Consider the following 46,646-nt stretch of genomic DNA (forward strand, 5'->3'; position numbering starts at 1 on the left):
TCTCGACTGAATTCGACGTTCGGACTGAGCAGACACGCTTTTCAGCGCCGACCCCCAACCATCCCTCGATGGACTCCGCCGCATTGTTGGATTTGCTCGGGAACGAAAACCGGAGACGGATTCTCCGGCTGCTCGCCCGCAAACCCTGCTATGTCACCGAAATATCGGATTACCTCGGCGTGAGTCCCAAAGCGGTCATCGAACACTTGCGAAAACTCGAGGAGGCGGGATTGATCGAGAGCCGGGTCGACGATCAACGGCGGAAGTACTTTCACATCGCTCGCAACGTCCGTCTCGAGGTGAACGTCTCTCCCTACGGCTTCGCGAGCAAGAGCGCCTATCCCGCAAATAGCAGCTTCGATATCACCACCTGCCGACACCTGACGCTCGATATCGCCTGGGACGACACGGACGGACTCGACGAGCTACTGGGTTCCCTCGAGGACTTAGAGCAACTCGAGAACGAGCTGTCGTTGGCCCAGCGCTGGGTCCAGGGCCGACTCTGTGACGTCCTCGATCAAATTTCCGAAAGCGTCGGTACCGGCCCCGAAAGTCGGATTTACGCCGACCTGCTTGCGAGCATTCGGTCCGAACCGAAATCCGTCGGCGAACTCAGCACCGACGTGGATGCCCCCCGCGAGGTCGTCGCCGAGTTGCTCGAGTCGATGGCGGACGAGGGCATCGTCCGCCGCACCGAGCGCGGTTGGGAGCTGACGACGGGCTAGCTGTACCGGGGACGCAGGCGAGAGCGAGGGCCAGTTAAAACGCGACCAGCGACGGCGTTCACTCGATGTCTCGAGCCAGCCCGTCGCGCAGGTCGCGGCCGAAGTAGTACCCGATCAGACACGCGACCAGACCGACGGTGACGCCGACGGCTGCGACGGTCCGAAACGAGCCAGCGAGCGCGAAAAACGCGTTGCTCACGACCGCGGATAACGCACCGACCGACGTGCCGGCCGCCGCCATCTCGAGGTAGCGACGTCTGGACGTGAGCAGGCCGATCAGAAACGCGACGCCGAACATTCCGACCATGCGGCCGCCGAACGGCAACACGGTCGCACCGCCGAGCAACCCCGCACCGACGGCGAGGACGAGGGCGAGAAACGCTTTCGGCGAGAAGTAGCTGCCGGCCGAGAGCCTCGATTTGAGCCCGGAAAGCCGCGAGGTGCCCGAGGTGTCGGCTGCGTCGGGATCGGAAACCGAGTCCTCGCCCGGGCGGGCAGTCTCGTCGGACAAGGGCCACCACGAGTCGCCTGCGGCGTCCGCGGACGCCCCGTCGGTGTCGTCGACATCGGCAGTCGCCGGATCCGCCGCTCGCCCCGTCTCGCGAGAACGGCCGGTCTCGGCTGAGGGCTGCGACTCGCCGACGTCGGCCCCGACGCCCGACTCCGAGAGCAGTTGCTCCGTCTCCTCGAGGAGGTCGTCGGTGTCGCGGCTCTCGGTCACCTCGTCCGAGCGATCGCTCATACGTCCTTGTTGCTCGCCGGCCATCATGGACCTTTCCCTGGCGGGCCGCGGGAGTCGGCCCCGTTCCGAGCCTCGAGACGCCGGCAAACGCGTACGGGCGCCGATTTTCGGTATCCGACGCGAGGGGACCGTTTTTTCACGCCGGGCCGGGTAGCAGTGAACGATGAGCGCCGAACTGCTCGCGTTCGGTGTGATCGCACTCGCTCTGGGGATCGGGGTGCTGGTCGGTGCGCGACATCTCTACCCGCGACTCGACATTCCGGAGGACGCCGAGTCGTCACTACAGGTACTGACCGCGATGATCGCGGGGGTGCTCCTCCTGACTGGGCTGGGGCTGGTTTTGATCGGGTTGTTCACCTGAGCGCTCGATGTCAGCGACAGTTGGACGGAAAGCGTGCCTTCAAGTCCACCGCCGCGCAACGCCCACCCATGAATCCAGGCGATCGCGTTCGCGTCGACCGCGCGGATCGCACCTACGAAGGCGTGTTGCTCCCCTCCAGTACGGACGACCACCTCGTCGTGAAACTCGAGGGCGGCTACAACGTCGGCGTCGATAGAGCCGACGCTGACGTCGAACTCCTCGCCGAAGACGTCTACGAGATCGACGGCACGGACGCGGCAGACGACACAAGCGGCTCCGAAATCGAGTTCGACGACGACCTGCCGACGATTTCGCTGATCTCGACCGGCGGGACGATCGCGTCGACCGTCGACTACCGCACCGGCGCGGTGACGGCGCAGTTCGACGCCGAAGACGTCTTGCGCGCGGTACCCGACCTGGCGGGCCGCGCGAACTACAGAGGGAGAGTCGTCGCGAACATCCTCTCGGAGAACATGGAACCCCCGATCTGGCAGGACCTCGCTCGCGCCGTCGCCGACGAGATCGAGGCCGGCGCCGACGGCGTCGTCGTCATGCACGGCACCGACACCATGCAGTACTCCGCGTCGGCGCTTGCGTTCATGCTCGAGACGCCGGTTCCGATCGTCTTTACGGGCTCCCAGCGCTCGGCCGACCGACCGTCGTCGGACAACGTGATGAACGCTGTCTCGGCGGTCGAGGCTGCCAAGAGCGACTGCGCGGAGGTGCTGGTCTGTATGCACGCCTCCGAAAACGACGACGTCTGTGCGCTCCATCGTGGCACTCGAGTCCGGAAAAACCACACCTCCCGGCGCGACGCGTTCGAAACCGTCGGCGCGGAACCGCTGGGCAAAGTCGATTACGAGACCGAGGAGATCGAGTTCCGGGGCGACTACCGCGAACGCGACGCGGTCGATCTCGATCTGTCCGACGGCCTCGAGAACGACGTCGAACTCCTGAAGTTCACTCCCGGGATGGATCCCGCCTTCCTCGACGTCGTCGAGGGCTCGGCCGGCGTCGTCATCGAGGGCACCGGGCTCGGCCACGTTCACACCGATCTCATCCCCCGCATCGAAGCGCTGATCGACGACGGGACAACGGTCGTCATGACGAGCCAGTGTCTCGAGGGCCGGGTCTGTGACCGGGTCTACGACACCGGCCGCGACCTGCTCGAGGCCGGCGTGATCGAAGCCGGCGACACCCTCCCCGGCACGGCGAAAGTCAAGCTGATGTGGGCGCTGGCGAACAGCGAACGCGTCGAGGAAGCGATGCAGACATCGCTGGCCGGCGAACTGCAGGAACGCTCGGTTCCCTGGGAGTAACGGAATCGAAACGGACGACTCACCGCAATGATTGATATTCAATGAATTCTTCGACACACGACACCGACACTGACACCGATTCCGAATCTGAAGCCCCGATCGAGATCCGCCGAGCGACCCACGACGATTACGACGCCGTCGTCGACTTCACGGGCGACATCTGGCCCGACCGGGGCGGCGACTACATCCCTCGAATCTATCACGACTGGCTCGAGGACGACGACGAGACCGACAGGAAGACGTTCCTCGCCGAGGTCGACGGCGAGGCCGCCGGCATCGTCCAGGCAGTACTGGTCGCCGACGACGAGGCCTGGTTTCAGGGAATGCGCGTCGCGGCCGACCACCGGCGAAAGGGCGTGAGCCACCGGCTGACCCAGGCCTGCTTCGACTGGGCCCGCGAACGGGGCGCGACCGTTGGTCGCGTCATGATCTTCTCGTGGAACGCGGCCTCACTCGGCGCCGCGCGCACGAGCGGCTACGAACCGCTCACCGAGTTTCGCTTCGCCGAGCCGAACCCGGATCCGGACGCGGAGGGACCGTATCGGGTCTCGAGCGATCCGACGGCGGCCTGGCGCTACTGGACCCACAGCGACGCGCGCGATCACCTGAACGGGCTCGGACTCGCACCCGAAGAATCGTGGGCGATGAGGGAACTAACCCCGGCCGATTTCGAGCGCTTCGCCGAGGAGAGCGCGGTCTTTGCGGTGCACGGACGGGACGGTCTCGCGGGCGTTGCTTACCGCTCGCGAACGTACGATCGGGAGGTCGACGCCGACGACTCAGACGACGCGACCGAATCGAGCACCGAAACGTGGGCCGAATACGGCGTCGGCGCGTGGGACGACGTCGACGCCGCGCGCTCGCTGTTCGCCGCGATCGCTCGAGACGCGGCCGACTGCGGTGCCGACGAGACGCGCGTGCTGATCCCCGAAACCGCACAGTACGTCAGCGACGCACCCTACGCTGGCGCCGGCATCTCCGACGAACCGGATTTCGTTCTGGGCGTCGACCTGACGTCGTACTGACCGTCCTGACGATTTTCGTCGGTCGAGTAGAACCCGGCTCGGAGTTCGAACCGCGCTATCCGCCGCTGACCGGCGGGAACAGCGCCAGTTCGTCTCCTTCCTCGAGTTCGGTCTCGAGGCCCTCTTCCTCGACGAGAACGTTGGTTCCGTTGCGAAGCACGTTGATCTGTGAGCGTAACTCGCCGTCGTCGAGGACGCGCTCCTCGAGGTCGGGTGCCTCGGCGAGGAGTTTCTCGAGGGCGTCTCCGACGGTATCACCGGACGTAGCGTCGACGGTAATGTGTTTGTCGCCCGCGCGTTCGGCGAGGTCGGCGAAGAGCTTCCACTCCGTGGTCATACGGGGCGGTATCGGTGCCGGAGCCAAGTAGCTACCGCTCTCGCGTGCGTTCCGGTGGGTCCGACGCCGACTTTCGGCCGGGGTTCGACTCGAGAGAGGAATCAGCGGTTGGTGTCGACTCCGGCTTTGGATCCGAGTCCGAACGTCGATCCCGATCCATCTCGGCAACCCGCCGCAGGGCCTCCGGACGGCCGAGCACGTAGGCGACGTCACCCGTCTCGAGTCGCGTCTCACCGTCCGGCAGCGCGAGCGGTTCGTCGGTCTCGGTGTCCGCGTCGGTCTCGGTCGTCGACGCTCCGCGCCCGCGCTCGAGGGCGACGACCAGCACCGGCAGCGAGTCGATCGTCATTCCCTCGAGCGGGCTGCCCTCGTCGACGGTCAGCGCGGTCACGGTCTCGTCGGCCGCCCGGAGCAGCGAGACGAGATCCCGCTCCGCGCCGGGGCTACGCGGCAGCGTTACGAGTCGGTGGCCGGCTTCGGGCTCGAGCGCCCGTGCGTCACCCGCGTCGACGGCGACGGTCGTCACGTCGTCGGCGACGCCGCGGAGTTCGCCGCCGGTTACCCGCCGAAGCGAATCGTCCTCTCGGCGCCAGATTCGAACGGCATCGCCCGGACTGGCGTCGGGAGCGGGATCGCCGCGGATCGCCACGGCGACGGTTCCCGGCGCGAGGGTCGGACCGATGCCGGCCGGCCGGCTGCCGACCGCGAGATAGTCGATCGTGCCGTCGGCCGCGAACTCGACGTCGACGTGGCCGATCCCGTGGTCGCGCTCGAGGCGATCGGTCAGCCGCTCGCGGAGCTGGTCGACGGTCAGCCGGCGCGGAAACAGCAGCGTCTTCCCCGCGAGTTCCTCCTTCGTTGCGGAATCGACGGGATCGTAGCCGTCGATGTCTTCGATCGACTCCGGGAGTTCGACGGTGACGACGCGGCCGGCCGACCGAACGAGTTGGCCGACCTCGGTCATCGTTCGCGGAGCCGTCATCGAGAACACGTCTCGAGCGAGGTACTCGCCGACTCGTCGACCGCCGTCGGCGGCGATCGCACTCGCGACGAACGCGGCAACGGTGTAGACGGCGGTTTGGGGGTCGAGCAACGGCGTCTCGCCGATGATCGCGTCCTGCAGTGCCGTCTTCGTGTTCAGCCAGATGGCGACCATCGAAACGCCAAGAAGGATCGCGATCCCCTCGGGAATTTCGTCGGCGCTGTACCAGTGGTAGACGAAAGCCGCACTCGCGGCCGTCCCGCCCGCGAGCAAGCCGAACCCGAGGATTCGAACGATCGCATCGAGGAGCGTTTCGGTTGCGAGCGATTGTGCGACGAGGGGGTCGATCACGCCGGGTCACCTCGAGTGGTCGCTGTTGACCGCTCGCTGGCCCGCGTCATCGTGCGATCGCCTCCGCGAACGTCTCGGTTGGGGTCTCCGGTCCCGCAACGAACACCTCGTCACCGGCATCGAGACGGCGTTCGATACCGGGGCCGAACACCCAGCCGTGGCGACGGCCACCGGTCTCGCTCCCCGCTCGTCGGATCGCGAGAACCGTCACGTCCGTCGCACTTGCGCGGTCGTCGATCACTCCGGCCGAGCCGACGGTGACTCGTCGGACCACGTAGCCGGCTCGCTTGATCAGCGTGAAGGCCTCGAACTCGCGGCTCGTCCCGCGCGACCGAACGACGAGTCGCGGCGTTTCCGTCTCGAGCAGGGCCTTGACGTCTCGGCGGGCGACGGCGACGGTGACGCGACCGACGCCGCCGGCGGTCGCCGTGCTCGGTTTGGCCGACGGCGTCGAATCCGCCTCCGCTTCGCCGCCGTCAGCGAGACTCGCGGTCGGGTCCCCGTCCTCGTCGGTCGTCTCGCCGTCCGTCGCCTCGGCGCGTGCCCCGTCGATTTCGGTACGGGCGGACAGAACGGTTCCCGCGATCGATCGATCCGCCGTTCGGACGGTCACGTCGTCCCCGCGGGCCAGCCCCGTCGGGACCAGCGTCGCGATCGAGACGGCGCGTTGGCCCTCCGGAACGCGTTTCGAGAGGCCGCCCGACGGGGGCGCGGCGACGATCGTCGCACGCGCCCGTTCGTCGATCGTCACGTCGACGTCGGCGAGGTCGTGGTCCGTCCGCAGCCGTTCCTCGAGGCGGACCTCGAGTTCCGAGAGCGGGAGGTCGGCGGGCAGTTTCCACGAGCCGCCCTTGAGCGATTGGCGAAGATCCGGTGACAACGGCGGATACCCCTCCATATCCCGGATTTCTCCGGTGGGCCGTACCGTGACCTGCCCCATTGTTCCGACGAGTTCGACGACGTCGGCCGAGAGCGTGCGCTGGCGGATCGAAGTGAGCGAGAGCCGACGCGGGAGTTCGGCACCGAGTTTGTCGCCCTGGTTGTGTGCGTAGAGAGCGAGCATGAGGACGACGAGGACGGCGACCAGTAGCCGGGGCGACTGGGCGATATCAGGTTCGACGAGGCCCAAGAGCCCGCCCTGTACGCTCGCGATCGAGAGCGCGAGGACGACGACACCGAAGCCGGGCAGCGTGACGCCGGTAAAGTACCGGACGAGAAAGCCCAGCGAACCGGCGACGAACGCGGGCACGATGCCGGTCAGCAGACCGAGATAGAGACCGAGCAGAACTTCGACCGGAAGCGTCATTGTGGGCGGGAGGTCCGGGAGCGATAAAGGCGTACCGACACCGGCGACCGAGCGACCGACCGAGCGGTCCTATCGGCGCGATCAGCCGGAAGCTATCGGAGCCTTCGTGAGTCACTGGTACGACAATTCGACCGCACGAGTATGGTGCTCTCCGACTCGACCCGACCGCTCGACGGCCGCACACTGGGCCGTCGGGAATATCTCGGCCCTCCCGAGCGCGGTCCAAAATTCGACGAGTCGCTGGACGCCGACGGCGAGGACGTGCTCGAGACGTTTCTGGAACGGTGACGAAATCGTCCGAAGACGGAGCCATTAACTAACGCGGTCGCGGACCGGTGGGTATGGCTGAGGTCCGAGCGTGGCAAGAACGGTTGCCCGACAACTGGCGACGGATTCTCTCGACCCGGGCAGCCGTCGCGCTCGCGCTGATCGTCGCCCTGCTCTCGGTCGCGACGGCCATCGTCAACATCGGCACCGACGTCGTCTACGGTCCGCTCGCACCGTTCCTCCCCGACGCCGTCCAGGACGCGGCCGGCTTCACGGGCGCGCTGACGGGGTTTATGATGGTCGGCAGCGCACTCGCACTGCGCCGCGGACTCCGCGTCGGCTGGTGGGCGACATTTCTGCTCCTTCCGCTGACCGCGGCCCAGGGGCTCCTTCAGGCGAGCCAGTACTCGCTGCCGCTGATCGTCGTCTCGCTCGTGGCGATGCCGGTCCTCCTGATCAGTCGAAAGCGATTCACAAAGTCGCTCGAGCTCAGCACGACGCAGATGGCGGCCGGATCGGCGTTGCTCGGCGTGCAGCTATACGGGACCATCGGCGGCTACGCCCTTCGGGACCACTTCGAAGGCATCGACAGCATCCTCGACGCCTTCTACTTCACGCTGATCACCTCGAGTACGGTCGGCTACGGCGACATCACGCCGGATGCGGAGTCGACCGAAGCGTTGCTGTTTACGATGTCCGTCCTCGTCCTCGGCGTGGCCAGTTTCGGTATCGCCATCGGGGCGCTGGTCGGTCCGGCGATCCAGGCACGAATTACGAAAACACTCGGAAAGATGACCGACTCACAGCTCGAACTCCTCGAGGACCACATCCTCGTCCTCGGCTACGGCGAACTGACGGAACCGATCGTCGACGAACTCGCGGCCAGCAATCAGGAGTTCGTCGTCGTGACGAACAACCGGGACGTGGCACCAGCGCTCTCCGATCGAGAGATTCCGGTGATCACCGCCGATCCGAGCGACAAAGAGCCGCTCCGACGAGCAAAGATCGAGCGCGCGAGCGCGATTCTGGTCGCGACGAATCACGACGCCGAAGACGCGCTCACGATCCTCACCGCCCACCAGCTCGCCCCCGAGAGCCGCATCGTCGCCGCCGCGACCGATCGCGAGAACACCGAAAAACTCGAGCGCGCCGGCGCGGATACGGTGATCAGCCCGTCGGTTCTGGGGGGCCACCTGCTCGTGCGATCGGCGCTGGGCAGCGACGACAGCGAGCTGATCGATCGGATTATCGGCGACAGGTAGGCCTCGGAACGGGGCGTCGTGGATGGGAGCCTCGGAACGGGTTCGTCTACGGACGTCGCTTCCGGACTACTCCGGTGCGCCCTCGAGAATCGCCGCGCCACTCGAGGCCCCGATCCGTTCGGCTCCGGCCTCGAGCATGGCGATGGCGTCGTCGTAGCTGCCGACGCCGCCGCTCGCTTTGACGGGGAGATACCCGCTCATGAGTTGGACGTCGTCGATCGTCGCGCCGCCGCTCACGGCTTCGCCGTTCGCTCGTTGATCCGACGGATCAACGCTGGCGAAGCCGGTCGAGGTCTTGACCATCGTCGCGTCGGCCGCGACGGCGGCCTCGCAGGCGCGGTGTTTCTCCTCGTCGGTCAACAGCGCGGTCTCGATGATCACCTTTACCGGAATCGGAACCGCGGCGACGACTTCCGCGAGTTCGGCTCTGACGACGTCGTCTTCGCCCGCTTTCAGGCGGCCAACGTTGATCACGACGTCGAGTTCGTCCGCGCCGGCTTTCCAGGCCAACACCCCCTCTCGACGCTTCACGTCGGCGGTGTTCTGTCCGTGCGGAAAACCGATGACCGTCGCGAGGGTCACGTCGGTGGCGTAATCGGCCACCTCCTCGAGTGCGTACGGCGGGATACAGGCGTTCATGCCGTACTGCTGGGCGTCGTCGAGAACCTGTCTGATATCGGCGAGCGACGTCTCGGGGCCGAGAACGGTGTGATCGATCAGCGGGGCGAGTTCACTGCGGTCCATACGAGGTCAGAGTCGCCCGACGCTCAAAAACCCGCCCGATCACTTTTGGCTACTGCAATGGAACTGGTTCGCATGGACGAGAGTCTGCCCGCCGTCGATCCGGCCGTCGCGGCGACCGCCGACGACATCGCCGAGATGGAGATTCGGGGTGCGGCGACCATCGCCGACGCGGCCGCCGAGGCGCTTGCACGCCAGGCGGCGCAGTCGGATGTCGACAGTCCGTCGGCGTTCCGACAGCAGCTACGTGCGGCGGCGAAAACGCTCTACGAGACCCGACCGACGGCGGTGAGTCTCCCGAACGCGCTCCGGTACGTTCTCCGGGGAATGTCGGGCGAAACCGTCTCGGAACTGCGCGCGTCGATCATCGCCCGTGCCGAGGAGTTTCAGCACGATCTGACCCAGGCCCAGTCGAAACTCGGCGAGGTCGGCTCGAATCGACTGCGCGACGGCGACGTCGTGATGACTCACTGCCACTCGACCGACGCGCTCTCGTGTCTCGAGGCTGCTCTCGAGGACGGGAAGGAACTCGAGGCGATCGTCAAGGAAACCAGACCCAGAAAGCAAGGCTACATTACGGCCGGACGGTTGCGCGAGTTGGGTGTGCCGGTGACACTCATCGTGGACAACGCGGCGCGTCGGTACCTCGATCGGGCGGACCACGTGCTGGTCGGTGCCGACAGCATCGCGGCCGACGGCAGCGTGATCAACAAGATCGGCACCAGCGGGCTGGCGGTCAACGCCCGCGAGCGCGGCGTGCCGGTGATGGTCGCCGCCCAGACGATCAAGCTCCACCCCGACACGATGACGGGTCACACCGTCGAGATCGAGATGCGCGACGAACTCGAGGTGCTCACCGACAACGAACGGGCGGCTATCGGCGACGAACAGGCCGGCGAGGGGCTCACCGTAGAAAACCCGGCGTTCGACGTCACGCCACCGCGGTACGTCGACGCAATCGTCACCGAACGCGGTCAGTTTCCGCCGGAGAGTGTCGTGACGCTGATGCGAGAGCTGTTCGGCGAATCGACCGGCGAGCCGTGGGAACCCTGACGTCGAGGCGCTCGTCCATGTCGATACGAAGCCGACGAAACGGCCAAGACGGTCGTCCGGCGTCCCAGATCGGCCGGATATTTCGATCGATCGAATAGTTGGTAATCGGAAAGTGTTAGTCGCTGGTGTGTATCACGACAGATATGGTATTACCCGAGGGGTTCGTGCTTCCGCCGTGGTATCTCCTTGGTCCAGTGCTCGTAATACTGGCAGGGGTACTCGCGCTGCTGTGGGCGCTCGAGCCGCCAGTGACCGATCGAACGGTCCTGGCGTTTGCACCGTGGATGATGTTCGGGTCGGCCTTGCACGTCTTACATCGGATCGAGGCGTACCCCGAGCGCGTCGAGATACTGTTTGCGTCGCCGACCGTCTATCTGGTGACGGCGATCGTCGCAGGGCTCGCCTGGATCATCGCGATTTTCCTGTACGCAGGCGGGTTACAACCGTCGATATCTCGGTTCGTCGGGATCTCCGGCACCGGCTTTTTCGCCGTGTTCGCGATGATCGCCCTCAACAGCGGCTGGGCCCAAGGGACGTTCGAACCGTTCTGGCCGGTCATCGCCGTCGTCGTCGCCGGTATCGCCACTGCAGTCGCCTGGATCGCACTGAGCCTCTGGTTTACGGACGTCGCCGCGACGACGGGTGCCACCGGGACGCTCGTCGTCTTCGGTCACGCCCTGGACGGCGTCTCGACGGCCATCGGCTACGACGTCCTCGGCGCCACCGAGGAGGTTCCCCTTTCGCGGTTGATTCTCGAGGCCGGCGAGGCGCTGCCGACAGAGGAGTACATCGGTGCCGGCTGGCTCTTCGTGCTCGTCAAGATCGTTCTCGCGCTGTTTATTCTCGGTCTGTTCAAAGAGTACGTCGAGGACCGCCCACAGCAGGCGCGGACGATCCTCGCACTGGTCGCCGCGGTCGGTCTCGGCCCGGGAACGCACAACGTGTTGCTCTTTCTCGTCACCTAGCTTTTTTTCCGACGGCCCCGTCTTTCCGTACCATTGAATGGTTCCGACCGTACTCACCGCCGGCCACGTCAACTGGGACGTGACGCTCCGCGTCGACCGACTCCCTGAAGCCGACGGTGAGGCGACGATCCGCTCCCAACGGCAGTCCGGCGGCGGGAGCGCCGCGAACGTCGCCGCCGCGCTCGCGGGTCTCGAAGTCGAAACCGGCCTGATCGGCAGCGTCGGCGACGACGACAACGGCCTCCTCGCCGGGCGCGAACTCGAGGAAGCGGGCGTCTCGCTGTCCGGTCTGCAGGTGGTCGACGGAGCCGACACGGCCGTCAAGTACCTGCTCGTCGACGACGCCGGCGACGTGTCGATACTCGGCAACGACGGCGTCAACGAGGCTGTCCGTCCGGCGGACCTCGTGCCCGCTCGCATCCGATCGGCGGATCACGTCCACCTGACGAGTCAACGTCCCGAGACCGCCGCGGCCATCGCGCGGATCGCACACGAGGCCGGCGTCACCGTCAGTTTCGATCCCGGACGGCGGTTCGGCGACCGCGAGTACGGCGACACGCTCCCGGCGGCGGACATCCTCTTCGTCACGCAGCGCGAGGCCGCGGCGCTGGCCGACGACGCCGTCGACTCGCAACTGGACGACCGGATCGTCGTCGTGACCTCCGGCAGCGACGGCGCGGCGGTTCGGACGCCGGAGGGAACCTACACCCACCCCGGGTTCGACATCGATCCCGTCGATACGGCCGGTGCAGGTGACGCGTTCGCGGCGGGCTTTATCGCAACCAGACTCGAGGGAGAGGATATCGAACGGACGCTCGAGTACGCAAACGCCTGTGGGGCCCTCACCGCGAGTCGGGACGGGGCACGCAGCGCGCCGACGGCGGCCGACCTCGAGCGGTTTCTCAGCGACCGATCGTGACCACCATCTATTTATGGCGGTTGCTCGCCGTCGAATTCGATTGCAGTCCGGCGGTTCTCACCGGATGTTGTCTGACGGTAGTTATATGGGCAACAACGTTGCCCACTCGAATAGACGGTCACGGAAACGTGACAGAGAGAGAGACATGACGGAAGGAAGGATAAGCGAGTCCCATGGGTGTGAACTAAAACATCGCATCCAGTACGAGCGGAGCGCGGAGGAACCGCCGAGTATCGCCGCTGCAACAGCACTGGCGCAGTATCACGGCGAAGACGTTGCAACAACTGATCTGCGTCTCTACGACTATATCGATCCGGACGCACTCGATTCCCTCTTTGCGGATACGAACACCAGCAGCCGGGAAGCAGGGACCGTCGAGTTCGCGGTCGAAGACGTCTCAGTCGTAGTCAAACCCGACCGAGTGGAGGTGTGTCCGGAGCCCTGACGGAGATCGATTACTCGATCACGCGACGAGTCGACGAGACGGCGTACCGACGCCTGGACGCTAAACCGGTTGCCACAGCGGGATGGCGACCGTGTTCCAGCCGAGAACGACACACGACATGGCGGTGAGGGGGTGAGCAGGACGACGGGGGCGACCGCGGATCGGCACCGCCAATCGATGGACGCCCGGGACTCGTCCTCGAATCTTTTTTCTCACCGCCGCCAGAATCGAGAGGTATGGCAACGCAGCCACACCTGCTGGTAGACGACGGCGATCTGACCGATCGAGTCCTTATCCCGGGCGACCCGGGTCGTGTCGACCGCATCGCCAGCCACTGTGACGAGGCCGAGACCGTCGCCGAGAACCGCGAGTACAAGGTCGTCAACGCGACCTACGAGGGCCGGGAGCTGACGATCTGTTCGACCGGTATCGGCTGTCCGTCGGCGGCCATCGCCGTCGAGGAACTGGCGAACGTCGGCGTCGAGACGTTCATCCGCGTCGGGACGACCGGCGCGCTCCAGTCCGATATCGAGATCGGGGACATGATCGTCGCGACGGGGGCCGCGAAAAACGAGGGGACCTCGAAACGCTACGAGGCCGTCGAGTACCCCGCCGTTCCGGACTACGGCGTCCTCTCGGCGCTGGTTGATTCGGCCGAAGCGAACGACGAAGAAGTCCACGTCGGCCCCATCGCTTCCGACGACGCCTACTACGCCGAATCGGACGCCGCCGTCGAAGACTGGGAGGCTGCCGGCCTCCTCTCGGTCGAGATGGAAGCCGCCGCCGTCTTTTCGCTGGCCCGCCGGAAGGGGCTTCGCGCCGGCGCGATCTGTACCGTCGACGGCAACCTCGTCGAAGGAACCCAGAAGGGGACCGACACCGAGGACGACGAACTGCCGGACAAGGCCAAGAACAACGTCGGCCGCGCGATCGACATCGCACTCGAGGCCGTCGTCGACCTGTAACGTACCCTGAACGCTTTTCCGCGACGCTTCCTGCCTCGAGTAACGCGGGAAACTCGCTACCCACTTTTCGACACTTTTCGACACTTTTCGAGCGAGGGATCCGACGGATTCAGACGGCGGTGAGCCGCTCCGCAAGCGTTCTCGCTCGCCCGGTCAGCGCCTCCGTCGTCGTCGACGCGGACTGCAGGGTGTCGTTGATCGACGAAAAGAGCCGATCGAACGCCGGGCTGGCGTCGTCTCGCTGCCAGTCGGCCGTCTCGCGAGCCTCGAGTCCGCAGGTCGAACACGACGCACCCTCGAGCGAGTCGAAACAGCCGTGACACCGTTCGAGTACCGTGGCGACGGTTTCACAGCGGGAAACGACGTCGCGGAGCGTCGATTGGAGCTGCGTCGCCGTCTCGGTAAACGACGCGAGCGCCGAGCGAACGTCGGCGTCGAACGCCCCGTCCTCGACCGTCGAGAGCCGCTCGAGGTGGGCGTCGACGGCGTCGATCGCGAGCAAAACGTCGCGGCGCGTCCGGCGGTAGTCCGCGGCCGCGTCACTCGATGCAGCGGCCGTCGCTGGTTCCGATTCGGAGCCCGCGTCGGCGAGCGTCGACGGCAGCGACGTCGCGGCCGAGGCGAACGACGCGATGTCGGAGAGCGCACCGCCCTGAATGCGGGTGGTTTCGCGGACGAGTCGAAACAGTTCCTCGCCGGAGTCGACCGTCTCGAGCGTCGCGGTCGACGCGTCGGACGGCGTTTGTAACGTCTCGAAACACGGGGTACAGACGGTCACGAGGGCGCTTTCGTGGACCGTTCCCTCGAGCGGGACGTCGCCGATGGGGTAGGGGTGAAGCGTCGACTCGGTCGGGGACGGGGTCGCGGTGGCGGTGACGGTCGTATCGATATCGCCGGCGGTATCGCAGTGGCCGCACGTCCGCTCGTCTCTGTCGAAGACGGCTTGTCGGTCGGCCTGCCAATGGCGGGAAGTCACGAGCGAGCGAAGACAGCGCGGCGACAAAAACACACCGGCTGGCCCGAAGGCGATACGGACGCTGCAGTGTGACCGGTGAACTAACTCGCTGGCCGTCGGAGTCACCGTATGGTCGACTCTCCGACTGACTCCGACTCCGAAGCCGGTACCGAATCCGATTCCGTATCCGAGTTCGAACTCGAGCGCGCGTACGACCGCGACGAGCTCGCCGCCGTCTTCGATACGCTCGCGACTGCACTGGCCGACGACCGACCCCTGCGGATAGCCGACGGAGAGCGGACGGCGACGATATCGATTCCGTCCCGGATCGTCGCGGCGATCGAAGCCGAACGCGAGACCGACGCTGACCCGCCGGTCACCGAACTGGAACTCGAACTCGAGTGGGACGATCCGGACGGCTCGAGTCTGGCGTTCGAAGCGGAGCGCGACGACCCACCCGGCGTCGTCACCGATGGCCGACGGGGGACGCAAACGGACGTCAGCGAGCCAGAGACCGACCCGGCGACGGCGACGGCGACGATACCGCCGGACGCGGTTACCGGCCGAGACCAAGGGGACGATGACGAGCCGCGAGTCGAACCCGAGGTGCGTCGAGCGGACGCGCTCGAGGACGGGCCGGACACTGGAGACGATTCGGAGGACCCGACCGAGCCGGACGCGGAATCGGAGGCGGCACACGCGCCGGACGAGAAACGCGGCGAGCGAACCAGCCGGTTCGAGGTCTACGAGGATCGGGCCGGCCAGTGGCGCTGGCGGCTGGTCCACTGGAACGGGAATATCGTGGCGGACGGCGGCGAGGGATACGCCTCGCGGTCGAACGCCAGACGCGCCGTTCGGGGCGTGATGCGCAGCGCGCCGACGGCGCGTCTCGTGGATCGAAACGAGTGACGACGGCGCCGACTCGCGTGACGAGCAGGCGCGACGATCCGTACTGACCGAACCACCGCCCGTCGCACAACTCGCGACGGTGCCGCACTACGGCCGGAAATCGTCTAGCTCGACGTCGAAATCGAACTCCGCCTCCCGGTTTGCCGACTCGTACTCGAGGGACGGTCGAGTCCCGTCTGGAATCGCGTTGTACTGCCGGAGGAACGCGACGATACCGCGTTTCCCGCCGAAGTCACCCCGATATCGGCGGAAGAGGCGCGGGATCGTGGCCACGTCGGCCTCCGGATCGTACATCACGTTCTCCTCGAGAAACCACTCGACGGCGATGTCCAGTTCCGCGTCGACGTCGGTCGGCGAGTAGACCGTGACCGGCGGACAGTGGTCGGCGCCGTGGCTCACGGCGAAGTGAATCCGCGGATCGCACTCGGGGAGTCGGAACTCCCGTTCGAACGCCGAGGGGATCAGACGGGGCAGATAACCGAATCCCCAGGAGTGTTTCGAACGGCGAAGCAGTCCATGTTCGATATCGTTGAGGCTCAACCAGACGCCGCCGACCGGGATCCGGTCTCGGGAGACGAACTTCCAGCGCTGGAGGTGCCCGCCGTCGAGCAACGTCGGCTCCGCCTCGAGCAGCAACTGGGCGTAGGCGTTGTAGCAGTTGAGCCAGAAGGACAGTTTCCCCTCGCGACTCGACAGTGCACGCGCTAGTTTGGAACGCTCGAGCGTCGCGAGGTGTTCTCGCAACCAGTCGGTATCGCCCTCGGTCTTGACCGCGTACAACAGATCGGCCGAGAGTGAGAGGGGATCGAGCTGGGTCGACATTCGTTTCTAGATTGGCGAACCAGACCCTTGAAGTCGTGTGGCGAATCCTCACGACAGTCGTCACGCTGAACATGTCTGGCCCGGTTTTATGCCGTACTGCGTGGAAACGAACGCCGTGAACCTCAGTAGAGGGTATCTCCTGACGCTCGTTCTCATTCTGGCGTATCTCTCGTGGCAACTCGTCACACCGTTCTTACAGTACGTTCTCGGCGCCGTTCTCATCGCGTTCGTCCTCTATCCCCTTCAGGAGCGACTCGAGAACTACGTCTCGTCGACGATCGCCGCATTGGCGCTCGTGCTCCTGGCGATCGTCGGCTTCATCGTCCCGTTCGTCGTCGTCGCGGTGGCGATCGCCGACGATGTCGCCAACATTCTGCAGGATATCGACCCCGAAACGCTTCAGTTGGCCGAAATCGAGGACCAAATCGAGGAGGAAACGGGGATCGACATCGACATTACCGAACAGCTGGCCGGTTCGGCCGAACAGATCGGGACGATGCTTCTCGAGCAGACGACGGCGTGGTTCAGCGCGCTCACACACGCCCTGATCGGCCTCGGGCTTATGCTCTTCTTGCTCTACTACCTGCTCAAGGAAGGCGACGCGCTCATGGCGTGGCTCACGGAGATGACCCCGTTGCCGGACGACGTCCAGAACGACCTCTACGGCGAGCTAAAGGAGGTCATGTGGGCGGTGTTGGCCGGACACGTGTTGATCGCCATTATCGAAGGCGTTATCGCAGGGCTCGGGCTGTTCGCGACCGGGATTCCAAACGCCGCGTTCTGGACGTTCATCATGGTCATCCTCTCGCTGGTGCCGCTGATCGGCGCACCGGTGGTGTGGGTTCCCGCATCCCTCTACCTGCTCGCGATCGGCGAGCCGATCCTCGCGCTGGCACTCGCGATCTACAGCGCGATCGTCGTCGGCATCGCCGACGACTACCTGCGGCCGATCGTCGTCGATCAGTTCGCCGAAATCAGTCCCGCCGTGATCATCCTCGGCGTTCTCGGCGGCATCTACGCCTTCGGCATTATGGGGCTGTTCTTCGGTCCCGTGATCCTCGGCGCGTTCCTCGCGACGGTGAACGTCCTCAACGAGAACTACGACCGTCTCGGAGGCGGATACGGGAACTCCGGGCCGTGAACCCCGTCATTTTCGGGGAATGGGAGTGACCGCGAAGTGGCCGCGCTACCAGCGCGACCACCAAATCGCCGCCAGCGTCGACGGCCATCAGTCCCGATATCACCGTCGCCGATCGTGTCGACCGGCGAGAACTATAAGGTCACGTAGGAACGGATACTCGATATGTCAGTCCCCGACGCCGCAGCGACAGCAGAAACCGTCGTCGACGAAATCCTCTCCGCAGTCGTCGCCGACCGGACCGTCCTCGAGGAGGTCACCGCCGGCGTACTCGCCCGTGGTCACGTGCTCCTCGAGGACGTCCCCGGAACGGGCAAGACGCTAACGGCCCGCTCGTTCGCGACCGCCCTCGGCCTCGAGTTCTCTCGCGTGCAGTTCACGCCCGATCTCATGCCCGCGGACGTCACGGGTTCGTACGTGTTCGAGGAGGATACCGGCGAGTTTCGGTTTACCCCCGGCCCGGTGTTCGCGAACGTCGTGCTCGCCGACGAGATCAACCGCGCGCCGCCGAAAACCCAGTCCGCGCTGCTCGAAGCAATGGAGGAAGGGCAGGTCACCGTCGACGGCGAGACCCACGACCTCCCCGATCCGTTCGTCGTCATCGCGACGCAGAATCCGGTCGAGCAGGAGGGCACGTTCGAACTGCCGGAAGCCCAGCGCGACCGGTTCATGATCAAGACCTCGCTCGGCTACCCCGATCCCGAAGGAACGCGAGAGTTGATCGATCGACGCGCCGACCGCGACCAGCCGGATCCCACCGTCGAACCGGTCGTCGATCGGGAGGCGGTCCTGGAACTGCAGCGCGTTCCCGAAGGCGTCACCGTCGACGGGCCGATACGCGACTACATCGGCGAGATCTGTCGTACCACTCGTCGGGACGGACGCGTCGACGTCGGCGTCTCGCCCCGGGGCGTCCAGCGACTGTTCGAGGCGAGTCGAGCGCGGGCCGTCCTCGACGGCCGCGACTACGTCGTGCCCGACGACGTCAAGTGCATCGCCGGCCCCGCGCTCGCCCACCGACTCGTCCTGAATCCGGAAGCGAATATCCAGGGTGCCTCGCGACGGGCGGTCGTCGAATCGGTTCTCGACGACGTCGACGTCCCCGCGATGGAGCCCCCATCAGCGGAGCAGTAACCACGCCCCGCCGACGACCGCAGTGACGCCGGCGACGACACCCGCCGTCGCCGGCACCGACAGCGCGGGTGCGAGCACGGTTCCGATCCACAATCCGCCTGCAGCGATCGGAACGCCGACGGCCGCGACGGCACCGCTCCAGCCGACCCGGACGAGTTGTGGCCGTCTCGACGCGCCCTCGAGACCGATCTCCCGCCCGAGAGTGCGGCCGTAGCGCCCGACATCGTAGACGAATAACCCGGCTGCGAGCGCGACGAGCGACGGCAGCACCGTTCCGAAGACGGTGACGTCGGCCGCGTCGCTGGTCGTCCCGACGGTAACGCTCCCCGCCGCAAGTCCGACGGCGATGACGGTTGCTGGGTCGGGCGTCGCCGCGATCAGTCTCGTCCCGTGTTTCATCGCGAGCCAACCTGCCCCGAGAACGACGGCGATCGCGCCGAACAGTGGTGCTACCAGATCGTCCTGTCCGCCGGGGGCGACGGCACCGACCGTTCCGACGAACGCACCGGTGGTTCCGAAAACGGTCCCGACGGCGACCGCGACGATGGCACCGCTTCCGTCGGCTACGAGATTCCAGACGTACCCCACGACCAGTCCCAGAGCGGTGAGGGTGACACCGAAAAGCGCCACCGCCGCGAGCAGACCGCGAGCGACGCCGCTGCCGGCGACGCCAGCGATGAGCGACTCCATCGAGAACACGTACCGGGCGAACAGCGTCCCCACCGAGAGCGAGACGAACGCGAGACCGGCCGCGAAGACGACCGTCAGCGCCAGTGTGTTACGCATCGCGATCGAGGAGTCGGCGTACCGCGGGGTGGTAAACGCCGCCGACGGGAGCGCGACCGAACCGACCGCCAGCGCGAGTCCGGCGGCGACGATCCAGACGAGCACGCCGGAGATGCCGGACCCAGGGAGCCAGAGCACCGTCTCGGCCGCCGGACCGATCCCGCCGGCCGTATCGATCCCGTGACCGAGAACGGCGAGAATCGCAGCGACGGCTGCTGCGATGATCGCTGCCGTCCCTATCCGTCGAACGGCGGTCGACGACGGCCAGCCCGTCGCAGTAGCGCCGGCGGCGGCCGCGGTGACCGAAGCGACGACCACGAGTGCACCCGAAGTCGGGTCCAGGGTGCGTGCGAGACCGGCGACTGCACCGATGACGATGACCGGCAAGAGGGCGGCGGCGACGGCAACCCGTCGGTGCGGGCCGGCGAACCAGCGTGACACCGCCGCAAACGCGAGCCCGATACCGATACCGCCGAGTACCGCCCGATCGTACCCGGCCAGCGCGAGCGTTCCAACGAGCGCGGCGATCGTGATCGCTCGCGCCGTCGTCGCTGGGAGTCCGTCAACGGCGTCGCTCATCGGTCACCCACCTCTCCGATAGCATCGTTCAGGACCAACGCAAGCGGGCGCTCGAGGTCCCAGTCGACGACTCGAGCGCCCGTCGTCCGGGTTTCGGCCAGCCGGGTTCCGCGGTCGACGGCTTCCAGTCGAGTCGCGAGGTCGTCGGCGCCGGTGTCGGGAGCAGCGGCATCGGTATCGACACCGGCAGTGACGTCAGGGGAGACGACGCGGACGGCGTAGCCGCGTGCCCGAAGTCGACGGACGAGATCGACCGGTTGATCGTCGACGAAGGACGAAAACAGGTACACTTGCGCTTCGCCGGGAAGCACCTGGGGGAGTTCGTCGAGCGGGTCACCGTGGATCGTGCGGGCGTCGGCCGCGCCGGCGGGATCGGACTGCCACGTCGCGCGAAGCAGGTTCGTCGCCCGCTGTCGCGTCGTCGGACCGGTTCCCGGCGAGACTGACGCCAACTGGTTTTTGTGGACGACGACGGCACCGGCCGGATGGCCCGTCGACAGCAGCGTCTCGACCGTTCGCTCGGCCGCGGTAGCCGACAGTTCGACCGCGGGCGGCTGTTCGGTCGTCGCCGCGCGGAACTGGCTCGAGCGGGCGTCGACGACGCAGACGATTCGCGTCGCTCGTTCGGCGCGGTACTCGACGGTCGCCAACTCTCGCGTGCCGGCGTAGCGTCGCCAGTCGATCGAACTGACCGGATCGCCCGACTGGTACTCGCGGACGGCGTAGAACTCGATGCCGCTCCCGCCCTCGTCCGTCGGCACCTCGCCCGCGTAATCGTTCGTGCCGCCGCCGAGCGGAACCGCCTCGACGGCCGGCGAACAGCGGACCGTGTCGTTGCCGGCCACGGGGTCGGTCCACGTCTCCGCCACAGTTCCCGTGAGATCGCGCGTTCGGACCGTTGCGTCGTCGAACACGTACTCGCCGCGCCGGAGTTCGACCCCGTACTCGAGGGTCGTTTCCGCACCCGGTTCGAGAGTGACACACGTTCGCGGTGATCCGGAGACAACCGGCAAGGCGTCCGGAACGCCGTCGATGACGCGCAGATCGACGATCGGCTCCGAACCGACGTTTCGGACGGTCGTCCGCACGGAGACGGTATCGCCGGGGTCGCCAGCGACGACGTCCGAGGACGAATCGGCGCTGTCGGCCGCCGGTCCGGCAGTGGCTGCCCGCTCCTCGGTCGAAAGCCGTCGCTCGAGGCGCACCGTCGCGTCCTGTCGAGTGCCGAAGACGCCGGCAGCGACGTACCATAGCGGCAGCGTGGCGGCAGCGACGAGCAGTTGGCTGCCGACGGCGAGACCGATCCCCGCGAGCGAGAGCGTCGCGACGATTCCCCACTCGCCGTTCCCGGTTCGGTCGGCCATCGTCATCGGTCGACCCTCCGCTGTTCGGCGGTTTCGAACGCTTCGGTCGTCTCGGTCACCTCGAACGCTTCGGTCGTCTCGATCGCCTCGAACGCTTCGGTCGTCTCGATCGCCTCGAGCGTCCGCCGAACGCGGCGACGATAGGCCGCGCCGGGATCGACCGCGCCGCGCACTCGTTCGGCGATCGGTTGGCGGCGGTCGACCGCCAGAAACGCCGCCGCGACCGGATCGTCGGTCCACGTTCCCGCTCGGACGGCCTCGCGCGCCGCCTCCGTCTCGAGCCCGCGCCGCGATCTGCAGACCCGAACCGCACTCTCGGTGAGACGGTCCCGAATCTTCGCTTCCGAATTGGTCGTCCGACACTGATACCAGCCCCGGGAGGCGTACTCGAGGGTCCAGCCCGTCTCGCGGCCGACCGACCGTCTCGTTGGGGTGACACCCGTTTCGGGCGGCGGCCCGCGAACCATCTTCGGGACGCTCGAGCGGTCGCGGCTCCGGCTCAACCGAAGCGCCCCGACGGCGATCACCAGTCCGAGCACCGGCAACAGCACTGCCAGCGGGTACAACACCCCGACGAGTATCTGTCCGGGCGAGATGAAGCCGCCAAGCAGTATCGCGGCGACGGCCAAACCGGTACCGACGGCGACTAGCGCGACAGCGAGTCGCTCTTGATCGGCGGTCGCCAACCGACGGACGAGCCCTCCCAACGGACGCGGACCGCGGATTGACGTCATTCGGATCCCTCCTCGTCCTCCGGGTCTCGGTCGTACTCGAGTAGCTCCGACACCGTGTCTCGCACCTCGGCCACCCGGTCGGGAGACGGGTCGCGGGTGCCGTACTCGACGTCCCGAAACAGGGCGACGAGTCGGCGAACGTTCGTCGCCGGAAAGCCGGCGGCGATCGCTTTCCGGGCGAGTTGGCCGGGCGTCCGCGTCGTTCGGTTCTCGACGCCGAGTCGGTCGAGGAACGCGTGCCAGGCGGTTCGCACCTCCGCACGCGGCCCGTCCGGACCCAGCGGCTCGGCCGCCAGTTCGGGTGGGTTCGTATCGTTCGATTCGTTGTTCGCGGAGTCGCCGTCAGCGGTGGACCCGAATCGATCGCGGAACAGCGAGTCGCCGCGACCGCTCGACGAACGGGAGAACGAGCCGAGCGACGGCAGTGTAGAGCGGAGACTGCCGACGGTGAGCGACGGCACTAGCGTGCCGATCGACGGGAGCGACCGACCGATTCGTAGACTGGGAAGCGAAATCGTCGGCCACGATACTGTCGGACGGCGGAATCCGTCGCCCAGCGTGGAAAAGACGTCCGCGAGCGAGAGGAACAGGTCCGAAAGCACCGCGCCGCGACGGCGGTCGCGGGAGGCGACAACGCGCAGATAGGTTATCGTGAGTCCCAGCAGGAGGCCGGGACCGAGCACGACGATGGCCGTCAACCGAAGGTAGAGGTTTTCGACCGTCGCCGACGCAGTTTCCGCGCCGACGTCCGCGGTGACCGTCGCCTCGTCGTCGACCGGCATCCACAGCGATGCTTGACCGTTCTCGTCGGTGGTCAGTTCGTCACCGCTCTCGAGGACTACCGTCGCGTTCGGAACGGCGGCCCCGTCAGCCGAGACCTGTACGGGTGCGGGAAAGCCCGGCAGCACGATCGGGTCGGAAGCGAATTCGACCGTCGGTTCCGGGACGTCGATCGTGCGTTCGCCCTCGACCGGACCCCGCTCGACGTGTAGCTCGGCCGATCCGGCCGTTTCGGGAAGCGTCACGGTCGCCGTCCCCCTCTCGTCGGTGGTCGCGACGGCCTCGCCGTCGATCGACACCGTTGCGTTGGTTACCAGCGTCGAGCCGACCGCGGCGGCCACCTCGATATCCTGATCCGGAGCGACCCCGGCGTCGGTTTCGATCGTCGCCCCCGTCGGAACGTCGACCGTCCGCGAGAGGTTTTCATCGGGAACGGTGACGGTCATCGTCTCCTCGTAGGGAACGGCGGCATCGACTCGACCGACCCTGTTCGTTTCTCCGACCGTTTCGTCGTTCACTTCGACGGCCTTCGTATCGAAGTGGGTCGCACCCTCAACCTCGACTACCACGTCGTTACCGGGTTCGACCGCGCCGTCGATCGCTATCGGGTGCGTTTCGTCGGTGGCGTCGGTGTCATCCGTGTCGTCGCTCTCGTCGTTGTTCCCGTCGGCGTCGGTGTCGTCGTCGGCATCGGCATCGGTCAGTTCCGTCGCCGGATCCGACGACGACGTAAGCGCGTCCCAGTCGTTGGCGGTCGTCCCGCCCTCGCTCGGCCCCGGCCCGTCCAGGCGCGGATCCGCCGCGGGAAGCGCGCTGGCGACGATCAGGAGACAGCACAGACAGCCGAGTACGAACAGCAATCGTCGCGCGTCGGTCACGGCCGTTCCTCCTGTTCGGCGGCCATCTCGGACAGTCGTCGGATCCGTTCGTCGATCGGCGGATGCGTCTCGACCGAGGTACTTACACTCGTACTCGTATTCGTATGTGCGCTCGGAGACGTCGCCGATGTCTCGGCCTCGAGCCACGTAGTTATCTGCTCCCGCCGTCGTGTCGGATCGGTCGGCCGCCCGATTTCGGGCAGCGACGCGGTGTTACGGCCGGTGATGAGTTCCGTTGGAACGATACACAGCGCGCGGGTTTTGGCCGATCGAAGGTCCGTCCCGGGGGTGGTCGTCGCCTCGGAGAGCGCCACCAGCGCGGTCGCGAGCGCCAGCGGCGTCCCCGTGATCCGAGCCGCCCCGGCGTCGGCGGCGAACTCTCGAGCCTGCGAGAGCGTCCGCGTCGCCCAGTCGGCGACGATCGGAAACAGCCAGACCACGGGTGCCACGAGGACGTACGTCAGCACGACCAGCGGGAGAAACCACTGGAGCGCGAGCCGACCCTGCCCCGACACTGTCTCGCGACCGGAAGCCGCGCGACGCGCGAGCCGAGCGGCGTGGTAGGTTCGATCGGCGATCTCCAGAAACAGCGTCGTGATCGTCATTAGCGTCACGTCGCGGTTGGCGATGTGGGCGATCTCGTGGGCCAGGACCGCCGCTAGCTCGTCTTCGTCCAGCCGCTCGACCACCCCCGTCGTGACGACGATCGTTGCGTCGGTCAGCCGGCCGACGGTGTAACAGCTCGGTCGGTCGTCCGCGACGACGCGGACGTCCGGTTCCGGCACGTCGACGCTCATCGACAGCCGACGGACGATTCGGGCGACTTCGTGGTCGTCGGCGCCGGCGGTCGCACGCGTGCCCGAGAGCACGCGTCGATAGCCGTAGTAGGCCTGGGCCGCGAGAAAGGCCCCGACGAGGACCAGCACCGTCGACCACGAGACGGGAAGCTGGAGGAGATCGAAGCCGACGGTCCCATGGCGGAGGAAAACGATCGTTCCGGCGACGACGCCCGGAAGCAACACGCCGTAGGCCCACAGCAACGCGATCACGAACAGGGCGTTTACCGCGACGAACACCCCGAGGACGGCAGCGATCCGCAACCGAAGATTCATGGAGGGATTGATCCGTACTTTCTGCCAGGCAAGTAAAAATTTTCTGTAAACACCTATATGGAGCGTTACAGGTAGGCCCAAACAGGTGAGATAGTGCAACCAGCAAACAGATCGTCTACGCGTCTTAGATAGACTTCCCTCGGCCAGTTCCGGCCTACTCGCGACCCCGAACCTGTGGATGAACCGGGAGAGACACACGACAGACCGCATGAACAACCCGGTCAGGACGGGGGAACAATATGCTCGAATCACACCACGCGTTCAGAGCAATTGCTGTCAATGCGAAACGGGTAACGACCACGCTATTACCGTTCTCGAGTGACTATAGCATCCCGAATTTCGGGACCCCGCTCGATGGATATCGTGGGTTCTCGGCTGGCGTATTGATCACGTCGAGGCCAAGCGGCCGGCGAGGAAGTTGGGGAAGTTCACGGTGGAGAGGTAGCGCTCGAGATGCTGCCAGCCGCCGACAATCTCCCCTTTCTGCTGAAACGGTCTGCTCTCGTAGGGATGGGGCCGGAACCGATCAAAATACTTCAAAATGGTTTATTTGCCTCCTCATGATCGAAACTCAAGTATGTCAGACAGAAACACACACGAGTTGTCGGCACCGGACCAGACGATTGATCACGACGAATACGATCCGGTCGGAACGCTGGCATTGATTCTGCTGTACTTTCTGGTGCTCGTGTTGATGTGGCTGTTTACGTACTTCATCGAGTTTCTCGGAAACGATCCAACGCCAGTGATTATCGTATGAAGATACATACCTACGAAAAGCTGTGGCTCGTCGCCTCGCTGGTCCTGATCGTTGGCTTCATTGCAACGATTACCTACGGTTCGGTCGCGCTCGGGATCACCATGGTCGGTGACGAGGAACCGACTATCGAACCGGACGAAATCAGTGACGACGAGCGCTTTGGGGAACCGCGCGTCGAACAGGTGGGTGAGAACGAGTACGAGGCCTACGTCATCGCACAAACGTTCATCTTCCAGCCAGAGACGATCGAAGTGCCCGCGGACAGCGAGGTAACCTTCTACGTGACGAGCCGAGACGTCATTCACAGCTTCAGCGTTGTCGGGACCAACACCAACACCATGGTTATTCCCGGCGAGATATCGACGCTGACCGTCGAGTTCGACGAACCCGATGAGTACGGTATCGTCTGTAACGAGTACTGTGGTGACTTTCACCACACGATGGAAGGGCAACTTCACGTTGTTCCCGAAGACGAGTTCGACATGACCGAACTCGCCGTCGAAGCCGACGACGAGGTCGAGATCGACGACGACGCAACATTCGAGGTCGCCGTCGAGAACCGGCAACTCGAGGCCCTCGAGACGACCGTCGCTCTGGAGATTGGCGACGAAACGCTCGAGGAGGACGTCACGGTCGACAGTCAGATGACCGAGGAGACGACGTTTACCGTCGACTCGGCAGATCTTGGGGAGGGTGACCACGACTGGACGGTCACCGTCGACGACTACGAGGAGAGCGGGACCCTGACCGTCGCCGAAGATCTCGAGGACGAAGACGGGAACGAGGACGGTGATGAGGGAGACGGTGGCGACGATGGCGATAACGAGACGGACGAGGAGGGCGATACCGATGAGTAACACGTTCGTCGACGCCTATCCGAAACAGGCACGGATCATCCGGCAGGCGTTTTTGACCTCGTTCATCGCGCTGGCGATCGGGGCCTTCTTCGGCCTCATTCAGGCGCTCCACCGGACGAATATTCTCAGGGCGATCGAGTCGCCGACCTATTACACCGTGTTGACGGGCCACGGCGTCTTTCTGGTCATCACGTTCACCATCTTTTTCCTCGTCGGAGTCTACCAGTGGGCGGTGACCGAGAGCCTCGAGCGCGGACCCGTCGACATGCGGTTCACCTGGGGTTGGTACGGACTGATGCTGACGGGAACGATGCTCGCAGCGTTCGCGATTCTGGCGGGCTTCACCGATGCGATTGACGTCAGTGCCGACGTGCTCTTTACATTCTACGCGCCGCTACAGGGCCATCCGATCTTCTATATCGGCCTCGTGGTGTTCGTCGTCGGCACATGGCTTGCCGGTGCCGACTGGTTCCGAACGTGGCTGGCCTGGAAGGGAGAGAACCCGGGCAAGCGCATCCCGCTACCGACGTTTATGGTGCTGACGACGATGATCATGTGGTACATTTCCTCGATCGGCGTCGCTGTGGCGATCCTCGCCTTTATCCTTCCGTGGTCGATCGGAATCGTCGAATCGATCAACCCGACGCTGACCCGAACGCTGTTCTGGTACTTCGGTCATCCGGTCGTCTACTTCTGGCTCCTGCCGGCGTATCTCATGTGGTACATTCTGTTGCCGAAACTCTCGGGCGGCCGGCTGTTCAGCGACCCGCTCGCACGCGTCGTCTTCATCTTGTTTATTCTGCTGTCGACGCCGGTCGGGATCCATCACCAGTATCTGGATCCTGGCATCGCCGAGGGGTTCAAATACATCGCGATGACGAACACCATGTTTCTTCTGCTTCCGAGTCTGCTCACGGCGTTTACCGTCGTCGCCAGCATGGAACACGGCGCTCGTCAGCGCGGGGGGAAAGGCTACTTCGGCTGGCTCAAAGCCTTGCCCTGGCGGGAGCCTGCGTTTACCGGAATGGCACTCGCCGGAATGGTCTTCGCGTTCGGTGGGTTCACTGGAATCGTCAACGCCGGCATGAACATCAACTACCTCGTCCACAACTCGCTGTGGGTCCCCGGCCATATTCATACACAGGTCGGAACGGCCGTTGCACTGACGTTCATGGCTGGGTCCTACTGGCTCATTCCACAGCTGACCGGAAACCGCCTCGTCGGCCGTGGAATCGCGCTGTTCCAGGTCGTCCTCTGGTTCGTCGGCATCGTGATCATGACGAACGCGATGTACCGCGGCGGGTTGATCGGCATGCCGCGTCGAACAGCTGAACCAGAGTACGAGGGGTTCAACTACGAGGTTGCGGCCGGCTCCGTCGGCGAACTCAACGCGCAGGTCGCGCTCGGAGGAACGCTCCTCTTCGTCTCGACGATGATCTTCCTCGCCCTGATGATCTTGACGCTGTTCAACGGGGAGAGCGAGCCGATCGACAACCGGACGATTCCAGCCCCGCTGTCGGGTCCCGAAGACTCCCCGCCCGTTCTTGACAACCTGAAACTGTGGGTCGCCATCGCAGCCGTGCTGGTCGTGCTGGCGTACGTGATTCCACTCGCCAGCATCGTGAGCAGAGGCGGGTTGTTCGGTCCGGATATCGGGCCGTTCCCTGTTTTCGTGGAGCCGGTATCGCTTCTCATCGAAACCGTACTCGTGAGTATCGGATGGTGAGCGATGGATGCGCCTTTCCTGGCCCCAACTACTGATCGTGATTGCGCTACTGATCGTGATACTCGTCGAGCTTCGGACCGTCCTCGCGTTCTTCGAGATCCATCTCTCGGTGACCGCGACAGCCGTGCTTGCGGTCGTCGTAATCGGCGCACTCGTCCTGTGGACCGTTCTCTCGAGTGCGGACCGGTCAGAGTGAGACAGCGATCGACCCTCGAGAGATGTTCACACGGCGTCGCGACCCGGATTCGTCGCGCTTTTGCCCTGCGAGATACCATACACTGTCAAGCGAATGGCCCGGTACCACATCGAAACGTACGGCTGCACGTCGAACCGCGGAGAGAGCCGCGAGATCGAGCGACGGCTCCGTGACGCGGGCCATCACCAGGTCGACGGGCCAGACGAGGCCGACGTCGCCATCCTCAACACCTGTACCGTCGTCGAGAAGACCGAGCGGAACATGCTCCGACGGGCCGAGGAGTTGGCCGACGAGACCGCGGACCTGTTCATCACGGGCTGTATGGCCCTCGCGCAGGGCGAGGAGTTCGCCCGGGCCGACGTCGACGGCCAGGTGCTCCACTGGGACGAGGTTCCCGAAGCCGTCACGAACGGCGAGTGTCCGACGACGACACCCGACGCCGAGCCCATTCTGGACGGCGTCGTGGGAATCCTCCCCATCGCGCGGGGCTGTATGTCCGACTGCTCGTACTGCATCACCAAGCAGGCGACCGGCAAGATCGACTCGCCGTCGATCGAGGAAAACGTCGAGAAAGCCCGCGCCCTGATCCACGCGGGCGCAAAGGAGATCCGCATTACGGGCCAAGACACCGGCGTCTACGGCTGGGACGAGGGCGAACGAAAGCTCCACCAACTGCTCGAGGAGATCTGCGAAATCGACGGCGAGTTCCGCGTTCGCGTGGGCATGGCCAACCCGAAGGGCGTTCACGGCATCCGCGAGGAACTCGCCGATGTCTTCGCCGAGTACGACGAACTGTACGACTTCCTCCACGCGCCGGTCCAGTCGGGGAGCGACGACGTCCTGGGCGACATGCGCCGCCAGCATCAGGTCGAGGAATACCTCGAGGTCGTCGAGACCTTCGACGACCGCCTCGAGTACTGGACGCTCTCGACGGACTTCATCGTCGGCTTCCCGACCGAGACCGACCACGACCACGCCCAGTCGATGGCGCTGCTGCGGGAGACTCGACCCGAAAAGATCAACGTCACACGCTTCTCGAAGCGGCCGGGAACCGACGCGGCCGATATGAAGGGACTGGGCGGCACGATCAAGAAGGAGCGATCGAAGGAGATGAGCGAGGTCAAACGCGACATCGTCGGCGAAGCCTACGCGGACATGGTCGGCGAGACCCGCGAGGACGTGCTGGTCGTCGAGGAGGGCACCGCCGACTCGGTGAAGTGTCGCGATTCGGCATACCGACAGCTCATCGTCCAGAACGCGAGCGACTACGGTATCGAACCCGGCGATTTCGTCGACCTCGAGATCACGGCCCACGAGTCGATGTACGCGTTCGGCAAGCCGGTGTAATGCTGGCGCGTACGCGACGGCGCCGATCGGCGATCCAGACTGTTGTATCCGTCAGGATGGGAAACTACGCCGCAAAAATCAAAAACCAACTTGGCCACTCTCATCGACCAGGAATCAGATGGCACGTTAAAGCGCCGGACGAACGAATAGAGAGATATGACCAGGCCAGCCGATCCCGAACAGAAGAGAGTGTGTGCGCGCGCCGAACGGGACGGGCCGCTCGGCTGTAACCCACGCCAGATCGTCGAGTTGCTCACCGACGACGACGCGCGGGCGATCTACCGATTCCTCGACGAACCGACGGCGGTACAGGAGATCGCCGAAACGCTCGACCTCCCGCTGTCGACGACCTACAGGAAAGTTGAAGCCCTGTCTGACGCCGGATTGCTCACGGAACTCAAGGGTCAGACCGGGGGAGACGTTCCCGCCCACTACGTCCGAGCGCTCGAACACGTGTCGGTTACCTACGACGATCCGCTTCGTATCGAGTGTGTGGAAAATGGAACGACGCTGTACTGCGAACCCGAACAGCTAAACTGGTGACGGCGGCGGACGACGGTCGGCCTCACAGGTTCGCGATGGCCTCCTCGATCTCCTCGCGTGGCAACGGCGAGATCCAGTCGTCGGCGACGAACGCGTACTGTACCTCGCGGTCGGCGTCGACCACGAACGCCGATCGCCACGGCGTCGAGACGTTCGCCATGTGATCGCGGTCGGCCAGCAGGTCCAGTGACTCGCTTACGCCGCCGTTGACGTCCGCGAAGAAGCGGAACGCGGGCTCGTCCAGCCAGCGCAGGAACTCGTTCTGGGCGTAGGGGCCGTCGCGGCTCACGCCCAGGACGGAGACGTCCTCGAAATCCCCCCAGCCGGCGCGAACGAACTGCTTCCACCAGTTCTGTGCGATGGCGCTGAACGCGAAGCCGGTACAGATCACGACGCCGCCCCGCGCTCCGAGGGATTCGGAGAGCGTCCTCGAGCGAAAGGTTTCGCCGTTGCACAGCAGTGCCTCGAAGTCGGAAACGACATCGCCCTCGGCCGGTGGCATACCACACCGTCTCCGGGCCGGAACAAAAAGCTCCGTTCCCCGGAGAACGTCTCGCGTGCACCTATCCTTTTGTCGACTCGAGGCGAACGAGACGTATGGTCACACTCTATCAGCTCGAGGGCTGTCCGTACTGCGAACTCGTCGCCGACCGGCTCGACGAACTCGACGTCGAGTACGACAGCGTCTGGACCGAGGGCCTCCACTCGAAGCGAGACGAGGTCAAACGGATTTCGGGCCAGCGGCAGGTCCCGGTGATCGTCGACGACGAGCGGGGAGTGACGATGGCCGAATCCGAACGCATTCTCGACTATCTCGAGTCGAATTACGCCTGAGAGCCCGCCTTAGAGGCGCTACACCTCGTCTTCGAGGCCGTGGGGATCCAGGCCCGGATCCTCGACGGCGGGCGCGCCGATTGCGAGCACGACCCCCTGCTCGTCGCCGACGTTCCGGTGGCCGTGTCCGATTTCCGGTTTGGCGATCCAGAACGTCCCCGGATCGGCCTCGACGTACTCCTCCTCGCCCGAGCGCCCGAGTTTCAGCGAGAACTCGCCCTCGAGGACGAAGTAGATCTCCTCTTGCTCGGCGTGTGCGTGGTACTGAATCTCCTCGCCGGGATCAAAGTACCAGAGCTTGAGCTGAACCGTCTCGGTCGGAAGGAGTTCGTCGATCGCGCGGATCCGCAGGTCCGGCGGCACCTCGTCGACCTCGGAGAGGTCCGTCAGCGGAACATCGTCGGTGTGGATAACTTCGTACTCCATGCAACCACACTGCACAGCGACGAGTGACTAAAGTGTCCGGTCGCTCGCCCCAATGGCGAGAACCGATCACTCGACGATGACCGCGCTGGTTTCGTCCGGCACGCTCGTCTCCGGCTGTTCGGCGAACGCCTCGTGAAGGTGGGCGTAGGTTTCCTCGAGCGCTTCGACGATGACCGACGTCTCGCTGAGGACGGGCATGAAATTGGTGTCGCCCTGCCAGCGCGGGACGACGTGCGTATGCAAGTGATCGTCGATGGAGCCGCCGGCGCCGTCGCCGAGGTTCAGACCGGCGTTGAACCCGTCCGGTTCGAGGGCGGTCTCGAGCGCGTCGAAGGTGCGCTGTTTCAACCGGGCGTGGTCGAGCAGTTGCTCGTCGGTGAGTTCGGCGTAGTCCCCGGTGTGTGCGTGTGGAATCACCATCACGTGGCCCGGGTTGTACGGATAGTTGTTCAGCAACACGAACGAGTGCTCACTGCGCGCGACGAGTAGGTTCTCCGTATCGGTCTCCCGTTCCGGAAGCCCGCAGAAAACACAGCCTTCGATATCGGGCGTCTTCTTATCACGTCTGATCCACTCGATTCGCCACGGCGCAAACACCTGTTCCATATCCGGTTCCACTCGGGGCGCGCCTAAAGCATTTCAGTCCGCGAACCGCGGTGTGAGTTGCAATAGTAAAATAGAAGTAAATTTATCACTCGCTTGACTGTCTTCTTAATTGGACTATTATCGCTATCCATAAACCATATTGAACGCTCTCGAGGCGTATCTCGCCAATGGTAATGACTGCTTGTGAATCTGTGTCTCAGTTCCCGAAATGTTGTAGGGTTTTAAGACAGTCCTAGCGAAAGGGGCGTAGCAATGGCAACGACAGACGACTCCTTTAACGGGATGACCGAACACTGTGATGACTGCGAGTTAGAAACCCTCCACGAAGTCTCCGTCCAGATCCGAACCGAGAGCCTCAAGAAAGAGAACGCGCAGTTCTCCCGCGAACCCTACCGCGTGGCCGAGTGTCAGCGATGTGGTAATCGCTCGAGCCAGCGAATGAACAACGCCTGAGACGACTCCCCCTCCACGCGGTCGCACCGATCGGACGAACCCCCTCTCGTTTGGTCTCCCGTTTTCAACACCACAAAGCGCCGCTACTGTCTGTGTCTCAAAGCGTCGTTACTTCGCAGCCGTCTTCCGTGATGATGACCGTGTGCTCTTTCTGACTAACGAGATAGCCGTCGTCTTCCTTGAGCACCGGGTAGCCGTGGACGATATTGTTGCGCTTGAGTCGGCGCAGCGCCATCTCCGCGCGGTCGGTCTCGAGCCACCGCGTCGCGAAGGGGAGCGTACGGAACTCCTCGGTAATCTGCTCGAGCGCGTCACGAGCCTGCCGGTTCCGAACGGAGCCCTCCCGCTCGAGGGAGAAGATTTCCTCGCTGGCGCCCTCGGTAACCTTGCCGCCGCCGTCGGTCGCGAACGGTTCGATGGCGACGACGTCGCCGACCTCGAGGGTCGTTCCCTGAGAGACGGCGCGGTTCGGGATGTTCGGACTGGTGTGTTGCTCCCAGTGACCCAGTCCGTGGCCCGTGAGGTTGACGACGGGGTTGTACCCGTAGCCGTTGATGACGTCCTCGATTTCGGCGCCGATATCTCCGGTGTCGACGCCCGGTTCGATGATATCGATTGCGGCTTCGAGGGCCTGTTCGGAGGCCTCGGCGAGTTCGGGGTTGCCCGAGAGGTCGACGGTGATCGCGGTGTCGGCGAGCCAGCCGTCGATGTGGACGCCGATATCGAGGTTGATCATCTCCTCGCCGAACGTCTCTTCGTCGTCGATCGACGGCGTCGCGTGGGCCGCCTCCTCGTCGATCGAGATGTTGACGGGGAACGCGGGTTTCCCGCCGAGTTCGCGGATTCGATCCTCGGCGTACTGGGCGATCTCGAGGTGGCTTGCGCCAACCTCGACGCGCTCGGCTGTCTCTGTACGCACCTGGGAAAGAATCTCCCCCGCTTCGCGGTGCTTTTCGTACTTCTCGGCTGTAAGATCCACCTCGGATTCGGCCATGTCCCGGGGTTGTACCGGTCGACAAAAAGAGGTTCCGTCTCCGGTCGGCAAAAAACAACTCTCGGGCCGACTGTCAGTTATGTTGACAACGGGTCGCGATCCGTATCGACCCAGTTACACTCGGGACAGGCGTCGACGCCCTGAACGTTCGAGAGCGTCGCTGCACAATCGGGACAGTGTCGGGCCGCGTGATGTTGGGGTTCGAGCATTGAATCTCATGATGCCCACGACAATAATAAAACTACGCGACGTCAATCGTCGAACTTACGGCTCCGACTGTGGGCGGGGCGGGGAGCTTCGAATCCTCACACAAACCGTTTTGGGAAGAAATGACTCATAACGTCAGCGCGTTGTCTGAAACGGTCACCGCCGTTTTGTGGATCCCGACGGACGGTTCAGACGGCGTGAGAGACGCCACTTCCGGGCAAGCCGAAATCTGCTCGCAGCGTTCGACGCGAACGGGTTCGACCTCGAGAACGGCGGCGGTGAGAGTATCCCCGGCGGGTGACCTCGCCACCCTCGAGGGCGAACGCGATTACCGAACTACCGCTGGCGGGTCGCCCGAGCGGTCTGCATCGCGGCACTGTTGTACGCCGATCCGAGGGTTCCACGCGCGTCGATAGCGATGACGCCGGCGGTCGATCCCGTCAGTTCGGCGAACTCCTCGATCGCGAGCGTCGTCGCCTCGTCGGCGTCGCAGCCGCGTTCGATATGGCGAGCGACGCGCCTCGAGAGCGTCACGCGGGCGATGTCTTCACCGGCACCCGTCGCGCTGACTGCGCCGGCGGGCGAGCAGTAGAAGCCGGCCCCGACCTGCGGGACGTCCCCGACGCGACCGGCGAGCGCGAGCCATCGTCCGCCGGTGGAGGTCGCCGCGGCGAGAGAATCGCCGTCGAACGCGACGGCACCGACCGTATCGTGGTCGAGGTCGCTGTCTGGCCGTTCGGGATCAGCGTCCGAGTTCGCATCGTCGTCCCGACCGTCCGGATCAGAATCGCCGTACCGCTCGCGGATCCACTCGAGCTGTGCCTTCGTCCCGTCTGCGGGCGCATCGAGTTCCGCCCACCGCTCGCGCGTTCGCTCGGACCAGAGATCGACGCCCGTCTCGAGGCCATAGGCGTCGGCCAGCGAGACGGCGTGGTCGCCCGAGACGAATCCGTGAGGCGTCTCCTCCATGACGAGTCGAGCGACGCTGACCGCGTGTTCGACGTCCGGCATCGAACAGGCCGCGCCGACCGACCGATCGTCGGTCATCAGCCCTGCGTCGGTTCGGATCCGGCCGTCGCTCTGGACGGCGCTGCCGACGCCCGCGTTGAACTGCGGGTTCGTCTCGAGGACGGCGACCGCCGCTTCGACCGCGTCGACCGGGTCCGATTCCGCCGCGCCGGTCTCGGCCGCCTGCTCGAGCGTCTTCTGTCTGGGCTCCGGATCGTCGGGGTCACTGCCAGCACCGCCGTGAACGAGTACCTGCATACGGTCCGCTGTGAACTGATCGATAGAAGGTGTTTCGTGTTACGATTACCGACCGGAATCCCCCACACTTACCATAGCGGCCTGTGTACCGAAGGCGGTAATGACGCCAGTGGCCCTGCTCGTCGCGTTCTGTGCGCTGATGGCAGCGATCGCTCTCGGGCGACTGGCGATCGACGACGGGTGGGATCGCGTCGAGATCGGCTCCGCGCTCGTCGTCGTCGGTATTACCGTGTTATCCGGAGTGTGGGTCGCGGTCGTGGAGTCGGTGTTAGCCAGGACGGGACAGGTATTGCTGGGTATCGTCGGCACGGCCGTCGTCTGCGTCGGCATCGTACTGATCGTTCACTACTGGGGTGAGCCTCCGGAGTCGACCGCGTCGTGTGACTGATACGGACTGCTGGACCGATGGACCGGCGCGACCGACTGTCAGCCACCAGCGCTACGACTGAACCTAGATGGGAGCGAGCGATCCGACTGACGGAGAACCGTATCGACGGGTTCTACGGCCCGTGAACCGACTGCAGATCGGTCAATTTTTGCCACCCGTCGATAGAAATGGTAGACCTTTTACCCCCGTCGAAGAACCGTACAGACGAGATGAGTTACGACAAGATCGAAGTCCCTGAGGACGGGGAAAAGATCACGCTGAAAGAGGGTACCGAGGACGAACTCGAGGTACCTGACAACCCGATTATTCCGATCATCCACGGCGACGGCGTCGGGAGCGACGTCGGGCCCGCCGCACAGAAGGTTCTCGAGGCTGCCGCCGACGCGACCGGCCGCGAGATCAACTGGATGCGCGTCTACGCCGGCCAGTCCGCCCGGGACAAGTACGACGAGAACCTCCCCGAGGAGACCGTCGAGGCCATCAAGGAACACCGCGTCGCGATCAAGGGCCCGCTGACGACGCCCGTCGGCGCCGGCTTCCGCTCGCTGAACGTCGCCCTGCGAAAGAAGCTCGACCTCTACGCGAACGTTCGCCCGACCTACCACCTCGAGGGCGTTCCATCCCCCGTCTCCGAGCCCGAGCAGATGGACATGGTCACCTTCCGAGAGAACACGGAAGACGTCTACGCCGGCATCGAGTGGGAGGAAGGCACCGACGAAGTCGAACAGGTCAAGGAGTTCGTCGAGGATGACATGGGCTTCGACAACACCATCCACGACGGCCCCGTCGGCATCGGCATCAAGCCGATCACCGAGTTCGGAACGAAGCGACTCGTCCGCCGCGCCATCGACTATGCCCTCGAGCACGACCGCGATTCGGTCACGCTGGTCCACAAGGGCAACATCATGAAGTTCACCGAGGGCCAGTTCCGCGACTGGGGCTACGAGGTCGCCGAAGAGGAGTACGGTGACGAGGTCATCACCGAGGACACCCTCTGGGAGGAGCAAGACGGCGAAGTCGACGACGACACGCTCGTCGTCAACGACCGCATCGCCGACAACATGCTCCAGCAGCTGCTGACCCGAACCGACGACTACGACGTCATCGCGACGATGAACCTGAACGGGGACTACATGTCCGACGCCGCCGGCGCACAGATCGGCGGCCTCGGCATCGCACCCGGTTCGAACTTCGGTGACGGCCTCCTGCTCGCCGAACCCGTCCACGGCTCCGCGCCGAAGTACGAGGGCCAGGACAAGGTCAACCCGACCGCAATGATCCTCTCGGGCCGCATGATGCTCGAGTACATCGGCTGGTCCGACGCCGCCGACCTCGTCCGCGACGCCGTCGAGGAGACCATCTCCTCGGGCAAGGTCACCTACGACCTCGAACGACAGCTCGAGGACGCCGAGAAGCTCGCCACGAGCGAGTTCGCCGACGAAGTCGTCAGCAACATTCAGGACCTCGCGTAAATCTCTCCCGCAGTCTGTAACACGGCGCTCTATCGCATTTTTCGTCTGCACCGTCCGGGCAGTGGCTTCGCCGCTCGAATTCACCACGCACCCTCCGGTCGTACCTTCATCGAAGCACCGAAGCACCGAAGCACCGAAGCACCGAAGGCCGAAACACCGAGGCCATCGATCGTAACCAGTAGCTTTTCGACGCGCTATCCACGCGTCTTGGACATGAAGATACCGCCGGATCCGGAATCGCTGCGCGACCGCGAAACCGTCGAGTTCGAGACCGAGACGCGGACCCTCTCTCGAGCCGAGTTCGAGACGGCACGCGGCCTCGAGAATCACGTCGCAGTCGGCGTCACCAACGAGAGCGGCGAAGTCTTGCTCGTAAACGATGGAAGCCGCGGGTGGACGGTTCCCTCCGTTGCCGTCGCCCCGAACGAGGACTGGGACTCGGTCGGCCGTCGGATGGCCGCGTCGCTGACCGGTGTCGACGCCGAACTCGACCGACCGGTCCGCGTCCGACGCGTCGACTTTCAGCGGGAGGACGACTCCGAACGACGGCGAACGACGTACAATATCGTCGTCCGAACCGAGCCGGTGACCGGACGACCGATCGCGGACGACCCGACCGTCGGACGGGACGAGCAGCCGCCCGGTCCAGAAGAGGACGTGGAAACGAAATCGCCCGCTGTCGGCGAACAGGAACTCCTCTGGCTCGACCGCGTTCCCGAAGGGCAGTCGGGCGAGATCGCGGCCGACATCCGATCGCTGCTCGACTGAGCGGTTTCTTAGCTCGACGGCCCGCGTTTCAGGGTCGGCAACGGGAGCGGTGACGGTACCGACACCAGCGACGGCGACGAGCGACCGGTCCGTAACGCTCTCACCTCCGGGTCGTCTCCGTGCAGACGATGCTCGAGGTCGAGGTACGCGTAGCCGATTCGGAACGGGAACGAACGGACGTCTTCGCGGTTCGCCGGGACGTGTTCGTCGAGGAACAGGGCGTCGACGAGGAACTGGAGTACGACGAGCACGAGGACGACGCCGTCCACTTCGTCGCGTACGACGGCGACGACCCGATCGGAGCCGCCCGACTCCGAGAGTACGAGGACGGCGTCGGCAAGATCGAACGCGTCGCCGTGCTGGAATCACACCGCGAGGAAGGCGTGGGACGAGCGATAATGGACGTCCTCGAGGAACAAGCGGAGGCGCGAGGATTCGAAACGCTGCTCCTGCATTCGCAAACGCACGCCGCCGACTTTTATCGCGAACTCGGATACGAACAGGTCGGAGCGGAGTTCGAGGAGGCGGGGATTCCACACGTGAAAATGCGAAAGTGACCGACGAGTGAGTTGTCTTTCTGCGCCGCTCTGAGGCAAAAATTACGACCATTTCGCCGGAAATCATTAATTTCGTGTGTGACTCACTTTCAAACATGAGAGAGGTTTTTCTATGTCGGGTTCGACCGGACGTGCATGCCTACCGCACCGACGCCCCACGACGAAGTGCCGGACTTCATGATCGAACGGTTCAGCGAGCACTCGCCAGAGGAACTTCGGTCGATCGCCAGCTACGCTGAAACGCTTAGGTCGACCGACGAGGTGCCCCAATACGTCGTGCAGGCGTTCGCGATTCAGGACGACGAGACCCGAACGGTGGTCGCCATCTACGCGGCCGAACTCGCGGACTACTTCGAGGCGAAAGCGGAGGCGGAGCCGGACGAAGACGAGGACGACGACCCCGCACCCGGTAGAGTCGGTGGCGCGTTTTTCGGGTGAATCGAATCGACGCCACCCGATTCGGTCACTCGGAATCGGCCGATCACCCCGACGGGTCACGTCGGTCCACTCGCTCGAGGGAAAATTACGACGAACTACGGGCGTCGAGGTCGGTGCGGCCCTCGCTCAACTCTCGGACCGATGACGGCGGCAACGCGGACCCGGAATTGTGCCATGAAGACGACTGTTCGACGGACAGGCCAGCGCGGATATCGGTGTCGGCGACTTCCAATACTGTTGGACAGAACGACGTGAAGCCGATGTTTTGCTGGGGCCGTCACCGTGGGCGACGACCCCGAATTCACGATCGGGTTCGTATTGACTGCTGTCCGACAGTATGAACCGCGATCCGGGTAGTTCGTCCCGTTCGACGAGTCGATTCATGACTGGTTCGATCTCACTGCTCCCAGCTTGGGTTCTCCCGCGGCGGGCTGAAGATATCGACGCCGCGAACGGTCTCGTCGCCGCGATTTTCGGCCGCGTGAGGCTGCTCACCGGGAATCGCGTAGGAATCACCGGGACCACAGACGATTTCCTCGCCGTCGGTGATGAAGACCAACTCTCCCTCGTAGATGAATCCGGTCTGTTCGTGGGGGTGGCTGTGTTCGTCGACTACCGCCCCGGGTTCGATTTCGAAGTGCTGGACGTTCATCGAGTCGGCGCCGGCCATCAGCGCCAGCTGAACGCCGTCGGCGGCTTCCGACGTCTCGAGGTTGGAAAGTGAAACGCGTTCCATACGCTTCGAGACAGGGTACCGACCCACATAGCTTTCGGTGGACAACGGGCCCGTGTGATTTTCGGTGTTCACGAGCGCGGTCGGTTAGGAAGCGATCGGTCATCGGCACCGCAGTCGACGACGACCGTTGGTATCGGTATCCCGAGTACAGTCGGTCGTTCGTGGGAATATCCTCCAGAACACTTATCCTCAAACACTCACGATTGTTGATAGTCAATGAAGCGTCGGACGATACTGGGGGGTCTCGCATCGCTTTCGCTGGCGGGATGTATGCGCCTACAAGAGGGGGAAGAGGCACAATCCGGCACCGGGGAAACAGCCGGTAGCGGTAGTACTCAAGACGGGGACGATGGGTATCCCACCGGTTTGAACGATGACGGTGTAGAGCAGATCTTGGCCGGGACACATACGAACGCGTTGGCCGCGACGACAGCCGAACTCCACTGGGACGTAACGGATATCGCCCGCGGGGAACCGAAGGAAGAGTGGACCGTTCGGCTCGGTTCCGGGGAGGCTATCGGCGAAATCGCTTCGGGAGAGCCGCTGACTATTCATTGGGCCCCCGACAGCGGCTACTGGCGAGGGGAGTGGGGGGAGGAAGCGACCTACGGAAGACACCGCGAGGGCGGGCGGTACGATCTAGAGCGAATTACTCGAGGCCGCTGGCTACGCCAACTCGTTCTCGCGGGAGCGTGGGGACCGCCGCAAGTCGAAGAGAACGGACGGTTCACCATCGAAGCCGAAACCGCCGACGAGACCGGTGCACTGGCCGATGCCATCGACGCGGAATCGATAGAGTCGTACGAGGCAACCGGCTCCATCGACGAAGACGGGATCATTCGAGAATTCGATGCAGAATACCAGTATACTACGGATCACACTGACAGACTCCACATCCACCAGGTGCGACTGCGAGTGGACAACGTCGGTGACGTTTCGGTGAGTCCACCGGATTGGATCGACACCGCGAGGGACCGCGCTCCCGAGGTAACAATGGATTTCGTCCAGGATCGGCAGTTCATCGAACTGACGATGCACGATGGGAACCCGATGGTTCCACCAACCTATCTCACGGTACACAGCGAGCATCAGGGGAGCCTTCCCATCGCTGGGAACCTGGGTCCGCTATCGGAGCCCGTCTCCGCCGGTGATACGCTGTACCTGTATCTCGAAGACGGCGTCGTACACGCTTCGAGAGACGAACTCCCCGACAACGTATCACCCGAACCGTTTGAAGACGAAATCGCAATCTGGGCTCAGCGAGGAAGGGAATACTTCTTCATAACATCTCGATAGCAAGAAGCCGCTATAGAAAATCTAACAGTTGTACGATTCTCGCCTCGATGGGTTTCGGATTCATCCGGTACGATCGGTTTCCTGCAGTATATCGGTTGTACCCCGTCGAAAGTAGTGCCGACTGCGTCGCAGTCCGGAGTCAGGGAACTCGACAGAAAAGCGGACAGTAAGTATAAGTATACTGTTTGCTAAACGGGCCCTGTGGCGACTGGACTCTTACGGTGGCCTGTAGACGTCCTCGCGCGGCCGAAGGTGCTCGTCGCGTCACGCGCGGACGAAGAAACCGATAGCGTTGCTCACGCCATCGTCACGAGTCTCAGGATTTCCGTGTTTTACTTCGCGAACCTGCTTTTGTACGCACTGCCGCTAACGATTGCGGGATTCGGCGTCGTCAACGAGAGCGCCGCACCAGAGGGGTTCGCCGCGTTCGCGGAACCGTTGGTCAACGATCCGGACGCAGCGTGGCAACTCTCGAGTGCGCTGGTACAGAACAGCGCGTTCCTGTTCGTCGCGACCGTTCTTACGTTCGTTACGTTCCACCTGGGAGTCGTCCTGACTCGAAGTTCGGACGGAATCGTCCGATCGCTTCGGACCGTCAGTTACAGTACGGGGATTTACCTTGCCGTCATGTTTACCGTGGTCTGGTACGTGGCGACCGCACCCGGCATTCGCGTCGCCGACGAGTTTCTCCTCGCTCTGCAGGCGGAGTTCTTCTACTTCTTTATCGACCTCGTCGGCGTGAATCTCGAACTGCCCGGAGGCCGTCCCGAAGCCGTAGATCTGGGACGACTGACGAGAACGGGCCAGGCGATGTTCGTCGTGTTGTTGCTTTCCGCCGTTTATTACCTCTACGTGCTCTATCTGGGAGCGCGCATCTCACATCAAAGTACGCGGCTCGAAGCCATTATTGCCGTCTTTTTCGTAACGATTTCTCCAGCAATCTACGTCCTGGGCGTCATCGTTACGAGTACCCTATAAAACCAGCCATGACGAAAAACACTACCGACGAGACGGAATCCGAAGGCGGGAGTAGTGACTCAATCACTGACCAATCGGGCGAACGATTGCCCCAGACATCAGAAAACTCGGCTGGGCGGACAGAGCAGCTCGAGGTGGATCGCGGGCGGGGCCAAGAGCGCGACGAAACGACGCTGGCGTACAACGATTCGTCGACCGAACCCCGGTACGAGGCGATGCCAGCTATTCGACCGGTACTCATCGTCCTCGGGAGCGTCCTCGGCGCCGGCCTCGTCGGCATCGGCGTGATCGCGTCGAGTCCGACCCTCTTCGGCGGACCGGAGATCGCCGAAATTCTCGTCTCCGCAATCGCGATTCTCGTGGCGGTCATCGGTCTCAGACTGGCGAGCAAAGCGATGGTCCTCTCGCGAACGCAGTACGCGATTTACGACGACACGTTCCGACGGGAGTACGAACTGTTCTACCGGAGTCAGTCCCGGGAAATCCCCGTCGAAAAGCTTCGCGGACACGAATATTCACAGGGTCGAATTCAGTCGCTACTCGGAATCGGGAGCGTTCGATTGCTAACCGCCGGAACGAACCGGAGCCTCGGCTTCATCGAGTTCGAACACCTCGACGACCCGGAACGCGTTCGAGAGGAAATCCGCGCCGTTTCGACCCACGAAGAGTTCGAATGATCCCGTCAGACGGGTTGCTATTCCGACGTACCGCACAGCCGTGCGTTCCGTAGTTACGCCGAAAACGACTGCAACCCCGTGTCGGAGCGCCGCGTAGCCGAAGGTTCAACTACCGAGAGACACCACCTCGAGACATGTACGCCGTCGTCGGCTGTAGCGAGTGTTCGAACCTCTGGATCATCGAGGGTCGCTCGGAGACGACCCAGTGTCCGCGGTGTGGTTCGCGCCGGGCCTACGAGAAGCGCAAGAAATTCGTCGAGACCGACGATGCGAGCCACGCGAGAGACGTCCGCGCCTCGATGCTCGCGACCCGCCAGGACGAGGGCGAGGCCTTCGCCAAACTCGACTCGTTCGACGCACTCGAGAACGACGTCGCCGACGGCGTCGTCGCCGACGAGGAGTACCTCGAGGAGTCCGGGTTGGACGTAGACGAGGTCCAGGCGGCCGGCGAACGGGACCCGCGGAGACCGACGTCCAGCGGGAGCAAAACGGAAATCGTCGAAGGCGCGCTCGCGGAACTGGATCGGCCGACCGAGGACGAGATCGTCGACTACGCCGGCGAGCGCGGCGTCTCCGCCGAGTACGTCCGAGATGCACTCGCGAAACTCACGAGACGCGGTGCGGTGAGTGAGAGTCGCGGCCGGTATCGACTACTCTAACCGTCTGTTTTTTCATTGGCTCTCCGCTGTCCGGTCGACCCGACGAACTCTGCCTTCGGTTGCTAGCGAGCACGGCGACCGAACTCGACGCGCGTCTCCGCCCGCACGAGCAACGCGAGGTTCTCCGGGCGACTGCGAACCGACGCCCCGCGAAAACGGCTGGTAACGCGCCGCTCGAGGAACCGCCGGACTGCGGTCGGGGACGGTACAGCCGGGAGCCTCACGCGGCGGAAGTTCGTCCGCTACCTGTAGCAGACGCTCCCGGTTTCGTATCCGGTATTGGTGTCTGCGGTTCGTCTCGGGGCCGTCCTCAAGGACTTGCCAGCGGGTCGTTCGGGGTCAGCTAATACGGCAGGTTTGAGGTCCCCCACCCGCTGGCGGGTCGAACGCCAATGCTTTGCACTGAGCGGCCCAAGAGGGGACAAATGGACGACACGGTGGACGTACAAGGGACGGCAATCGGCATCGGGACCGTCGTCGCACTCGTCTTCTTCGCGTACAACAGGTACATCAACGAGACGCTGCTCGGAATCGACGCAGCGACGCTGGCGACGGGTGCCTTCGCGGCGACGTTCGCCGCCGTCGCCCTCTTACACGGTGGGTACGGCCGTCAGGACCTCGCCGTTGCCAACGCGATCGCGGCGGCCGGCTTGCTGTTCGTCACGCTCGCCGCGACCGGCCCCCAGATGCTCGGCGGCCTCGCCCTGTTGGTTGTAGGCGGCAGCTACGTCACACTCGCGACGGTTCGCGCTCGAGGCGAACAACGCGAGGTCGCCGGTTGACCACGCCGGGGGCGCGGCGAACCAAGCACCTCGAGGAACGGAACTCGAGTCAAGTATGCGAACGCTGTACGGCTTCGTCGAAGTCCATAGTGGACTGCTCAGCGGCGTGATCAGAGCCAGAGATAGAGTGCGACGTGTGGCAACAGAAACGCCAGCAACACCGCCACGGCAGCCAGCGGCGATACCTGCCACAGTGCCGAATAGTCTCCCGCCGGGTGGCCACTGTACACGAACATCCCAACGTCGAAGACGAGATACAAAGCCGTCAGAAGAAGCGAGAGGAGGACGATTGATGCGGCCACAGAGGGCATTCCGATTCCGAGCAGGACCCCCACGGTGATGAGCACACCGATGGTCTGAAAGATCTCTCCCGCACCGATATACGCTTCCAGATGCGTATACTCGGGATCGTATCGTTCGTATCGTTCGCTGTACCGTTCGAACTCACTCGGACGCACCCACTCGTCTCCATCGCGTAATACAACGTGCTGGGGGCTCTCTAGCATGACGATTGTGATTTCTGCTGCGGGAATCCCGACTACCCACCGTCCGATCACGTAGTGTCCGAGTTCGTGGACGAAGAGGAGACCGCCAATAACGATCCCGAGTTGGAGGATACTCCAGAGAAAATCCAACATAGCCGTGTGTTGGTATTGTTCACAAATAGATTTTGTGAAGGGTAACTGCGTATTGTATATGACACTCTCGCTTCGGTCAAACGCGACCGAGACGGGTGAAATCGTTTGCTGATATTAGAGGGAACTATTCTCAGTACTTCACAAAGCAACTTGACGATACCGAGCTGTTCGTGGAGCTTCCGCTAAATAGTAAGAACTGGTGTAGCTTCAACTCTCGATATGTGGGTTTCCGTAAATATTACTGTAAAACGTTTCCATCCACCTCATCTACCCGTTCAGCGAGACGCCACACTCATACGGTTTGCTGTAACGATTTACCGGTGGGACCGCAGGACGGATCGCGGTCCCGCCGGAAATGACTTACAGCAGACAGTATCAGTACTGTCACAAGTCCCCTCTGACTAGTCGTCTTCTGTCTGATAACACTCTGAGACGGGAGTAGGCCAGTGCCTAACTAGTCGGACTACGCTTGGCCGGTATTACCTGCAAACACTATTACTCATCTCAATATCTTCCTCGACTATTTCAATATATATTCTATCTTCAAAATCCCGATCTGCACAGGTGATTCGATAGTCGAATCTCTTCTTGGTACTATTCTCTTGTACATGTATATCAAAACTATCTCCATCGTATCCCTCAAAACTATTTTGTTCAGTTATTTCAACTGCATGAACATCATCATCCGCACCTTCCATTTCATATCTCTCCTCAAACACTATAGTGTTAGAACCGTCCGTTATTTCTATATTTATTGTTACATCGTCAAATCTTCTATTTAGGACATGAAGATCGACTCCTGTGCTATTTCTGAAAATACAGCCAGAAAGTAAAGAGACCGCTGTTAATACAATCAGGTGGATGAAATTGCGTCTACTCATATTCTATTATTTCTGCCCTCTTATTTACAATTTTATAGCTAACTATTTGATAATAGTTTATACTATTTATCTTAGTCAACAACCTCGAGTGCGGATGTGAACTCAAGTTCTGGTGTGGAATAGTACAATTGGGTCGTACCACAGCGTATAGAATAATCGGATTGGGATGATAAAGTGACATCCACTGAGTCTCCAACATAGTAATCACTATCAATATCTGTTTCAAAACCTATTATCTTGTTCTCATCAGTCGGTAAAGAGACCGATCCATTCTTATCAAGGTCATAGTTTAGACAACAATGTGAACTGAAATTCATATTGGAATTATTCTCAGAGACGCTAGCTCCCAGAGACAGGGGACCATATCCTATAGCTGCTCCAAAACCGACATCGTAGTCTTTCTCAACTTCTTCTTTACTGGTCTCATTAGGATGATATTGGTCAAATGTTGTATGGACTTGATTAGATGGAACTTCAAAATCTAGATGTACATTTTGAAGCCAGCACTTCATATCAAGGTCATACCCCTGATAATTACATCCCCATGAATAATCATTGCTAAACCAGACCGCGGCAACAAATCGGTTGTCATCTGTTCTATGGATCTGATCATGATCCACATAATATCCTGTTTCATTATCGTAACCCATTAATGCAGTATAATATCTATTATAATGGTTATCACTCTCCATTCCGGATGGGTTTGTGTTTTGATAAACCATGCTATCTGATTGGACTTCTTTAATATTATTAGACATGTCACTTATCTCCTCGTTCAATTTCCGTAAGCACGTCACCTAACTCATCATGTTTGGACAAATTTGACTGTGCCCTTTTCAAGAAAAATGCTGATTTGTCTGTAGTGCCGCCTCGTCTTACTATTCCACTAATATTCTCTCCTGGTACAGAGGTGACATTCATTCTAAGTTCCTCGTTATTTTCTAGGAAATCTATACCTGTTTTAGTAAGACTGTATTCCTCAAACTCTGCATGATTCGAACTAGATATTCGTCCCGGATTATTTTCTTCAAGATTTATATCGACTGTCCCTGGGCTGAATTCAACGCCAGTCATTCTTAACGATCCATTGAGCTTCCGAGCCAACCCAGGCTGCGAAATTTTTGGTCGTGTCCCAAACTCGTCTAGAGTCGTAACTGACTCCTGTGGAAACAGGGTCACCTCTGGTACCTACCCCGAAGTGACCC

The 46,646-nt window shown here is 63.2% G+C and carries 55 protein-coding genes; 32 read left to right on the top strand and 23 right to left on the bottom strand.

The features are described from left to right. Positions 1-68 precede the first annotated feature (68 nt). Positions 69-725, top strand: coding sequence for a metalloregulator ArsR/SmtB family transcription factor (locus GS429_RS16505; RefSeq protein WP_160066437.1), 657 nt, complete (start codon positions 69-71; stop codon positions 723-725). 58 nt (positions 726-783) lie between these two features. On the opposite strand, the gene GS429_RS16510 is transcribed toward GS429_RS16505, so the two are convergent. Further along, positions 784-1,467, bottom strand: a complete 684-nt coding sequence (locus GS429_RS16510) for a DUF456 domain-containing protein (protein ID WP_160066438.1) — start codon at positions 1,465-1,467, stop codon at positions 784-786. A gap of 163 nt (positions 1,468-1,630) precedes the next feature. Between GS429_RS16510 and GS429_RS16515 the strand changes: the two genes are divergently transcribed. From GS429_RS16515 to GS429_RS16525, 3 genes are all read left to right on the top strand, one after another. Beyond that, complete coding sequence (locus GS429_RS16515; protein ID WP_160066439.1) at positions 1,631-1,828, top strand: hypothetical protein; 198 nt, start codon at positions 1,631-1,633, stop codon at positions 1,826-1,828. Between the two features lie 68 nt (positions 1,829-1,896). After that, entirely contained in the window at positions 1,897-3,147 is a 1,251-nt protein-coding gene (gatD, locus tag GS429_RS16520) for a Glu-tRNA(Gln) amidotransferase subunit GatD (RefSeq protein ID WP_160066440.1), read from the top strand. Positions 3,148-3,188: 41 nt separating this feature from the next. Next, positions 3,189-4,172 carry a GNAT family N-acetyltransferase gene (locus GS429_RS16525; protein ID WP_160066441.1) on the top strand — a complete coding sequence of 328 codons (984 nt, stop codon included), beginning with the start codon at positions 3,189-3,191 and terminating at the stop codon, positions 4,170-4,172. A 55-nt stretch (positions 4,173-4,227) separates the two neighbouring features. On the opposite strand, the gene GS429_RS16530 is transcribed toward GS429_RS16525, so the two are convergent. Genes GS429_RS16530 through GS429_RS16540 form a run of 3 tightly spaced genes read right to left on the bottom strand, consistent with a single transcriptional unit; the run spans position 4,228 to position 7,148 of the window. Beyond that, entirely contained in the window at positions 4,228-4,509 is a 282-nt protein-coding gene (locus GS429_RS16530; protein WP_160066442.1) for a ubiquitin-like small modifier protein 1, read from the bottom strand. Positions 4,510-4,540: 31 nt separating this feature from the next. After that, complete coding sequence (locus tag GS429_RS16535; protein WP_328821442.1) at positions 4,541-5,842, bottom strand: TrkA C-terminal domain-containing protein; 1,302 nt, start codon at positions 5,840-5,842, stop codon at positions 4,541-4,543. Between the two features lie 46 nt (positions 5,843-5,888). Beyond that, positions 5,889-7,148: a DUF8167 domain-containing protein gene (locus GS429_RS16540; RefSeq protein ID WP_160066443.1), complete on the bottom strand. Its 1,260-nt coding sequence runs from the start codon at positions 7,146-7,148 to the stop codon at positions 5,889-5,891. 141 nt (positions 7,149-7,289) lie between these two features. On the opposite strand from GS429_RS16540, the gene GS429_RS16545 reads away from it, so the two are divergent. Next, positions 7,290-7,436 (top strand): hypothetical protein, encoded by a 147-nt coding sequence (locus GS429_RS16545; RefSeq protein WP_160066444.1) that lies wholly within the window; start codon positions 7,290-7,292, stop codon positions 7,434-7,436. 53 nt (positions 7,437-7,489) lie between these two features. Then, positions 7,490-8,677, top strand: coding sequence for an NAD-binding protein (locus GS429_RS16550; protein ID WP_160066445.1), 1,188 nt, complete (start codon positions 7,490-7,492; stop codon positions 8,675-8,677). 66 nt (positions 8,678-8,743) lie between these two features. Here the strand turns inward: GS429_RS16550 and deoC are convergent, their stop codons facing one another. Next, positions 8,744-9,421, bottom strand: a complete 678-nt coding sequence (gene deoC, locus GS429_RS16555) for a deoxyribose-phosphate aldolase (RefSeq protein WP_160066446.1) — start codon at positions 9,419-9,421, stop codon at positions 8,744-8,746. A 72-nt stretch (positions 9,422-9,493) separates the two neighbouring features. On the opposite strand from deoC, the gene GS429_RS16560 reads away from it, so the two are divergent. The 5 genes from GS429_RS16560 to GS429_RS16580 all read left to right on the top strand — a co-directional run bounded on the left by GS429_RS16560 (position 9,494) and on the right by GS429_RS16580 (position 13,765). Further along, positions 9,494-10,471, top strand: coding sequence for a ribose 1,5-bisphosphate isomerase (locus tag GS429_RS16560; protein ID WP_160066447.1), 978 nt, complete (start codon positions 9,494-9,496; stop codon positions 10,469-10,471). Positions 10,472-10,614: 143 nt separating this feature from the next. Then, complete coding sequence (locus GS429_RS16565; protein ID WP_160066448.1) at positions 10,615-11,436, top strand: DUF63 family protein; 822 nt, start codon at positions 10,615-10,617, stop codon at positions 11,434-11,436. A 37-nt stretch (positions 11,437-11,473) separates the two neighbouring features. After that, positions 11,474-12,355, top strand: coding sequence for an ATP-dependent ribose-1-phosphate kinase (locus tag GS429_RS16570; RefSeq protein WP_160066449.1), 882 nt, complete (start codon positions 11,474-11,476; stop codon positions 12,353-12,355). A 145-nt stretch (positions 12,356-12,500) separates the two neighbouring features. Next, on the top strand, positions 12,501-12,800 hold the full coding sequence (locus GS429_RS16575; RefSeq protein ID WP_160066502.1) for a HalOD1 output domain-containing protein: 300 nt from the start codon (positions 12,501-12,503) through the stop codon (positions 12,798-12,800). Positions 12,801-13,036: 236 nt separating this feature from the next. Beyond that, a complete protein-coding gene (locus GS429_RS16580; protein WP_160066450.1) occupies positions 13,037-13,765 on the top strand; it encodes a guanosine phosphorylase in 729 nt (242 codons plus the stop codon). A gap of 109 nt (positions 13,766-13,874) precedes the next feature. Here the strand turns inward: GS429_RS16580 and GS429_RS16585 are convergent, their stop codons facing one another. Next, on the bottom strand, positions 13,875-14,741 hold the full coding sequence (locus GS429_RS16585; protein ID WP_328821443.1) for an HNH endonuclease: 867 nt from the start codon (positions 14,739-14,741) through the stop codon (positions 13,875-13,877). A gap of 108 nt (positions 14,742-14,849) precedes the next feature. Between GS429_RS16585 and GS429_RS16590 the strand changes: the two genes are divergently transcribed. Next, complete coding sequence (locus tag GS429_RS16590; protein ID WP_160066452.1) at positions 14,850-15,629, top strand: amphi-Trp domain-containing protein; 780 nt, start codon at positions 14,850-14,852, stop codon at positions 15,627-15,629. 87 nt (positions 15,630-15,716) lie between these two features. On the opposite strand, the gene GS429_RS16595 is transcribed toward GS429_RS16590, so the two are convergent. Further along, positions 15,717-16,451, bottom strand: coding sequence for a DUF547 domain-containing protein (locus GS429_RS16595; RefSeq protein WP_160066453.1), 735 nt, complete (start codon positions 16,449-16,451; stop codon positions 15,717-15,719). Positions 16,452-16,566: 115 nt separating this feature from the next. Here GS429_RS16595 and GS429_RS16600 point away from each other — a divergent pair, with 115 nt between their 5' ends. Together GS429_RS16600 and GS429_RS16605 are read left to right on the top strand one after the other, a co-directional pair. Then, the gene (locus GS429_RS16600) at positions 16,567-17,592 is read left to right on the top strand and encodes an AI-2E family transporter (RefSeq protein WP_328821444.1); all 1,026 of its coding nucleotides are present in this window, start codon (positions 16,567-16,569) and stop codon (positions 17,590-17,592) included. A 162-nt stretch (positions 17,593-17,754) separates the two neighbouring features. Then, positions 17,755-18,723, top strand: coding sequence for an AAA family ATPase (locus GS429_RS16605; protein WP_160066455.1), 969 nt, complete (start codon positions 17,755-17,757; stop codon positions 18,721-18,723). Here GS429_RS16605 and GS429_RS16610 read toward each other — a convergent pair. From GS429_RS16610 to GS429_RS16635, 5 genes are read right to left on the bottom strand one after another with little or no spacing between them, the layout of a single operon-like run. After that, complete coding sequence (locus tag GS429_RS16610) at positions 18,709-20,088, bottom strand: hypothetical protein (protein WP_160066456.1); 1,380 nt, start codon at positions 20,086-20,088, stop codon at positions 18,709-18,711. The two genes, GS429_RS16605 and GS429_RS16610, sit on opposite strands and share 15 nt — an antisense overlap. Further along, positions 20,085-21,458 carry a DUF58 domain-containing protein gene (locus GS429_RS16615; protein ID WP_328821445.1) on the bottom strand — a complete coding sequence of 458 codons (1,374 nt, stop codon included), beginning with the start codon at positions 21,456-21,458 and terminating at the stop codon, positions 20,085-20,087. The genes GS429_RS16610 and GS429_RS16615 overlap by 4 nt, the downstream gene beginning before the upstream one ends. Then, positions 21,455-22,186, bottom strand: coding sequence for a DUF7269 family protein (locus GS429_RS22255; protein WP_235920836.1), 732 nt, complete (start codon positions 22,184-22,186; stop codon positions 21,455-21,457). Before GS429_RS22255 ends, GS429_RS16615 begins: the two co-directional genes overlap by 4 nt. After that, positions 22,183-23,844, bottom strand: coding sequence for a DUF4129 domain-containing protein (locus GS429_RS16630; protein ID WP_328821446.1), 1,662 nt, complete (start codon positions 23,842-23,844; stop codon positions 22,183-22,185). Before GS429_RS16630 ends, GS429_RS22255 begins: the two co-directional genes overlap by 4 nt. Next, the gene (locus GS429_RS16635) at positions 23,841-24,956 is read right to left on the bottom strand and encodes a M48 family metalloprotease (protein WP_160066459.1); all 1,116 of its coding nucleotides are present in this window, start codon (positions 24,954-24,956) and stop codon (positions 23,841-23,843) included. The genes GS429_RS16630 and GS429_RS16635 overlap by 4 nt, the downstream gene beginning before the upstream one ends. A gap of 577 nt (positions 24,957-25,533) precedes the next feature. Here GS429_RS16635 and GS429_RS16645 point away from each other — a divergent pair. The 6 genes from GS429_RS16645 (at position 25,534) to GS429_RS16670 (ending at position 30,385) form a co-directional block, all read left to right on the top strand. Further along, positions 25,534-25,716 (top strand): cytochrome oxidase, encoded by a 183-nt coding sequence (locus GS429_RS16645; RefSeq protein ID WP_160066461.1) that lies wholly within the window; start codon positions 25,534-25,536, stop codon positions 25,714-25,716. After that, on the top strand, positions 25,713-26,573 hold the full coding sequence (locus tag GS429_RS16650) for a cytochrome c oxidase subunit II (protein ID WP_160066462.1): 861 nt from the start codon (positions 25,713-25,715) through the stop codon (positions 26,571-26,573). Before GS429_RS16645 ends, GS429_RS16650 begins: the two co-directional genes overlap by 4 nt. Further along, positions 26,566-28,299, top strand: a complete 1,734-nt coding sequence (locus GS429_RS16655) for a b(o/a)3-type cytochrome-c oxidase subunit 1 (RefSeq protein ID WP_160066463.1) — start codon at positions 26,566-26,568, stop codon at positions 28,297-28,299. Before GS429_RS16650 ends, GS429_RS16655 begins: the two co-directional genes overlap by 8 nt. A 7-nt stretch (positions 28,300-28,306) precedes the next feature. After that, the gene (locus tag GS429_RS16660; RefSeq protein WP_160066464.1) at positions 28,307-28,495 is read left to right on the top strand and encodes a CbaC protein; all 189 of its coding nucleotides are present in this window, start codon (positions 28,307-28,309) and stop codon (positions 28,493-28,495) included. A gap of 93 nt (positions 28,496-28,588) precedes the next feature. Then, positions 28,589-29,842, top strand: coding sequence for a tRNA (N(6)-L-threonylcarbamoyladenosine(37)-C(2))-methylthiotransferase (locus tag GS429_RS16665; protein ID WP_160066465.1), 1,254 nt, complete (start codon positions 28,589-28,591; stop codon positions 29,840-29,842). Between the two features lie 156 nt (positions 29,843-29,998). Further along, positions 29,999-30,385 (top strand): winged helix-turn-helix domain-containing protein, encoded by a 387-nt coding sequence (locus tag GS429_RS16670; RefSeq protein ID WP_160066466.1) that lies wholly within the window; start codon positions 29,999-30,001, stop codon positions 30,383-30,385. Positions 30,386-30,407: 22 nt separating this feature from the next. Here the strand turns inward: GS429_RS16670 and GS429_RS16675 are convergent, their stop codons facing one another. After that, complete coding sequence (locus GS429_RS16675; protein WP_160066467.1) at positions 30,408-30,887, bottom strand: redoxin domain-containing protein; 480 nt, start codon at positions 30,885-30,887, stop codon at positions 30,408-30,410. 95 nt (positions 30,888-30,982) lie between these two features. Between GS429_RS16675 and GS429_RS16680 the strand changes: the two genes are divergently transcribed. After that, positions 30,983-31,219, top strand: a complete 237-nt coding sequence (locus GS429_RS16680; RefSeq protein ID WP_160066468.1) for a glutaredoxin family protein — start codon at positions 30,983-30,985, stop codon at positions 31,217-31,219. 18 nt (positions 31,220-31,237) lie between these two features. Here the strand turns inward: GS429_RS16680 and GS429_RS16685 are convergent, their stop codons facing one another. Together GS429_RS16685 and GS429_RS16690 are read right to left on the bottom strand one after the other, a co-directional pair. Continuing rightward, complete coding sequence (locus tag GS429_RS16685) at positions 31,238-31,645, bottom strand: cupin domain-containing protein (RefSeq protein ID WP_160066469.1); 408 nt, start codon at positions 31,643-31,645, stop codon at positions 31,238-31,240. A 66-nt stretch (positions 31,646-31,711) separates the two neighbouring features. Further along, positions 31,712-32,251, bottom strand: a complete 540-nt coding sequence (locus GS429_RS16690; protein WP_160066470.1) for an HIT family protein — start codon at positions 32,249-32,251, stop codon at positions 31,712-31,714. A 252-nt stretch (positions 32,252-32,503) separates the two neighbouring features. Between GS429_RS16690 and GS429_RS16695 the strand changes: the two genes are divergently transcribed. Then, positions 32,504-32,704 carry a DUF7835 family putative zinc beta-ribbon protein gene (locus GS429_RS16695; RefSeq protein WP_160066471.1) on the top strand — a complete coding sequence of 67 codons (201 nt, stop codon included), beginning with the start codon at positions 32,504-32,506 and terminating at the stop codon, positions 32,702-32,704. Between the two features lie 97 nt (positions 32,705-32,801). Here GS429_RS16695 and map read toward each other — a convergent pair whose 3' ends face one another. The 3 genes from map to GS429_RS16705 form a co-directional block, all read right to left on the bottom strand. Further along, the gene (map, locus tag GS429_RS16700) at positions 32,802-33,698 is read right to left on the bottom strand and encodes a type II methionyl aminopeptidase (RefSeq protein ID WP_160066472.1); all 897 of its coding nucleotides are present in this window, start codon (positions 33,696-33,698) and stop codon (positions 32,802-32,804) included. A gap of 77 nt (positions 33,699-33,775) precedes the next feature. After that, complete coding sequence (locus GS429_RS22425; RefSeq protein ID WP_268892309.1) at positions 33,776-33,907, bottom strand: hypothetical protein; 132 nt, start codon at positions 33,905-33,907, stop codon at positions 33,776-33,778. Positions 33,908-34,241: 334 nt separating this feature from the next. Continuing rightward, positions 34,242-35,171: an isoaspartyl peptidase/L-asparaginase gene (locus tag GS429_RS16705; RefSeq protein WP_160066473.1), complete on the bottom strand. Its 930-nt coding sequence runs from the start codon at positions 35,169-35,171 to the stop codon at positions 34,242-34,244. 100 nt (positions 35,172-35,271) lie between these two features. Between GS429_RS16705 and GS429_RS16710 the strand changes: the two genes are divergently transcribed. The 5 genes from GS429_RS16710 to GS429_RS16730 all read left to right on the top strand — a co-directional run bounded on the left by GS429_RS16710 (position 35,272) and on the right by GS429_RS16730 (position 38,794). Then, entirely contained in the window at positions 35,272-35,559 is a 288-nt protein-coding gene (locus GS429_RS16710; RefSeq protein WP_160066474.1) for a hypothetical protein, read from the top strand. A 209-nt stretch (positions 35,560-35,768) separates the two neighbouring features. After that, on the top strand, positions 35,769-37,031 hold the full coding sequence (gene icd / locus GS429_RS16715) for an isocitrate dehydrogenase (NADP(+)) (protein ID WP_160066475.1): 1,263 nt from the start codon (positions 35,769-35,771) through the stop codon (positions 37,029-37,031). Positions 37,032-37,244: 213 nt separating this feature from the next. Further along, positions 37,245-37,799: a hypothetical protein gene (locus GS429_RS16720; RefSeq protein WP_160066476.1), complete on the top strand. Its 555-nt coding sequence runs from the start codon at positions 37,245-37,247 to the stop codon at positions 37,797-37,799. A gap of 128 nt (positions 37,800-37,927) precedes the next feature. After that, positions 37,928-38,356, top strand: coding sequence for a GNAT family N-acetyltransferase (locus GS429_RS16725; protein ID WP_160066477.1), 429 nt, complete (start codon positions 37,928-37,930; stop codon positions 38,354-38,356). Between the two features lie 135 nt (positions 38,357-38,491). Further along, positions 38,492-38,794: a hypothetical protein gene (locus tag GS429_RS16730; RefSeq protein ID WP_160066478.1), complete on the top strand. Its 303-nt coding sequence runs from the start codon at positions 38,492-38,494 to the stop codon at positions 38,792-38,794. A 397-nt stretch (positions 38,795-39,191) separates the two neighbouring features. Here GS429_RS16730 and GS429_RS16735 read toward each other — a convergent pair whose 3' ends face one another. Continuing rightward, the gene (locus GS429_RS16735; protein ID WP_160066479.1) at positions 39,192-39,530 is read right to left on the bottom strand and encodes a cupin domain-containing protein; all 339 of its coding nucleotides are present in this window, start codon (positions 39,528-39,530) and stop codon (positions 39,192-39,194) included. Positions 39,531-39,923: 393 nt separating this feature from the next. Between GS429_RS16735 and GS429_RS16740 the strand changes: the two genes are divergently transcribed. From GS429_RS16740 to GS429_RS16760, 5 genes are all read left to right on the top strand, one after another. Next, complete coding sequence (locus GS429_RS16740) at positions 39,924-40,826, top strand: hypothetical protein (protein WP_160066480.1); 903 nt, start codon at positions 39,924-39,926, stop codon at positions 40,824-40,826. A 201-nt stretch (positions 40,827-41,027) separates the two neighbouring features. Beyond that, on the top strand, positions 41,028-41,804 hold the full coding sequence (locus GS429_RS16745; protein ID WP_160066481.1) for a hypothetical protein: 777 nt from the start codon (positions 41,028-41,030) through the stop codon (positions 41,802-41,804). 8 nt (positions 41,805-41,812) lie between these two features. Beyond that, the gene (locus tag GS429_RS16750; protein ID WP_160066482.1) at positions 41,813-42,481 is read left to right on the top strand and encodes a PH domain-containing protein; all 669 of its coding nucleotides are present in this window, start codon (positions 41,813-41,815) and stop codon (positions 42,479-42,481) included. 134 nt (positions 42,482-42,615) lie between these two features. Then, positions 42,616-43,140 (top strand): DUF5817 domain-containing protein, encoded by a 525-nt coding sequence (locus GS429_RS16755; RefSeq protein WP_160066483.1) that lies wholly within the window; start codon positions 42,616-42,618, stop codon positions 43,138-43,140. Positions 43,141-43,565: 425 nt separating this feature from the next. Beyond that, positions 43,566-43,922 carry a hypothetical protein gene (locus tag GS429_RS16760; RefSeq protein ID WP_160066484.1) on the top strand — a complete coding sequence of 119 codons (357 nt, stop codon included), beginning with the start codon at positions 43,566-43,568 and terminating at the stop codon, positions 43,920-43,922. Between the two features lie 110 nt (positions 43,923-44,032). Here the strand turns inward: GS429_RS16760 and GS429_RS16765 are convergent, their stop codons facing one another. The 4 genes from GS429_RS16765 to GS429_RS16780 all read right to left on the bottom strand — a co-directional run bounded on the left by GS429_RS16765 (position 44,033) and on the right by GS429_RS16780 (position 46,515). Further along, positions 44,033-44,560 (bottom strand): hypothetical protein, encoded by a 528-nt coding sequence (locus GS429_RS16765; RefSeq protein ID WP_160066485.1) that lies wholly within the window; start codon positions 44,558-44,560, stop codon positions 44,033-44,035. Between the two features lie 479 nt (positions 44,561-45,039). Next, entirely contained in the window at positions 45,040-45,441 is a 402-nt protein-coding gene (locus GS429_RS16770; protein ID WP_160066486.1) for a hypothetical protein, read from the bottom strand. A gap of 71 nt (positions 45,442-45,512) precedes the next feature. Next, positions 45,513-46,199, bottom strand: coding sequence for a hypothetical protein (locus GS429_RS16775; protein WP_160066487.1), 687 nt, complete (start codon positions 46,197-46,199; stop codon positions 45,513-45,515). A gap of 1 nt (position 46,200) precedes the next feature. Continuing rightward, positions 46,201-46,515, bottom strand: coding sequence for a hypothetical protein (locus tag GS429_RS16780; RefSeq protein ID WP_160066488.1), 315 nt, complete (start codon positions 46,513-46,515; stop codon positions 46,201-46,203). Between the last annotated feature and the right edge of the window lie 131 nt (positions 46,516-46,646).

The organism is Natronorubrum halalkaliphilum, assembly GCF_009834785.1.
Classification (GTDB): Archaea; Halobacteriota; Halobacteria; order Halobacteriales; family Natrialbaceae; genus Natronorubrum; species Natronorubrum halalkaliphilum.

What these genes read in the sequence shown, in the direction of transcription:
- GS429_RS16775 (WP_160066487.1), bottom strand. Translation starts at nt 46,199, where the DNA reads ATGTCTAATAATATTAAAGAAGTCCAATCAGATAGCATGGTTTATCAA.
- GS429_RS16780 (WP_160066488.1), bottom strand. Translation starts at nt 46,515, where the DNA reads ATGACTGGCGTTGAATTCAGCCCAGGGACAGTCGATATAAATCTTGAA.
- GS429_RS16610 (WP_160066456.1), bottom strand. Translation starts at nt 20,088, where the DNA reads ATGAGCGACGCCGTTGACGGACTCCCAGCGACGACGGCGCGAGCGATC.
- GS429_RS16680 (WP_160066468.1), top strand. Translation starts at nt 30,983, where the DNA reads ATGGTCACACTCTATCAGCTCGAGGGCTGTCCGTACTGCGAACTCGTC.
- GS429_RS16770 (WP_160066486.1), bottom strand. Translation starts at nt 45,441, where the DNA reads ATGAGTAGACGCAATTTCATCCACCTGATTGTATTAACAGCGGTCTCT.
- GS429_RS16525 (WP_160066441.1), top strand. Translation starts at nt 3,189, where the DNA reads ATGAATTCTTCGACACACGACACCGACACTGACACCGATTCCGAATCT.
- GS429_RS16530 (WP_160066442.1), bottom strand. Translation starts at nt 4,509, where the DNA reads ATGACCACGGAGTGGAAGCTCTTCGCCGACCTCGCCGAACGCGCGGGC.
- GS429_RS22255 (WP_235920836.1), bottom strand. Translation starts at nt 22,186, where the DNA reads ATGACGTCAATCCGCGGTCCGCGTCCGTTGGGAGGGCTCGTCCGTCGG.
- GS429_RS16755 (WP_160066483.1), top strand. Translation starts at nt 42,616, where the DNA reads ATGTACGCCGTCGTCGGCTGTAGCGAGTGTTCGAACCTCTGGATCATC.
- map (WP_160066472.1), bottom strand. Translation starts at nt 33,698, where the DNA reads ATGGCCGAATCCGAGGTGGATCTTACAGCCGAGAAGTACGAAAAGCAC.
- GS429_RS16595 (WP_160066453.1), bottom strand. Translation starts at nt 16,451, where the DNA reads ATGTCGACCCAGCTCGATCCCCTCTCACTCTCGGCCGATCTGTTGTAC.
- GS429_RS16725 (WP_160066477.1), top strand. Translation starts at nt 37,928, where the DNA reads ATGCTCGAGGTCGAGGTACGCGTAGCCGATTCGGAACGGGAACGAACG.
- GS429_RS16685 (WP_160066469.1), bottom strand. Translation starts at nt 31,645, where the DNA reads ATGGAGTACGAAGTTATCCACACCGACGATGTTCCGCTGACGGACCTC.
- GS429_RS16665 (WP_160066465.1), top strand. Translation starts at nt 28,589, where the DNA reads ATGGCCCGGTACCACATCGAAACGTACGGCTGCACGTCGAACCGCGGA.
- GS429_RS16550 (WP_160066445.1), top strand. Translation starts at nt 7,490, where the DNA reads ATGGCTGAGGTCCGAGCGTGGCAAGAACGGTTGCCCGACAACTGGCGA.
- GS429_RS16720 (WP_160066476.1), top strand. Translation starts at nt 37,245, where the DNA reads ATGAAGATACCGCCGGATCCGGAATCGCTGCGCGACCGCGAAACCGTC.
- GS429_RS16565 (WP_160066448.1), top strand. Translation starts at nt 10,615, where the DNA reads ATGGTATTACCCGAGGGGTTCGTGCTTCCGCCGTGGTATCTCCTTGGT.
- GS429_RS16645 (WP_160066461.1), top strand. Translation starts at nt 25,534, where the DNA reads ATGTCAGACAGAAACACACACGAGTTGTCGGCACCGGACCAGACGATT.
- GS429_RS16510 (WP_160066438.1), bottom strand. Translation starts at nt 1,467, where the DNA reads ATGAGCGATCGCTCGGACGAGGTGACCGAGAGCCGCGACACCGACGAC.
- icd (WP_160066475.1), top strand. Translation starts at nt 35,769, where the DNA reads ATGAGTTACGACAAGATCGAAGTCCCTGAGGACGGGGAAAAGATCACG.
- GS429_RS16580 (WP_160066450.1), top strand. Translation starts at nt 13,037, where the DNA reads ATGGCAACGCAGCCACACCTGCTGGTAGACGACGGCGATCTGACCGAT.
- GS429_RS16635 (WP_160066459.1), bottom strand. Translation starts at nt 24,956, where the DNA reads ATGAATCTTCGGTTGCGGATCGCTGCCGTCCTCGGGGTGTTCGTCGCG.
- GS429_RS16765 (WP_160066485.1), bottom strand. Translation starts at nt 44,560, where the DNA reads ATGTTGGATTTTCTCTGGAGTATCCTCCAACTCGGGATCGTTATTGGC.
- GS429_RS16570 (WP_160066449.1), top strand. Translation starts at nt 11,474, where the DNA reads ATGGTTCCGACCGTACTCACCGCCGGCCACGTCAACTGGGACGTGACG.
- GS429_RS16675 (WP_160066467.1), bottom strand. Translation starts at nt 30,887, where the DNA reads ATGCCACCGGCCGAGGGCGATGTCGTTTCCGACTTCGAGGCACTGCTG.
- GS429_RS16615 (WP_328821445.1), bottom strand. Translation starts at nt 21,458, where the DNA reads ATGACGATGGCCGACCGAACCGGGAACGGCGAGTGGGGAATCGTCGCG.
- GS429_RS16515 (WP_160066439.1), top strand. Translation starts at nt 1,631, where the DNA reads ATGAGCGCCGAACTGCTCGCGTTCGGTGTGATCGCACTCGCTCTGGGG.
- GS429_RS16735 (WP_160066479.1), bottom strand. Translation starts at nt 39,530, where the DNA reads ATGGAACGCGTTTCACTTTCCAACCTCGAGACGTCGGAAGCCGCCGAC.
- GS429_RS16575 (WP_160066502.1), top strand. Translation starts at nt 12,501, where the DNA reads ATGACGGAAGGAAGGATAAGCGAGTCCCATGGGTGTGAACTAAAACAT.
- GS429_RS16695 (WP_160066471.1), top strand. Translation starts at nt 32,504, where the DNA reads ATGGCAACGACAGACGACTCCTTTAACGGGATGACCGAACACTGTGAT.
- GS429_RS16670 (WP_160066466.1), top strand. Translation starts at nt 29,999, where the DNA reads ATGACCAGGCCAGCCGATCCCGAACAGAAGAGAGTGTGTGCGCGCGCC.
- GS429_RS16650 (WP_160066462.1), top strand. Translation starts at nt 25,713, where the DNA reads ATGAAGATACATACCTACGAAAAGCTGTGGCTCGTCGCCTCGCTGGTC.
- GS429_RS16540 (WP_160066443.1), bottom strand. Translation starts at nt 7,148, where the DNA reads ATGACGCTTCCGGTCGAAGTTCTGCTCGGTCTCTATCTCGGTCTGCTG.
- GS429_RS16590 (WP_160066452.1), top strand. Translation starts at nt 14,850, where the DNA reads ATGGTCGACTCTCCGACTGACTCCGACTCCGAAGCCGGTACCGAATCC.
- gatD (WP_160066440.1), top strand. Translation starts at nt 1,897, where the DNA reads ATGAATCCAGGCGATCGCGTTCGCGTCGACCGCGCGGATCGCACCTAC.
- GS429_RS16705 (WP_160066473.1), bottom strand. Translation starts at nt 35,171, where the DNA reads ATGCAGGTACTCGTTCACGGCGGTGCTGGCAGTGACCCCGACGATCCG.
- GS429_RS16730 (WP_160066478.1), top strand. Translation starts at nt 38,492, where the DNA reads ATGCCTACCGCACCGACGCCCCACGACGAAGTGCCGGACTTCATGATC.
- GS429_RS16560 (WP_160066447.1), top strand. Translation starts at nt 9,494, where the DNA reads ATGGACGAGAGTCTGCCCGCCGTCGATCCGGCCGTCGCGGCGACCGCC.
- GS429_RS16660 (WP_160066464.1), top strand. Translation starts at nt 28,307, where the DNA reads ATGCGCCTTTCCTGGCCCCAACTACTGATCGTGATTGCGCTACTGATC.
- GS429_RS16710 (WP_160066474.1), top strand. Translation starts at nt 35,272, where the DNA reads ATGACGCCAGTGGCCCTGCTCGTCGCGTTCTGTGCGCTGATGGCAGCG.
- GS429_RS16760 (WP_160066484.1), top strand. Translation starts at nt 43,566, where the DNA reads ATGGACGACACGGTGGACGTACAAGGGACGGCAATCGGCATCGGGACC.
- GS429_RS22425 (WP_268892309.1), bottom strand. Translation starts at nt 33,907, where the DNA reads ATGCTCGAACCCCAACATCACGCGGCCCGACACTGTCCCGATTGTGCA.
- deoC (WP_160066446.1), bottom strand. Translation starts at nt 9,421, where the DNA reads ATGGACCGCAGTGAACTCGCCCCGCTGATCGATCACACCGTTCTCGGC.
- GS429_RS16545 (WP_160066444.1), top strand. Translation starts at nt 7,290, where the DNA reads ATGGTGCTCTCCGACTCGACCCGACCGCTCGACGGCCGCACACTGGGC.
- GS429_RS16690 (WP_160066470.1), bottom strand. Translation starts at nt 32,251, where the DNA reads ATGGAACAGGTGTTTGCGCCGTGGCGAATCGAGTGGATCAGACGTGAT.
- GS429_RS16605 (WP_160066455.1), top strand. Translation starts at nt 17,755, where the DNA reads ATGTCAGTCCCCGACGCCGCAGCGACAGCAGAAACCGTCGTCGACGAA.
- GS429_RS16505 (WP_160066437.1), top strand. Translation starts at nt 69, where the DNA reads ATGGACTCCGCCGCATTGTTGGATTTGCTCGGGAACGAAAACCGGAGA.
- GS429_RS16655 (WP_160066463.1), top strand. Translation starts at nt 26,566, where the DNA reads ATGAGTAACACGTTCGTCGACGCCTATCCGAAACAGGCACGGATCATC.
- GS429_RS16750 (WP_160066482.1), top strand. Translation starts at nt 41,813, where the DNA reads ATGACGAAAAACACTACCGACGAGACGGAATCCGAAGGCGGGAGTAGT.